Origin of the sequence: Cohnella zeiphila (assembly GCF_014212055.1) — a bacterium.
GTDB classification, from domain to species: domain Bacteria; phylum Bacillota; class Bacilli; order Paenibacillales; family Paenibacillaceae; genus Cohnella; species Cohnella zeiphila.
The window spans coordinates 1-57671 of sequence record NZ_JACJVO010000026.1 but is presented as its reverse complement, the minus strand read 5'-3'; the positions used below and the strand labels follow the sequence as shown (position 1 = coordinate 57671).

The 57671-nt window shown below is 60.6% G+C and carries 58 protein-coding genes and 1 riboswitch (1 of these 59 running past the window's edge); of the genes, 54 read left to right on the top strand and 4 right to left on the bottom strand.

All coding sequences use genetic code 11. The features are described 5' to 3' along the window. Positions 1-97, top strand: a riboswitch (cyclic di-AMP (ydaO/yuaA leader); it begins 118 nt to the left of the window's first position. 229 nt (positions 98-326) lie between these two features. From H7C18_RS20950 to H7C18_RS20870, 17 genes are all read left to right on the top strand, one after another. Further along, positions 327-1526, top strand: coding sequence for a ubiquitin-like domain-containing protein (locus H7C18_RS20950; RefSeq protein WP_337913842.1), 1200 nt, complete (start codon positions 327-329; stop codon positions 1524-1526). Positions 1527-1791: 265 nt separating this feature from the next. Then, positions 1792-2349 carry a ribonuclease M5 gene (gene rnmV, locus H7C18_RS20945; protein WP_185131058.1) on the top strand — a complete coding sequence of 186 codons (558 nt, stop codon included), beginning with the start codon at positions 1792-1794 and terminating at the stop codon, positions 2347-2349. Positions 2350-2353: 4 nt separating this feature from the next. Continuing rightward, on the top strand, positions 2354-3253 hold the full coding sequence (rsmA, locus tag H7C18_RS20940; RefSeq protein ID WP_238357850.1) for a 16S rRNA (adenine(1518)-N(6)/adenine(1519)-N(6))-dimethyltransferase RsmA: 900 nt from the start codon (positions 2354-2356) through the stop codon (positions 3251-3253). Between the two features lie 63 nt (positions 3254-3316). Beyond that, on the top strand, positions 3317-4186 hold the full coding sequence (gene yabG, locus H7C18_RS20935; protein ID WP_185131056.1) for a sporulation peptidase YabG: 870 nt from the start codon (positions 3317-3319) through the stop codon (positions 4184-4186). Positions 4187-4334: 148 nt separating this feature from the next. Beyond that, positions 4335-4610 (top strand): biofilm formation stimulator Veg, encoded by a 276-nt coding sequence (veg, locus tag H7C18_RS20930; protein ID WP_185131055.1) that lies wholly within the window; start codon positions 4335-4337, stop codon positions 4608-4610. Positions 4611-4771: 161 nt separating this feature from the next. After that, positions 4772-4951, top strand: a complete 180-nt coding sequence (locus H7C18_RS20925; protein WP_185131054.1) for a small, acid-soluble spore protein, alpha/beta type — start codon at positions 4772-4774, stop codon at positions 4949-4951. A 180-nt stretch (positions 4952-5131) separates the two neighbouring features. Next, positions 5132-5986 (top strand): 4-(cytidine 5'-diphospho)-2-C-methyl-D-erythritol kinase, encoded by an 855-nt coding sequence (gene ispE / locus H7C18_RS20920; protein WP_185131053.1) that lies wholly within the window; start codon positions 5132-5134, stop codon positions 5984-5986. Between the two features lie 140 nt (positions 5987-6126). After that, a complete protein-coding gene (gene purR, locus H7C18_RS20915; protein WP_185131052.1) occupies positions 6127-6963 on the top strand; it encodes a pur operon repressor in 837 nt (278 codons plus the stop codon). Beyond that, positions 6960-7358 (top strand): RidA family protein, encoded by a 399-nt coding sequence (locus H7C18_RS20910; protein ID WP_185131051.1) that lies wholly within the window; start codon positions 6960-6962, stop codon positions 7356-7358. The genes purR and H7C18_RS20910 overlap by 4 nt, the downstream gene beginning before the upstream one ends. A gap of 109 nt (positions 7359-7467) precedes the next feature. Then, positions 7468-7752 (top strand): septation regulator SpoVG, encoded by a 285-nt coding sequence (gene spoVG / locus H7C18_RS20905; protein WP_027092136.1) that lies wholly within the window; start codon positions 7468-7470, stop codon positions 7750-7752. Positions 7753-7891: 139 nt separating this feature from the next. After that, positions 7892-9286: a bifunctional UDP-N-acetylglucosamine diphosphorylase/glucosamine-1-phosphate N-acetyltransferase GlmU gene (gene glmU, locus H7C18_RS20900; RefSeq protein ID WP_185131050.1), complete on the top strand. Its 1395-nt coding sequence runs from the start codon at positions 7892-7894 to the stop codon at positions 9284-9286. 49 nt (positions 9287-9335) lie between these two features. Then, a complete protein-coding gene (locus H7C18_RS20895) occupies positions 9336-10292 on the top strand; it encodes a ribose-phosphate diphosphokinase (protein ID WP_185131049.1) in 957 nt (318 codons plus the stop codon). Between the two features lie 56 nt (positions 10293-10348). Then, positions 10349-10996: a 50S ribosomal protein L25 gene (locus H7C18_RS20890; RefSeq protein WP_185131048.1), complete on the top strand. Its 648-nt coding sequence runs from the start codon at positions 10349-10351 to the stop codon at positions 10994-10996. A gap of 298 nt (positions 10997-11294) precedes the next feature. Beyond that, positions 11295-12836 (top strand): sensor histidine kinase, encoded by a 1542-nt coding sequence (locus H7C18_RS20885; RefSeq protein ID WP_185131047.1) that lies wholly within the window; start codon positions 11295-11297, stop codon positions 12834-12836. Continuing rightward, a complete protein-coding gene (locus tag H7C18_RS20880) occupies positions 12811-13515 on the top strand; it encodes a response regulator transcription factor (RefSeq protein WP_185131046.1) in 705 nt (234 codons plus the stop codon). The genes H7C18_RS20885 and H7C18_RS20880 overlap by 26 nt, the downstream gene beginning before the upstream one ends. Before the next feature lie 10 nt (positions 13516-13525). Next, positions 13526-14077: a DUF2269 family protein gene (locus H7C18_RS20875; RefSeq protein ID WP_185131045.1), complete on the top strand. Its 552-nt coding sequence runs from the start codon at positions 13526-13528 to the stop codon at positions 14075-14077. 6 nt (positions 14078-14083) lie between these two features. After that, positions 14084-14518 (top strand): DUF6220 domain-containing protein, encoded by a 435-nt coding sequence (locus tag H7C18_RS20870; RefSeq protein ID WP_185131044.1) that lies wholly within the window; start codon positions 14084-14086, stop codon positions 14516-14518. Positions 14519-14563: 45 nt separating this feature from the next. On the opposite strand, the gene H7C18_RS20865 is transcribed toward H7C18_RS20870, so the two are convergent. Then, positions 14564-14758, bottom strand: coding sequence for a hypothetical protein (locus H7C18_RS20865; RefSeq protein ID WP_185131079.1), 195 nt, complete (start codon positions 14756-14758; stop codon positions 14564-14566). 143 nt (positions 14759-14901) lie between these two features. On the opposite strand from H7C18_RS20865, the gene pth reads away from it, so the two are divergent. The 15 genes from pth to H7C18_RS20790 all read left to right on the top strand — a co-directional run bounded on the left by pth (position 14902) and on the right by H7C18_RS20790 (position 31267). Next, positions 14902-15483: an aminoacyl-tRNA hydrolase gene (gene pth, locus H7C18_RS20860; RefSeq protein ID WP_185131043.1), complete on the top strand. Its 582-nt coding sequence runs from the start codon at positions 14902-14904 to the stop codon at positions 15481-15483. 114 nt (positions 15484-15597) lie between these two features. Beyond that, positions 15598-15828, top strand: a complete 231-nt coding sequence (locus H7C18_RS20855; protein ID WP_185131042.1) for an anti-sigma-F factor Fin family protein — start codon at positions 15598-15600, stop codon at positions 15826-15828. A gap of 77 nt (positions 15829-15905) precedes the next feature. Next, positions 15906-19430 (top strand): transcription-repair coupling factor, encoded by a 3525-nt coding sequence (gene mfd, locus H7C18_RS20850; protein ID WP_185131041.1) that lies wholly within the window; start codon positions 15906-15908, stop codon positions 19428-19430. Then, complete coding sequence (locus H7C18_RS20845; protein WP_185131040.1) at positions 19417-20517, top strand: peptidylprolyl isomerase; 1101 nt, start codon at positions 19417-19419, stop codon at positions 20515-20517. The genes mfd and H7C18_RS20845 overlap by 14 nt, the downstream gene beginning before the upstream one ends. A 274-nt stretch (positions 20518-20791) precedes the next feature. Beyond that, positions 20792-21334 (top strand): stage V sporulation protein T, encoded by a 543-nt coding sequence (spoVT, locus tag H7C18_RS20840; protein ID WP_185131039.1) that lies wholly within the window; start codon positions 20792-20794, stop codon positions 21332-21334. 332 nt (positions 21335-21666) lie between these two features. Then, complete coding sequence (locus H7C18_RS20835; protein ID WP_185131038.1) at positions 21667-23364, top strand: oligosaccharide flippase family protein; 1698 nt, start codon at positions 21667-21669, stop codon at positions 23362-23364. Between the two features lie 6 nt (positions 23365-23370). Further along, complete coding sequence (gene yabN / locus H7C18_RS20830) at positions 23371-24843, top strand: bifunctional methyltransferase/pyrophosphohydrolase YabN (protein WP_185131037.1); 1473 nt, start codon at positions 23371-23373, stop codon at positions 24841-24843. A 189-nt stretch (positions 24844-25032) separates the two neighbouring features. Further along, positions 25033-25305 (top strand): HU family DNA-binding protein, encoded by a 273-nt coding sequence (locus tag H7C18_RS20825; RefSeq protein WP_185131036.1) that lies wholly within the window; start codon positions 25033-25035, stop codon positions 25303-25305. Positions 25306-25308: 3 nt separating this feature from the next. Beyond that, positions 25309-25587 carry an RNA-binding S4 domain-containing protein gene (locus H7C18_RS20820; RefSeq protein WP_185131035.1) on the top strand — a complete coding sequence of 93 codons (279 nt, stop codon included), beginning with the start codon at positions 25309-25311 and terminating at the stop codon, positions 25585-25587. Between the two features lie 143 nt (positions 25588-25730). Continuing rightward, positions 25731-26015 (top strand): sporulation protein YabP, encoded by a 285-nt coding sequence (gene yabP / locus H7C18_RS20815; RefSeq protein ID WP_185131034.1) that lies wholly within the window; start codon positions 25731-25733, stop codon positions 26013-26015. Beyond that, the gene (gene yabQ, locus H7C18_RS20810) at positions 26012-26605 is read left to right on the top strand and encodes a spore cortex biosynthesis protein YabQ (RefSeq protein ID WP_185131033.1); all 594 of its coding nucleotides are present in this window, start codon (positions 26012-26014) and stop codon (positions 26603-26605) included. Before yabP ends, yabQ begins: the two co-directional genes overlap by 4 nt. A 136-nt stretch (positions 26606-26741) precedes the next feature. Then, positions 26742-27056: an FtsB family cell division protein gene (locus H7C18_RS20805; protein ID WP_185131032.1), complete on the top strand. Its 315-nt coding sequence runs from the start codon at positions 26742-26744 to the stop codon at positions 27054-27056. 141 nt (positions 27057-27197) lie between these two features. Then, on the top strand, positions 27198-27632 hold the full coding sequence (locus H7C18_RS20800; RefSeq protein WP_185131031.1) for a S1 domain-containing RNA-binding protein: 435 nt from the start codon (positions 27198-27200) through the stop codon (positions 27630-27632). A gap of 420 nt (positions 27633-28052) precedes the next feature. Beyond that, entirely contained in the window at positions 28053-30611 is a 2559-nt protein-coding gene (gene spoIIE, locus H7C18_RS20795; protein WP_185131078.1) for a stage II sporulation protein E, read from the top strand. Between the two features lie 98 nt (positions 30612-30709). Further along, positions 30710-31267: a cupin domain-containing protein gene (locus H7C18_RS20790; RefSeq protein WP_185131030.1), complete on the top strand. Its 558-nt coding sequence runs from the start codon at positions 30710-30712 to the stop codon at positions 31265-31267. Here H7C18_RS20790 and H7C18_RS20785 read toward each other — a convergent pair. Beyond that, positions 31216-32199 carry a helix-turn-helix transcriptional regulator gene (locus tag H7C18_RS20785; protein WP_185131029.1) on the bottom strand — a complete coding sequence of 328 codons (984 nt, stop codon included), beginning with the start codon at positions 32197-32199 and terminating at the stop codon, positions 31216-31218. The two genes, H7C18_RS20790 and H7C18_RS20785, sit on opposite strands and share 52 nt — an antisense overlap. 677 nt (positions 32200-32876) lie before the next feature. Between H7C18_RS20785 and H7C18_RS20780 the strand changes: the two genes are divergently transcribed. Then, positions 32877-33794 carry an SDR family oxidoreductase gene (locus H7C18_RS20780; protein ID WP_420481877.1) on the top strand — a complete coding sequence of 306 codons (918 nt, stop codon included), beginning with the start codon at positions 32877-32879 and terminating at the stop codon, positions 33792-33794. On the opposite strand, the gene sigJ is transcribed toward H7C18_RS20780, so the two are convergent. Continuing rightward, complete coding sequence (sigJ, locus tag H7C18_RS20775) at positions 33785-34765, bottom strand: RNA polymerase sigma factor SigJ (protein WP_185131028.1); 981 nt, start codon at positions 34763-34765, stop codon at positions 33785-33787. The genes H7C18_RS20780 and sigJ overlap by 10 nt on opposite strands. 47 nt (positions 34766-34812) lie before the next feature. Then, positions 34813-35253: a carboxymuconolactone decarboxylase family protein gene (locus H7C18_RS20770; protein WP_185131027.1), complete on the bottom strand. Its 441-nt coding sequence runs from the start codon at positions 35251-35253 to the stop codon at positions 34813-34815. A 164-nt stretch (positions 35254-35417) separates the two neighbouring features. On the opposite strand from H7C18_RS20770, the gene H7C18_RS20765 reads away from it, so the two are divergent. The 21 genes from H7C18_RS20765 (at position 35418) to lysS (ending at position 57458) form a co-directional block, all read left to right on the top strand. Beyond that, positions 35418-36173 carry a vWA domain-containing protein gene (locus H7C18_RS20765; protein ID WP_185131026.1) on the top strand — a complete coding sequence of 252 codons (756 nt, stop codon included), beginning with the start codon at positions 35418-35420 and terminating at the stop codon, positions 36171-36173. Further along, the gene (locus tag H7C18_RS20760) at positions 36157-37071 is read left to right on the top strand and encodes a protein kinase domain-containing protein (protein ID WP_337913823.1); all 915 of its coding nucleotides are present in this window, start codon (positions 36157-36159) and stop codon (positions 37069-37071) included. The genes H7C18_RS20765 and H7C18_RS20760 overlap by 17 nt, the downstream gene beginning before the upstream one ends. Before the next feature lie 17 nt (positions 37072-37088). Beyond that, positions 37089-38531 (top strand): tRNA lysidine(34) synthetase TilS, encoded by a 1443-nt coding sequence (gene tilS / locus H7C18_RS20755; RefSeq protein WP_185131025.1) that lies wholly within the window; start codon positions 37089-37091, stop codon positions 38529-38531. 42 nt (positions 38532-38573) lie between these two features. After that, positions 38574-39113: a hypoxanthine phosphoribosyltransferase gene (hpt, locus tag H7C18_RS20750; RefSeq protein ID WP_185131024.1), complete on the top strand. Its 540-nt coding sequence runs from the start codon at positions 38574-38576 to the stop codon at positions 39111-39113. Between the two features lie 98 nt (positions 39114-39211). After that, on the top strand, positions 39212-41230 hold the full coding sequence (gene ftsH / locus H7C18_RS20745) for an ATP-dependent zinc metalloprotease FtsH (protein WP_185131023.1): 2019 nt from the start codon (positions 39212-39214) through the stop codon (positions 41228-41230). Positions 41231-41572: 342 nt separating this feature from the next. After that, positions 41573-42511 (top strand): quinolinate synthase NadA, encoded by a 939-nt coding sequence (gene nadA, locus H7C18_RS20740; RefSeq protein WP_185131022.1) that lies wholly within the window; start codon positions 41573-41575, stop codon positions 42509-42511. 69 nt (positions 42512-42580) lie between these two features. Beyond that, a complete protein-coding gene (gene nadB, locus H7C18_RS20735) occupies positions 42581-44194 on the top strand; it encodes an L-aspartate oxidase (RefSeq protein WP_185131021.1) in 1614 nt (537 codons plus the stop codon). Further along, positions 44187-45086 carry a carboxylating nicotinate-nucleotide diphosphorylase gene (gene nadC, locus H7C18_RS20730; RefSeq protein ID WP_185131020.1) on the top strand — a complete coding sequence of 300 codons (900 nt, stop codon included), beginning with the start codon at positions 44187-44189 and terminating at the stop codon, positions 45084-45086. Before nadB ends, nadC begins: the two co-directional genes overlap by 8 nt. Continuing rightward, on the top strand, positions 45083-45847 hold the full coding sequence (locus H7C18_RS20725; protein ID WP_185131019.1) for a type III pantothenate kinase: 765 nt from the start codon (positions 45083-45085) through the stop codon (positions 45845-45847). Before nadC ends, H7C18_RS20725 begins: the two co-directional genes overlap by 4 nt. 82 nt (positions 45848-45929) lie before the next feature. Next, positions 45930-46814: an Hsp33 family molecular chaperone HslO gene (gene hslO / locus H7C18_RS20720; RefSeq protein WP_185131018.1), complete on the top strand. Its 885-nt coding sequence runs from the start codon at positions 45930-45932 to the stop codon at positions 46812-46814. Positions 46815-46829: 15 nt separating this feature from the next. Beyond that, positions 46830-47870, top strand: a complete 1041-nt coding sequence (locus H7C18_RS20715) for a peptidylprolyl isomerase (RefSeq protein ID WP_185131017.1) — start codon at positions 46830-46832, stop codon at positions 47868-47870. 146 nt (positions 47871-48016) lie between these two features. Beyond that, the gene (gene cysK, locus H7C18_RS20710; RefSeq protein WP_185131016.1) at positions 48017-48955 is read left to right on the top strand and encodes a cysteine synthase A; all 939 of its coding nucleotides are present in this window, start codon (positions 48017-48019) and stop codon (positions 48953-48955) included. A gap of 153 nt (positions 48956-49108) precedes the next feature. Continuing rightward, positions 49109-50683, top strand: coding sequence for an anthranilate synthase component I family protein (locus tag H7C18_RS20705; RefSeq protein WP_185131015.1), 1575 nt, complete (start codon positions 49109-49111; stop codon positions 50681-50683). 39 nt (positions 50684-50722) lie between these two features. Then, positions 50723-51304, top strand: a complete 582-nt coding sequence (pabA, locus tag H7C18_RS20700; protein WP_185131014.1) for an aminodeoxychorismate/anthranilate synthase component II — start codon at positions 50723-50725, stop codon at positions 51302-51304. Beyond that, a complete protein-coding gene (locus H7C18_RS20695; protein ID WP_185131013.1) occupies positions 51301-52179 on the top strand; it encodes an aminotransferase class IV in 879 nt (292 codons plus the stop codon). Before pabA ends, H7C18_RS20695 begins: the two co-directional genes overlap by 4 nt. Further along, the gene (gene folP, locus H7C18_RS20690) at positions 52176-53033 is read left to right on the top strand and encodes a dihydropteroate synthase (protein WP_420481876.1); all 858 of its coding nucleotides are present in this window, start codon (positions 52176-52178) and stop codon (positions 53031-53033) included. Before H7C18_RS20695 ends, folP begins: the two co-directional genes overlap by 4 nt. Before the next feature lie 2 nt (positions 53034-53035). Further along, positions 53036-53428, top strand: a complete 393-nt coding sequence (gene folB, locus H7C18_RS20685) for a dihydroneopterin aldolase (RefSeq protein WP_185131011.1) — start codon at positions 53036-53038, stop codon at positions 53426-53428. Positions 53429-53435: 7 nt separating this feature from the next. Further along, the gene (folK, locus tag H7C18_RS20680) at positions 53436-53948 is read left to right on the top strand and encodes a 2-amino-4-hydroxy-6-hydroxymethyldihydropteridine diphosphokinase (protein ID WP_185131010.1); all 513 of its coding nucleotides are present in this window, start codon (positions 53436-53438) and stop codon (positions 53946-53948) included. Between the two features lie 6 nt (positions 53949-53954). Beyond that, positions 53955-54980: a tRNA dihydrouridine synthase DusB gene (gene dusB, locus H7C18_RS20675; protein WP_185131009.1), complete on the top strand. Its 1026-nt coding sequence runs from the start codon at positions 53955-53957 to the stop codon at positions 54978-54980. A 243-nt stretch (positions 54981-55223) separates the two neighbouring features. Then, positions 55224-55700 carry a transcription elongation factor GreA gene (gene greA, locus H7C18_RS20670; protein WP_185131008.1) on the top strand — a complete coding sequence of 159 codons (477 nt, stop codon included), beginning with the start codon at positions 55224-55226 and terminating at the stop codon, positions 55698-55700. 252 nt (positions 55701-55952) lie between these two features. Next, positions 55953-57458 (top strand): lysine--tRNA ligase, encoded by a 1506-nt coding sequence (gene lysS / locus H7C18_RS20665; RefSeq protein ID WP_185131007.1) that lies wholly within the window; start codon positions 55953-55955, stop codon positions 57456-57458. Positions 57459-57671: the final 213 nt, after the last annotated feature.

The window sequence follows — 57671 nt, the reverse complement described above, 5'->3', positions numbered from 1 at the left end:
CGTTCTTCGCCAGCCGGCGATCGAACGCTCGCGCGATTAGGGCGGCTCTCTTGCCCGAACCCGACAGCTAACCTCGTAAGCGTGTTAGAGAGAGGTCACCTCGTGCTGCCCATTTCCCTAATCTTCGTTACTTAGCGGAAGCCACGAACAGATCCTCTGTCGTCGGCTTTTTTTGCGCCCTTTTTCGGGGTAACGTTGCGGGAAGAGAAATCTCGGCCGCGGAGTGAACCTATAAAACGACTGGGCAAGGCGGCGAAAATCGTGTGAGGCCGCTCCACACGAATCCGCGCCGTTATCACAAACGGATAGTCGCGTCAGATCAAGCCATGCTTGAGGCAGTCGACGGCGGGGCTATGAAGGAGGACGAGAAAATGGGCGTTGTTCCATTAGGGGACACCCATGATCCACGACCGACCGGCAAGCTTTTCGCAACGCGATGGAAGCACGAGCATTTGCGTTTGATTCTCCTGTGCGCAATACTTTCTTTTGCTCTCACCATCTTTTTTCTCATGCTGATGCGCAGCGCAAGCGCGCACAGCGTAACCGTGGTAGACGGCGGTGCGTCTACCGTGATTCAAACCCGATCTTCCGATGTACAAAGCTTGCTGAAGGAACAAAACATTGCGCTAGGACCGTACGATAAGCTGGATCAGCCGCTGGACGCCGAACTAGGAGAAGGTTCGACCGTCGAAATCCGGCGCGCGGCAAGCGTGACGCTGCTGGCGGACTGGAAGACCGAGACGAAATATACAACAGGGGAAACGGTCAAAGACGCATTAGCCTCGCTCGGGGTAAGCGTCGGTCCGGACGACCGGATTTTTCCGGACCCGGATACGAAAGTATATGACGGAATGAAGATACGGGTCATCCGCGTAACGAAGAGAGTGCTGGAGGCCAAGTATCCCGTCCAGTTTGCCGTCGTCGAGAAGAAGGACGGCACCTTGCAGGAAGGCAGCAAGAAGGTCGTGCAGACCGGCAAGCAAGGAACGGTCGTGAAGCAGTTCGAGAAGGTGTATGAAGACGGCAAGCTGGTCAGCGACAAGATGATCTCCAAGACGGTCGCGCAGCCGGCCGTTCAGAAGGTCGTCGCGGTCGGCACCAAGAAAAAGCCGGCGGTCGTCGCTTTGAGCTATAAGCCCGTGACCTCTTCTGCCGCCAAGACGCTAAAGCTGAACGGGCGGACGATCAAAGTTAAGAACGTGATCAGCAACGTCACTTTGACGGCCTATACTGCAGGTCCCGCCTCGACGGGGAAAGACGTCGGCGATCCGGGCTACGGCGTCACCGCGTCGGGTACCGAAGTGTCGGAAGGACGGACAATCTCTGTCGATCCCGATGTGATTCCGATCGGTTGGTGGGTCTACATCGAAGGTATCGGCTTCCGCCGTGCCGAAGATACCGGCAGCGCGATCAAGGGGAAGAAGATCGACGTTTATTTCGAAAGCGAGAAGTACGCCTACAAATTCGGCAAAAAACGCGGGTATACGGTCTACGTGATCGGGCCCGTCAAGCCTTCGGCGGTCTAGCCGGAGAAGCGAGTGCCCACGGGAGCCCCGAGTTCGGGTGCTGCCGAACCGAAGCGCGAATAGCGGGATGCCGTCTCTATCGCGAATCGGTTTGCGCGGGCGAAGCCGTCGGGCGGCAAGAGGAACGGAAGAGGCCGACTTAGGCCTCTTCTCTGTTTTGTATGGGGCAAGTCATCCGTTCGCCTGCGGTTTCTTGGCGGGCGGCTTTTTTGTTATACTAAGCGAAGTCAATCATGAGGAACGGCGAAAGGATGGAACGGGCGGCGTGATTCGGGAAGTGATCGTGGTGGAAGGCAAGGAAGACACGGTTGCGATTCGCCGGGCGGTCGAGGCGGATACGATCGAGACGGGCGGTTCGGCCGTGAACGAGTCGGTGCTGCGGCGGGTGGAGCTGGCGTACGAGCGGCGCGGCATCATCGTGTTTACCGACCCGGACGCGCCGGGGGAGCGAATTCGCAAGCTGGTGTCGGCTCGCGTGCCCGGCTGCAAGCATGCCTTCCTGACCAAGAGCGAAGCGAGGGGGAAGGACGGCATCGGCGTCGAGCACGCCTCGCCGGCAGCCATTCGCCGGGCGCTGGAAGCGGCGCGAGGCGGCGACGAGCAAGAGGCGGAAACGGGCGGGGCGCAGATCGAGTGGAGCGACTTGCTGGAGGCCGGGCTGATCGTACACGCATCGGCGGCCAAGCGGCGGGAGCGGATGGGCGAGCTGCTCGGCATCGGATATGCGAACGGAAAGCAGTTCTACAAGCGGTGCGTTATGTTTCGCATTACGCCGGAGGAGTTCGCGGCCGCGCTGCAACAATTGGAGAGGGAAGGAATTTGACGCCATGACCAAACCGCAGGCAAGAGCCGGAACGGATATCGCGACGCCGGGACGGACGAAGGATATTATCCGCAAGCACGGATTTACGTTCAAGAAGAGCCTCGGCCAGAATTTTCTGGTGGACCAAAATATTTTGGACAAGATCGTGGAGGCGGCGGACCTCGGACCTTCCAGGGGCGCGCTGGAGATCGGCCCCGGCATCGGAGCGCTGACGGAACGGTTGGCGCGGGAAGCGGGACGCGTCGCGGCCCTGGAGATCGACCCCCGGCTGCTTCCGATTCTTCGGGATGTGCTGGCCGATTATAACAACGTCAATATCGTTCATGCGGACGTGCTCAAGACCGATCTGCACCGGTTGTGGCAGGAGCAGTTCTCCGGCTGCGAAAGAGTCAGCGTCGTCGCCAACTTGCCTTACTACGTGACGACTCCGATTATCATGAAGCTTCTGGAAGAACGGCTGCCGCTGGACGCGATCGTCGTTATGGTGCAGAAGGAAGTCGCCGAACGGATGGCCGCGTCTCCGGGCGGGAAGGAATACGGTACGCTCAGCATCGCCGTCCAGTATTACTGCGAGCCGGAGCTTGTCTGTTCCGTGCCCTCCGGCGCTTTCATCCCGGCGCCGAACGTCGATTCCGCCGTCATCCGTCTGAAGCGGCGCCCCGAGCCGGCGGTCCGGGTGTCCGACGAGGCGAGCTTCTTCCGCGTCGTTCACGCTTCGTTCGCCCAGCGCCGCAAGACGCTGAGCAACAATCTGGCGGCGCTGGCCGGCAAGGACCGCAAGGCCGAGCTGGCGGGACTGCTCGAGAGCTGCGGCATTAAGCCGGAGAGACGCGGGGAGACGCTCTCGCTGGAGGAGTATGCCCGGCTGACGGAAGCATTGGTCGGAGCGGGAATGCTGGCATGATCTTGTCTTCCGTGCACCATGTGCCCATCGCCTCCATACGATAGACGAAGAGGTGATTTGCCCATGAAACAGGGAGACCTGGTCGTCCGCAAATCTTATGGCGGTGACGTGTTATTCCGAATCGCGGGGTTGAACGACGCGATGGCGCTGCTGCGCGGGACGGACTACCGTCTGCTCGCCGATTCGCGCATAGACGATCTAGAACCGGTGCGGAACCCGGACGAGCTTGGCGGAACCCGCCGAGCGCGCATTCAAGCTCATCAATCGGTTCGGCGAATGCAGGAGGAGCGGGCGCATTTCGGCTCGGCTTATGCGTCCGCGAAAGGACCGAATCGGCGTACTTACTTTGAAATGCCCGGCAAGGTGCTCCATCTGGACGGAGATGTGCATTATTTGCGGAAAAGCATGGCCGTCTACTATCAGCTCCAGGTGCCGGCGGTCGGCGCGCATTGCCACGAATCCCAGATGCCTTCAGTGCTGGCTCAGCTTCTGCCGCAAGTCCGTCCCGACATCGTCGTCATTACGGGGCATGACGGCGTCTTGAAGCATCGGGAGGATTGGGCTCAACTGGGAAGCTACAAAAACTCGGCCAACTTCGTCAAGGCCGTACACGTCGCACGCGATTACGAGAAGCACTTCGATTCCATGATCGTCGTGGCCGGCGCCTGCCAATCCCACTTCGAGGCGCTGATTCAAGCCGGCTCGAACTTCGCCAGCGCGCCGGGCCGCATCATGATTCATGCGTTGGACCCGGTATACGTGGCCGTACGATGCGCTCTGACCCCGTTCCGCGAGCCGATCGACATCGCCGATGTCGTTGCCGGTACGATCAGCGGGCAGCAGGGAGTCGGGGGAGTGGAGACGATGGGGCGCTATCGGATCGGCGTTCCCAATCTGCAAACGGCGATTCCGTCGGGCGCCAACGTCATGTGAATGGGCATGGCCCCCAATTTCTAAAAAAATCATAAGAATAAGAAAAACATTATTGACAGTAATTCAGCGCGACTGCTATAATATTTGATCGTTTGACAAACCACCTCTTTTCCGTTATAATGGACAGGGAAAGAGGTGGTAGTGGATCATGGCCAGGAACGCGCTTATCGAGATCAAGCGAAGCTTGGAACCTCACGTTGGATCCAAAATCATGCTCCGCGCCAACGGAGGCCGCCGCAAGACTGTGGAACGTACGGGCGTGCTGGAGGAAATTTACCCTTCCGTGTTTATCGTCAAGCTGGATCAGGAACAGAATGCTTTTAAGCGAGTGTCTTACAGCTATGCGGATATTTTGACCGAATCGGTTGAAGTGATGGTTTGCAACGACGAGGGACAGGTCCGCATTAACTTCCTGCCGCATTAAGACGTTTGAGATTAAGGGCAGCCGCGCAGATCGCGCGAGCTGCCCGTTTTTATTTTCGCCGCGGATTCCGCGCATCTCCCTCCGAATGAGGGCGGCTCCGAACGGGCATCCTATAGCCGGCGCCGCTATAGGCGCTCACTACCGCGAAGGGGGCGGCACGGATGACTCGCAGAAGAAGCATGATGTCCGAGCAGTTCAAGGCGGAGCTGGCCAAGGATCTGGGGTTCTACGACACGGTGCAGAACGAAGGCTGGGGCGGCATTCGCGCCAAGGACGCCGGCAACATGGTGAAGCGGGCCATTCAGCTCGCGGAACAGAATCTGGCGCGCGATAAGCGATAGAACGTTCGAGAAGAGAAGCGGCCGACCCCGTTAGACGGGAAGGGCCGCTTCTTTTGCCAATGGAAGGCCCTGTGGGGTCCAAAGGCGGTTCGGGCGCGCGGCCATGCGGTTTAATCGCAATTCCTCCGGGGGTTTGTTATAATATGTAAAGCTTTTTTAACCGACAGGTGATGATGACAAATGAAGGTATACGAGAAGGCCCCGGCCAAAATCAATCTGCTGCTCGACGTGCTGCGCAAACGGGAAGACGGCTATCACGAAGTGGAAATGATCATGACGATGGTGGACCTGGCGGACCGGCTCGAGATGTCGGAGCTGCCGCGGGACCAGATCGTATTATCCAGCCACGCCGGATTTATTCCGTTGGACGAGAAGAACTTGGCTTTTCAGGCGGCCAGGCTGATCAAGGAACGTTACGGCGTGAGCCGCGGCGTCTATATTCATCTGGACAAGCAAATTCCGGTGGCCGCGGGCCTCGCAGGCGGAAGCAGCGATGCGGCGGCGGCGCTGCGCGGGCTGAACCGGCTGTGGAATCTTGGGCTGTCCGTCGCCGAGCTGGAAACGCTCGGAGCCGAACTGGGCTCCGACGTGCCGTTCTGCGTCAGAGGCGGCACCGCCATCGCCAGAGGACGCGGCGAAGCGCTCGAATCGATCGAGAGTCCGCCGCAGTGCTGGGTCATTCTGGCCAAGCCTCCGATCAACGTGTCCACCGCGGACGTTTACGGCAAGCTTCGGGCGAACGAGCTTGACCGGCATCCATCCGTTCCCCGTATGCTGGACGCCATTCGCGGAAGATCGTTCCCGGACATGTGCGCGGCGCTGGGCAACGTGCTGGAATCGGTGACCCTCCACCGCTATCCGGAAGTGCGGCAGATCAAGAACGTGATGAGCCGCCTGGGGGCGGACGGCGTCCTGATGTCGGGAAGCGGACCGACCGTCTTCGGGCTCGTGTCCAAGGAATCGAAGGTGCCCCGTATCTATAACGGGCTGCGCGGCTTTTGCAAAGAAGTGTACGCAGTTCGGCTGCTTACATAAATGGATTCGGCGTCGAAACGTTCGGTCTGACGGAATGTGTTAGCTTAATTATCACGAACAGCCGCCGCTTCTTGCCCAAAACCGGATAAAAATGTTATGATGAAGGTATATTATTCGGATTTGGACGGGAGAGACGATTCGTGAAAAAATTGAAACGCAGCGCGCGCCTCGTGGAGATGACCCAATATCTGTTGTCCCGTCCCCATACGTTAATTTCTTTGACGGCTTTCGCCGATCGATATCAGTCCGCCAAATCCTCCATCAGCGAGGATTTGGCGATTATCAAGGAAGTTTTCGAAGGCGAGGGAATCGGAGAGCTGCACACGCTTGCGGGCGCCGCCGGCGGCGTCCGGTTCATCCCGATGTGCCGCAAGGATCAGGCGCTGGACCGGATCGGGGGCATCTGCCGGCAGCTGGAGCAGCCGGACCGGCTGCTGGCGGGCGGTTATCTGTACATGACGGACTTGCTCGGGCAGCCCGCGCTGCTTCAGGAAGTCGGCCTCATGTTCGCCACCGCGTTCGCCGGGCGGGATATCGATGCCATCATGACGGTGGAGACCAAAGGAATTCCGCTCGCTCACGCGACTTCCCTCTATCTCAACGTTCCGGTCGTCATCGTCCGGCGGGATCACAAGGTGACCGAGGGTTCGGTCGTCAGCATCAATTACGTATCCGGCTCCAACAAGCGGATTCAGACGATGTCGCTGGCACGGCGGGCGCTGCGGGAGCAATCCCGCGTGCTGATTATCGACGATTTCATGAAAGCCGGCGGAACGATTCAGGGAATGGTCGATCTGCTGCATGAATTCCGTGCCGTGGTCGCGGGCGTCGGCGTCTTCGTCGAATCCGGCGAGGTCGACAACGAAGAGCGGCTGCTGCACGATTACATTTCACTGGCCCGCCTGACCGAGGTGGATCTGAAGAGCCGCCACATTACGGTTCAACCGGGTAATTTTTTCAAGGAGGAACGAACATGAGCTTACGTATCGTATCGACGACGAACGCGCCGGCGGCCATTGGGCCCTACTCCCAGGCCATGCGGGTCGGCAATCTGTTGTTCACATCCGGCCAGATTCCCCTTAAGGCCGACGGCCAACCGGTTGGCGGCGGCATCGTGGAGCAGACGAGCCAGGTGCTGGACAACCTGGAAGCCGTGCTCGCGGCCGAAGGGGCGACGCTGTCCGATGTCGTGAAGACGACGGTGTTTCTGAAGGACATGAACGATTTCGCAGCGTTCAACGAAGTGTACGCTTCCCGTTTCGGAGACCACAAACCGGCCCGCTCGACAGTGGAAGTCGCCCGGCTGCCGAGGGATGTTTTTGTCGAAATTGAGCTTATCGCGGCGATACCTGTCGATAACCGAAGCAATTAAAAAATAATTTCAAAATACTGATGATTTTTTCCAATAATAAGAAGGAATTTGCACGATAATGTGGAATATTACACCAAGTCTTCTGATGAGGCAAAGGTGGTGAACACAAGTGCAAATTACAGATGTGAGACTCCGCCGCGTTAATTCCGAGGGGCGCATGAAAGCCATTGCTTCCATCACCATCGATAACGAGTTTGTCGTTCACGACATTCGCGTCATCGACGGAAACAATGGGATGTTCGTGGCCATGCCGAGCAAACGGACTCCCGACGGAGAATTCCGGGACATCGCTCACCCCATCTCTTCCGGCACGCGCGAGAAGATCCAATCCGCCGTTCTGGCGGAGTACGAGCGGGCGGCGCAGGACGAAGAAGTTTTAGTTGAAGGCGCTTAACTGGTTCCAAAAAGTAGCAGCTTGCGTATATTTGTTGAAAGAGGGCCGAAATGGGGCTCTCTTTTCATTTTTGGCGGAATAAGCTATGATTCTGTAGAGATTGCGAGCCTGATGCGATTCCGGAAGGAGATCTGCCCTTATGATGAAACTTGCGATTGTCCTGGCCGCGGGTCAAGGCAAACGAATGAAATCGAAGTTGTATAAAGTGCTTCACCCCGTCTGCGGAAAACCGATGGTCGAACACGTGCTGGATACGGTTCGGCAAGCATCCTGCGAGCGCGCGGTCGTTATCGTCGGCCATGGGGCCGAAGCCGTTCGGTCCCGCTTGGGCGACGATGTGGAATACGCGATGCAGGAGCAGCAGCTCGGAACGGGCCATGCGGTTCTGCAAGCGCAGCCCCTGGTCGGGAACGCCGACGGCGTCGCTATCGTCATCTGCGGAGATACGCCGCTCGTGACGGCCGAATCGCTGAAGGCGATGGCCGAACAGCACGAGCGCAGCGGAGCGGCGGCTACGGTTATGACGGCGGAGATGGAAATTCCGGCCGGCTATGGCCGGGTGGTCAGAGGCGGCGCGGGAGAAGTGCTTCGCATCGTAGAGCAGAAGGACTGCAGCCCGGAAGAAGCGGCGATTCGGGAGATCAATACGGGAACGTACTGTTTCGATAACCGCAAGCTGTTCGCGGCGCTCGCAAAAGTGACGAACGGGAATGCGCAGGGAGAATACTATTTGACCGACGTGATCGGCATCCTTCGCGGAGAAGGCGAGCTGGTCGCCGCTTACCGGACGGGCGACCCCGCCGAAGCGATCGGCGTGAACGATCGCGTGGCGCTGGGGGAAGCCGAGCGGCTCATGCGGCGCCGGATCGCGATCAAGCATCAGACCGGAGGGGTGACGCTCATCGACCCGGAGCATACGTACATCGAAGCCGACGTGACGATCGGCTCCGATACGGTTATCTATCCGGGCACGTCGCTGCGCGGACGCACCGCGATCGGCTCGGATTGCACGATCGGGCCATCGGCCGATCTTCTCGACACCCGGGTGGGCGACGGCTCGACGATCCGCCAATCGGTCGCCGACCAGGCGGAAGTGGGCGAGAGCTGCGCGGTCGGACCGTTCGCGTATTTGCGGCCGGGGACCAAGCTCGCCGCGAACGTGAAGGTAGGAGACTTCGTGGAGCTGAAGAATGCCGTGGTCGGGGAAGGAAGCAAAATTCCCCATCTCAGCTATGTCGGAGACGCGACGGTCGGGCGGAACGTCAACATCGGCTGCGGGGCGATAACCGCCAATTACGACGGTTATAATAAGTCGCGCACGGATATCGGCGACAACGCGTTCATCGGCAGCAATGTGACCTTGATCGCGCCTGTAACGGTGGGCAATGATGCCTATGTGGTGGCGGGCTCGACGATCACCCACCCTGTCGAAGCGGGCGACGTGGCGATCGCGCGCGAGCGGCAGGTGAACAAGGCGGGTTATGCGGAGAAGCTGAGAATCCGCGCCCGGGCCAAAAAAGACCGCGACCAATAAGATCAAGCTGCGTAAATATAGTTAATAAACACTCGAAAGCGGGTGCGTCATGTCTTATCCTGATGCGACATTGAAGCTGTTCGCGGGCAGTTCCAACCCACGGCTGGCCGAATCGGTCGCCCGGCACATCGGCATTTGTCTCGGGAATGCCGAAATGAGGAGATTCAGCGACGGGGAAATTCATATTCGGCTGAACGAGAGCGTGCGGGGCAGCGACGTCTACGTGGTGCAGTCCACGTCCCAGCCGGTCAATGAGCATCTGATGGAGCTGCTCGTCATGGTGGATGCGCTCAAGCGGGCATCCGCCAAAACGATCAATGTCGTCATCCCGTACTACGGCTACGGAAGACAGGACCGCAAAGCCCGGTCGCGCGATCCGATCACGGCCAAATTGGTGGCCAACCTGATCGAGACGGCCGGGGCCCACCGGGTTATCGCAATGGATCTTCACGCGATGCAGATTCAAGGGTTCTTCGACATTCCGGTCGATCACCTGCTCGGGGTTCCGATTCTGGGCGACTACTTCCAGAGCAAAGGCCTGCTCGCTCCGGTCGTCGTCTCCCCCGACCACGGGGGCGTCGTACGGGCCAGAAGGCTGGCGGACGAGCTTCAGGCGCCGCTGGCGATCATCGACAAGCGGCGTCCGGAGCCGAACGTCGTGGAAGTGATGAACATTATCGGCGACGTAGCCGGACGAACCGCCATTCTCATCGACGACATGATCGACACGGCCGGCACGATCTGCCTGGCGGCGGAAGCGCTGCGCGAGGCGGGCGCACTGGATTTGTACGCCTGCTGCACGCATCCGGTGCTCTCCGGCACCGCATTGGCCAAGCTCGAAGCGTCTCCGATCAAGGAGGTCGTCGTTACCGATACGATTCCGCTTCGCTCTCCGTCGGCGTCGACCAAAGTGCGCGTTCTGTCGGTCGCCCCGCTTATCGCGGAGGCGGTCGTGCGGATCCACGAGCAGCAGTCGATCAGCAAGCTGTTCGAGCCTCATGATTAGGCTTGCCCGCCAGCGGGTAAGATTAGGGTATACCGTCTACCAGGAGGGATACCCGAATGAGTGTGACATTGCATGCGGAGCCGAGGATTCTGTCTACGAAGGGCGATCTTCGCCGGCTTCGTCAAGCGGGAAAAGTGCCGGGAGTCGTGTACGGCAAGCAGCAATCCGCGGCCGCGGCCATCTCGATCGAGGCCAAGGAACTGCAGTCGCTGATGCGAGGCAACCCGCACAGCATTCTGGAACTGATGCTGCCGGATAACGGGCAACGTTCGGTGCTGCTGAGCGATATCCAACGGGATGCGATCAGCGGGCAAGTGCTGCACGTCGATTTTCACCAGATCGATCTGAACGAGACGGTCCGGTCGGCCATTCCGCTGATCGTGAACGGCGTCAGTCCGGGCGAGAAGGAAGGCGGCATGCTCCAGCACGTGCTGCACGAGCTGGAAGTGGAATGCGTCGCCAAGGACTTGCCTTCCTCGATCGAGGTGGATGTCGGATCGCTGAGCATCGGCGATCATGTCACGGTTGCAGAATTGAAGCTTCCTTCCGGGGTCAAGGCTCTCGGCGATCCCGAGTTGGTGGTGCTGTCCGTGCTGGCGCCGCAGAAGGATCGCACCGAGGACGAGCTCGAAGCGATGGACGACGCGGCCGAACAGAACGAGCAGCAGTCCCGAGAGGCTCAGGCCGTGGAGACGGACCGGTAACGCCGGAAGCCAATGGACGAACAAGCGCAGACGTCGGCGTCTGCGCTTTTTGACATTCAACAATGCGTAAGCTTCGAGGCCCCACATGGTGGGGTTATTTTGCTGTTTAGGAAATGATGCTATTAAATTTCATGTGGATAACCGGGCGCTCCCCCAAAAGGAATCGGATTTAACTTCAGAGCATCACTTCACTTTTGGGGGATTTGTTCCTGTTTTAGACTTTGTTTAGAATTTCGTTCGCCTCCGTTTAGAGTCGCCTTGTATGATAGAAGAAACGTTCGAAGGAGCGGTCGGCCCCATGACCATACGCAAAAAGCTCATTCTGTCGCATATCGCGATGATCGTCATTCCCGTTCTGCTCGCCGCGTTGACGGAAACGGTTTTTTTTCGGGCCGTCTTCCAGCCGTCCGGCGGCATCTCTCCGCCCTCGCACTTTGAGACGGCGGGCGGCGGGAACGATTGGGCGTCCGGCTTCTTCTACGCCATCGAGCGGGACCCCGGCTTGCTGGCGGACGAGAAGTTTCGGAGCGATGCGGAAGAACGGCTGGAGCAGATGAGCATGGCGATGGCGATCGAGCAAAGCGGCCGACTGGTCTATGCCGCTCCCCGCCTCGGGAATTCGGTCGACTTGTCCGAGTTGAACGAGAAGGCGGGCGGGGGGGACCGGGAGGAATGGGGCCCGGCCTACTTCCGCCATTCGGTGAAGATAGGCGGCGCCTCTTACAAAGTGGAACGGCACGAGATCGCTGCCGCCGGAGACTCTCCGAAGCAGACCGTCTACGTGCTGACCGATCTCGGAGCGACGACCCGTTTTTTCCGAACGTTCGTCCCGGTGCTGTTTCTGTCTCTTCTCCTCGGCATCGCTTTGACCAACGGGCTTCTCTCTTATTTCTTGTCGCGCGGCATCGTCCGTCCGCTGCAGGAGCTCAAGCGGGCGGCGGAGCGGATCAAAGAGGGAGACCTCGACCAAGGGCTGGGCGTCGGCAGGAAAGACGAGATCGGGCAGGCAATCGGCGCCTTCGAGGAGATGCGGCTGAGGCTTCGGGAGTCGCTGGCGACGCAGCTTCAATATGAAGAGAACCGGCGCGAGCTGCTGTCGAACGTCTCTCACGACCTGCGGACGCCGATCGCGGCGATCTCGGCTTGCGTCGAAGGGCTGCAGTCGGGAATTGCGGATTCCAAGGAGAAGCAGCTTCAGTACGTCGGCATGATTCAGCGGAAAATCACCGACATGAGCCGAATGATCGAGGAGCTGTTCCTATTCTCCAAGCTGGATCTGCAGCGGCTTCCGTTCGACTTCGAGACGGTGGACCTGGCCGCTTACTTGGGCGAGTTGGCTGAAGAACTGCGGCACGATCCCCGGCTGGCGGACGTAGAGCTCAGCCTGCACGCGGACGAACGCCCAACCGTCCTGGCGGCGGTGGACCGGGAGAAGCTGGGCCGGGCGCTGGCGAACGTGATCGACAACAGCTTGAAGCACATGGACAAAACGGAGAAAAAATTGGCGATCGAGCTGATTCGGCGCGAGCCGGGCGCCGCGACGATTCTCGTCCGCGACAATGGCCGGGGCATCGGGGCGGAGAAGCTCCCGCACGTGTTCGAGCGGTTCTATCGCGCCGATCCGTCCCGCGGCTCGGATGCCGGCGGCAGCGGGCTCGGGCTGGCCATCGTGCGCCAGATCATGGAAGCGCACGGCGGCAAGGCCGAGGCCGAGAGCGTAGAGGGAGCGGGAACGACGCTGGCGTTGACGCTGCCGCTGGCCGTGCCGAAGAAGCGGGAAGCCGGAGAGAATCGGAAGGAAGGAGGCGGGACGAATGGCGGAACGGATTCTGATCATTGAGGACGACAGCGTGATCTCGGAAGTGCAGAAGGACTTTCTGACGGCGAGCGGATACGAGGTGGAAGTGGCGGCCGACGGCAAGTCGGGCCTCGCGAAAGCGCTGGAAGAACCGTTCCACCTCGTTCTGCTCGACCTGATGCTTCCGGGCGTCGACGGCTACGAGATTTGCCGCGCGATCCGGGCGGAGAAGGACATTCCGATCCTGATGGTGACCGCCCGTTCGGAAGAGCTGGACAAGATTCGCGGGCTCGGCCTGGGCGCGGACGACTACATCGTCAAACCGTTCGGCGTCGGAGAGCTGGTAGCGCGCGTGCGAGCCCATCTCGCGAGATACGAGCGGCTGACCGCAGGCGCAAGGGAGAGCGGCTTGCCTTCCCGGGAGCAAATCCGGGCGGGCCGGCTTCGGATCGATTCGGTGTCGCGCCAAGTGTACGTCGGCGACAAGGAGACCCCGATGACGGCCAAGGAATTCGACCTGCTGGTGTTCTTGGCCAAGCATCCGGGAAGGGTCTTCCGCAAGGAGGAGCTGTTCGAGAAAATATGGGGATTCGACGCCCTCGGAGAACCGGCTACCTTGACGGTGCATATCAGCCGCTTGCGGGAGAAGATCGAAAGGGATCCGTCCAAGCCCCGCCATATCGAGACGATCTGGGGCATCGGCTACCGGTTCCATCCTTAGGAGGGCTTCGATGAGAAAATTATCCCCCGTCTCGCGCAAGCTTCTGACGTCCGTCCATATCGCGTTCTCCGGCATTCTGCTCGGCTGCACCGTCGCGTTCATCGTCATGGACATCGCCGCGCTCGCGACGGACGATCCGAAGCTGTTGGAAGCATGCTACCGGATCATGCATCTGTTGTCCCATACGAGTCTGAGAGCTTCCGCGATCGGAGCGATCGTAAGCGGCGTCCTGCTGTCGGTGCTGACTCCTTGGGGGCTGCTTCGGTTCCGCTGGATCGTCGCCAAAGAAATTTTATCGCTGCTGACTATCGTTCCGGGGCTGTTCGGCATTTACGCATGGAGCTTGCGGGGGCTGCAGCGGGTTGCGGACGAAGGGATGGGCGCGCTGAATGCTCCGGCATTCCAGACGAACGGTCGGATGCTGAGCATCGGGCTTCTCCTGCAGCTGTTGTCGATCCTCGCGATGTACATGTTGTCGTCCTTCAAGCCCTGGGGGCCGGTGTCTTCGGGAGGCAGCAAAAACAAAAGCACCAAGCGCATGCCAAATTCCTTGTTGAGGTGAGAAATGATGGTTCAAACGGAGGGCAATCGCACCGTTCGCCGGATTTACGCGGCGCTGGCTTGGCTGACCTGGGCATGTATCGTCGTGCAGGTGTTCCTGGCGGGGCTGGGCACGTTCGCGGATTCGGCGGACTGGAAGCTTCATACGACATTCGTCACTTACTTCGAGTATCTGCCGATCGTCATGTTTATCCTGTCGTTCTTCGGTAGAATTCGCGGAGGATTGCGTTGGATCGGACTCGTTCTTTTCGCGCTCATATCGTTCCAGCATATGTCCGTTCAGGCGTTCTCGAACATCGGGGCGCTGGCGGCCATGCACACGGTCGTCGCGCTGGCCCTGTTCCTGGGCTCCTGGTACGCGGCCAGGAAATCAAGCCGCTGGCTGGCGCCGGGAATCGGTCCGGACGCCGCGCATACGCAAACGGGATCTTCCATACGCTAACGCTAAGCAGCCGCCGGGCGCGAAATCGCCCGGCGGCTTTCGCCGTCAATAACCCGGCCGGGAGACGAAGATGAACTGCCGGCGGCTGTAAAAAATGTTGTTGACCTTGACGAATTCTTTGCCATAATATTCGATGAACCCGATGTCCTTGTGCGTGCGGCCGCGATATACCTGGATCGGTACGTCCGCCGCCATGTGATCCATGAAATGATGATCGTCGAAGATCATTTGGCCGTTCATGTACACAATCGTTCACCCTCTTTTCGTTTTTGGTCCTTGTATGTAGCTATGACACGGAAGCACTCGATTTCGTTGCAGGGCAGTATCATTTTTTATAGATAAATCGCTCGAAATATGTTTGAACGTGCAGGAGGAAGCGAAATATGCGATGGATTGTCGGTCTGGGCAACCCCGGACCCGCTTACGAGAAAACCCGCCATAACGCCGGTTTCATGGTGATTGACGAACTGGCTCGCCGATGGGGGGCGAGCGTGACGCAGAACAAATGCAAGGCGCTGATCGGCGAGGCCCGCGTGCAGAACGTCAAGGTTGCGCTGCTCAAACCGATGACGTTCATGAACCTGTCGGGCGAATCGGTCCGCTCCTTTATGGATTTCTATAAAGCCGACCTTGAAGATATGATCGTTGTTTACGACGACCTGGACACCGAGACGGGCCGGATTCGGCTCCGTTACCAGGGAAGCGCCGGAGGGCACAACGGTATCAAGTCGATTATTCAGCACACCGGCACGCAAGTTTTCAATCGGGTGCGGATGGGCATTTCCCGCCCGAAGCCGGGCCTCGCCGTGGTGGATTACGTGCTGGGCGCGTTCCCGAAGGCGGAGCAGCCCGCCGTTCAGTCGATGGTGGCGGAAGCGTGCGACGCGATCGAATTCGCGCTGGCTCATCGGTTCGACGAGACGATGGCGAAGTTCAACGGCAAGGCGGCGGGGGAGCAAAAATAGCGCTCGTTCGGCGGACGGGAGACGGCGGAGAGCGCTTTTAAAAGCGGCCGTTGCCGGGCATACTATAGGCCATGCGGTCGGAAGCCGCATAACCACCCTATAGGAGGCATACATATGGCTGTGAACTATGTTTGCCGGCACTGCCAGATGCCGCTCGGAACGTTCGAAGCCCCGGAAGTGTCCGAGTATCGGCTGGGCTTGCATTTCTTGACCCCCGAGGAGCGAAAGCGTATAATAGCGTATAATTCCAACGGGGACGTAACGGTTCGGGTGGTCTGCGACTATTGCAGCCAGACACTGGAGAACAATCCTGAACTGGCGCTCCTGTCCAATCCGCTCCAATGAGCTCTTAATGACAGTTGCGGAGGCCTTGGCATGAGCCGGGGCTTCTTTTTGGTGCTACAGATGAAAGGGGAAACGTCATGAAGGCTCTGATGAATACGTTTGCCACCGATCCTGATTTTATCTCCATCGCGACCGGCATCCGCGAAGGCATGCGCGAGCAGCTGGTCGCGGGACTTTCCGGCTCGGCGCGGCAAGTGATGATCGCATCGCAATACCGGGAATTGAATCGGCCGATGCTGGTCGTGACCCATAACATGTTCGCGGCGCAGAAGATGGCGGAAGACTTGCAGGAATGCCTGTCCGCCGACGATGTGCTGCTTTATCCGGCCAACGAGCTGATCGCGGCGGAGACGGCCATCTCCAGCCCCGAGACGTCGGCCCGGCGAATGGACGTTTTGCTGCAGCTCGCGGAAGGCTTCCGCGGGATTGTCGTCGTGCCCTTTTCCGGCGTGCGGAGGTTCCAGCCGGACCGCGAGACGCTGTCGAAAGCGTTCATCACGCTTACGGTCGGAGACACGCTGCCGATGAACGATTTTTTGCTGCGGATGGTCGGCCTTGGATACGAGCGGGTCGATCTCGTCGAGCAGAAAGGGCATATGAGCGTGCGCGGCGGCATCGTCGACTTCTATCCTCTGACGTCTGCGGTCGCCGTCCGGATCGAGTGGTTCGACGACGAGATCGACTCCATCCGCACGTTCGATCCGGGGGACCAACGGTCCATCGACAAGCTGGACCGGTTCGTCGTTCGGCCTTGCCGGGAGATTATCGCCGACGAACGGCGGTTTGCGAACGCGGCCCAGCACGCCAGCGAACTGCTGGAGCGTCAACTGGAGCGGATGACCGACCGGCAGGCCAAGGAAAGGCTCCAATCGGAGATTTCCCGGGAAATCGATTTGCTTAGGCAAAATGTGTATTTCTCCGAAATCTATAAATATATTTCTCTGCTCTATCCGGAACGGCAGACGCTGCTCGACTTTGTTCCGAAGGATACGCTGCTCCTGATGGACGAACCGAACCGGCTCGCGGAGACCGCCCGCCAGCTGGAGCGGGACGAATCGGAATGGACGACGCATCTGCTGCAGCAGGGCAAATCGCTGCCCGGCTTCGTGCTGGCGCTCGGAGCCGAACAGGCGCTGTTCCCGCGGTCGTTCCAGACCGTCTACCTGAGCCTGTTCGTCCGGCAAATTCCGCATACGCAGCCGCAGAACATCGTCAACTTCGTCTGTCGCTCGATGCAAAATTTTCACGGGCAAATGAACGTGCTGAAGACGGAGATGGAACGCTGGCGCAAGAGCGGCGCGCATATCGTCATGCTGGCGGGCAGCGCGGAGCGATCGGACCGGATGAAGCGGGTTCTCGAAGACTATCATATCGAGCAGCCCGATATCGTAGAAGGCAATCTGCAAAGCGGCTTCGAGCTGCCTTCCGTGAAGCTGGTCGTCATCACCGAAGGCGAGATGTTCACCCAGAAGCAGCGCAAAGCCCGCCGGGTGGACCGGCGCATGGACAACGCCGAGCGCATCAAGAGCTACACGGAGCTGAAGGTCGGCGATTACGTCGTCCATCAGAATCATGGCATCGGCAAGTATCTGGGTATCGGCACGCTGGAAGTCGGCGGCATTCACAAAGATTATTTGCACATCGTCTACTCAGGGGGAGACCGTCTCTCGGTTCCGGTCGAACAGTTCGATCTGATCCAGAAATACGTCGGCTCCGACGAGAAAGAGCCTAAGGTCAACAAGCTGGGCGGCGCGGAATGGACCCGGGTCAAATCGAAGGTCCGCTCTTCCGTCAAAGATATCGCAGACGATCTGATCAAGCTGTATGCCGAGCGGCAAGCGACCCGCGGCTTCGGCTTCGGCGACGATACGCCCTACCAGCAGGAATTCGAATCGATGTTCCCGTACGACGAGACGCCGGACCAGCTGCGCGCCATCGACGAGATCAAGAAGGATATGCAACAACCGCGGCCGATGGACCGTCTGTTATGCGGAGACGTCGGTTACGGGAAAACGGAAGTGGCGGTTCGGGCGGCGTTCAAAGCCGCGATCGAAGGCAAGCAGGTGGCGGTGCTCGTACCGACGACCATCCTCGCTCAGCAGCACTACGAGACGTTCCGGGAACGATTCGCCGGCTATCCGTTTCAAGTCCGCGTTCTCAGCCGGTTCCGCTCGCGCAAAGAGCAGACCGAGACGATGAAAGCGCTGAAGGCGGGCACGGTGGACGTCGTCATCGGGACGCACCGGCTTCTGTCGCAGGATGTCGTGTTCAAGGATCTCGGCCTCTTGATCGTCGACGAAGAGCAGAGGTTCGGCGTCTCCCACAAGGAGAAGCTGAAGCGGCTGAAGACGAACGTCGACGTGCTGACGCTGACGGCGACGCCGATTCCCCGCACGCTGCACATGTCGATGCTCGGCGTGCGCGACTTGTCCGTCATCGAGACGCCGCCGGAGAACCGCTTCCCGGTGCAAACCTACGTGGTGGAGTACAGCCCGACCCTCGTTCGCGAGGCGATCGAGCGCGAGCTGGCGCGGGACGGACAAGTATACTTTCTGTTCAACCGGGTTCAGGGCATCTACCAGATGGCCGAACAGATCAACGCTCTCGTTCCGGATGCCAAAGTCGCCGTCGCCCACGGACAGATGTCCGAGCAGGAGCTGGAGCGGACGATTCTCGACTTCCTGGACGGGGAATACGACGTGCTCGTCAGCACCAGCATTATCGAGACCGGCGTCGACATTCCGAACGTCAATACGCTGATCGTCCACGACGCGGATAAGATGGGCTTGTCGCAGCTCTACCAGCTCCGCGGCCGGGTCGGCCGTTCGAACCGGATCGCGTACGCCTATTTCACTTACCAGCGGGACAAGGTGCTCACGGAAGTGGCCGAGAAGCGCCTGCAGTCGATCAAGGAGTTCACCGAGCTCGGATCCGGCTTCAAGATCGCCATGCGCGACTTGGCGATCCGCGGGGCGGGGAATCTCCTCGGAGCCGAGCAGCACGGCTTTATCGCCTCCGTCGGCTTCGACTTGTATTCGCAGATGCTCGCCGAAGAGATCCAGGCGCGCAAGCTGGAGCAGTTCGGCGAAGAAGCGGTGCCGGCCGTTCCGGTCAATACGCAGATCGATCTCGGCGTCGACGCGTACTTGCCGCCCGAATACATTTACGACAGCATTCAGAAGATCGAGATCTACAAGAAGGTGGCGGCGGCCGCCTCGCTTGACGACATCGGCGACCTGCTCGAAGAGCTGACCGACCGGTTCGGAGATCCGCCGAAGTCCGTTCTCAATCTGCTGGCCGTGGCGCGGCTGAAAGTATACGGGAGAATCTACGGAATCGAGTCGTTGTCCCGCCGCGGAGACGACGTTCACATCAAGTTCGCGGAGCGCCGCAGCGGAGAGGTCGACCGGACGAAGCTCAAGGCCCTGGAGCAGAAGCTCAAGGGCAAGCTGCAGCATTCGCCGCAGGATTCGCAGCTCATTCTGAAGCTGAGCGTCCGCGGATTGGACGAGAATGCTTTGCTCGCTTTTGTCGAGGAATTTCTGATACAATACAAAGAAGTGACCAAGATCAAGGAGGAATTGCAGGATGTTGCACCCTGAACGCGGCCGGTGGCGCCGGGCGGGCCTGGCGCTCTTGGCAGCGGTGCTGCTTGCGGCGCTGGCAGCCGGATGCGGCAAGAAGGAGAATAAGCTCGCCGCCGAATATGACGGCGGCCAGATAACGACCAAAGAATTTACCGCTTACAAAACGTTCCTCAAGCTGGCGAATCCGAGCTACGCTTCGTTCGTGGACGAGGACAGCGTGCAGGAGACGATTCTTCAACAGTTTATCGGAACTCGGATCTTAAGCGAACGCGCGACCGACGACGCGAAGAAGAAGGGGGAAGATTCGGCGAACCAAACGTTCAAATCTTTCCAGGATTCGCTCGCCGCGACCGACGCGGAGACGAAGCAGTCGATCGACGATCTGATGAAGAGCGGCGGGTTGACGGACGATCTGATGAAGACGTACCTGAAGGAGCAGTTCGTCGCCCAGGACGATGCCGAAGCCAAGGTAACCGATGCCGACATTCAAAGCTATTACGACAAGAACAAGGATTCATTCAAGTACGTGACGGTCCGTCATATCCTGATCGGGCTTACCGACAAGGACGGCAAGACGCGCGAGAAAGCCGACGCCCTCAAGCTCGCGAACGAAGTGAAGCAGAAGCTGGATGACGGAGGGGACTGGACGGCGCTCGCCAAGCAGTATTCCGACGATACCGGATCGTCCGAGAACGGCGGTCTGTACGAGAAGGCCGATCCGAGTCAATGGGTCGAGGAGTTCAAGAATGCCGCCGAGACGCTGCCGTTGAACCAGATCAGCGACCCGGTCGAATCGACGTACGGCTACCACGTCATGAAGGTGGAAGCTCGCGGCACGAAGACGCTCGACGAATCGAAGACCAGCATCCGAACGCTGCTGGGCAGCCAAACGATCGACAAATTTATGTCGGACGAGCTCCCCAAGCTGATTACGAAGACGTACGTACCGAAGCCTTCGCCATCTCCTTCGGCGTCCGCTTCCGCCTCGCCAAGCGCCAGCGCGGGAGCATCCGCTTCCGCATCGCCGTCCGGCAGCGCCTCCGCGCCTCCGAGCGCAAGCGCTCCGGCTTCGCCGAGCGAAAGCCCCGTGGCGTCCAAGTAACCTACGATTGCCGAAAAACCGCCCGTTCCGGGGCGGTTTTTTGCGATTCGGAACATCGCCGGGACCGAGACGGAATTGGATCGGCCAGGATGACTTGGCGGAATTCCCCACCGGTGGGCGAGCGCATAAGAATTTGGGAGGGGTTGAATACTATCCCCAAGATCAAGTTCACTTTTTTCCGACAGTTCCAGCGTTCGCTATACCGCCTCCCGCCCGCCCGGCGCAGGGGAGCTTCAAGGTCCAAAACAACCAAGAAAGTGGGGCAACACGAGCTATGAAAGCAACCGGGATTGTACGCCGCATTGATGACCTCGGTCGGGTCGTTATACCGAAGGAAATTCGCCGCACGCTCCGCATTCGCGAAGGAGATCCGCTGGAGATCTTCGTGGACAGGGACGGGGAAGTCATCCTGAAGAAGTACTCGCCGATCGGCGAGCTGGGCGACTTCGCCAAGGAGTATGCCGAATCGCTTCACGAGAGCACGGGCCACACCGCGATCATCTCGGACCGGGATACGGTCATTGCCGTGGCCGGCGCTTCCAAGAAGGAGTTCATGGACAAACCGGTCGGCGGCTTGCTCGAGAGCTGCATGGAGAATCGGAAGATCCTGCTTGAGTCCCAGCCGGGCAGTTACGAAATTTTGCGGGACGGCGCCGACAACTTCACTTCCTACGCCGTCGCGCCGATCGTGGCGGGCGGCGATCCGATCGGCACCGTCCTTCTCATCAGCAAGGAAGACGGCGTCTCGATGGGGTCGATGGAGAGCAAGATGGTGGAGACCGCGGCCGGATTTCTGGCCAAGCAGATGGAGCAATAACGGCGCCGGAACAGGCGTACAAGCAAGCTTCCCGGGGGAATTCACTCTCGGGGAGCTTGTTGCGTTGCGAAGAGGGACAACCAAAGGCGAGAGCAGAAAGGCAATTAAGAATGTCTAGAGGAGTGGGACGATAGCAGAATGGGCAAGGAGGGAATTAACTTCCTGCATGAGCGGGAAAACGACGGAATGGGCAAATGCAAGCAATAAGACGGTCTATGCGGGTTCGGCGGGCTGAGAATCGTCCAGTCGAAAGAGCGCCCCCGATCTGTGTTATAATGCGTTCTGTGGATGGTATGCCTGGACAGAACGCAAGATAGCGGAAGGAAATCAACATGGGAACGGACAAGAAACGGGACGGAGTCCCGGGCTTGGGGCAAAGCGCCGCCTTATTGGGAGGCGCGGCGCTGCTCTCCAAGCTGATCGGCACGATGCAGAAGATCCCGCTGCAGAATCTGGCGGGAGACCGCGTGTTCGGTTTGTACAGCGCCGTCTACTCGCTGGCGGTCATGTGGATGACGCTGGCGGCGGCGGGCGTGCCGGTCGCGGTATCCGCGCTGGTGGCCGAGCGGACGGCCCGAGGCGACGAGGAGGGCGCGCGGCGCGTGCTGCGCTGGTCGATGAGCTTGCTCTCGGCGAGCGGGCTTATCGCGTTCGGCCTGCTGCAGTGGGGAGCGGACGCGTTCGCGGAGTGGATGGGTGCCCGGGAAGCGGCGGATGCGATCCGGACGTCTTCGCTGGCGCTGTTGTTCGCGCCAATGACCGCCGCGCTGCGCGGCTATTCGCAGGGCAGGATGGACATGCTCCGGCCCGCCGTGTCGCAGCTGTCCGAGCAAACCGCCCGCGTGGCGTTCATGCTCGTCATGCTGTTCTGGGCGCTCGGGCGCAACTGGTCGCCCGGCGCCACTGCCGCCGCCGTCCACGGCGGACTGGCCGCTGGCGCGGCGGCGGGGCTCGCCGCTCTGCTGCGGATGCGCCGAAACGGCAAGACGGCCCGGGCGGCGGTCGGAGCGGCAGCCGAAGTCGCCGCCGCCGCAGAACCGGTCTCGCGCGAGAAGGAATCTCGCTCCGCGCTGCTCCGTCGTATCGCGTCCGTCGCGCTCCCCGTCGCCGCCGCATCCGTCGTGGCGCCGCTGTTCGGCCTGATCGACGCCTTCACGCTGCCCCGGCTGCTTCAGAGCGCCGGGGCGACCGCCGCCGAAGCGCTGGCTTCGTTCGGCGAATACAATCGCGGCATCGCGCTGCTGCAGCTCATCGTCATGGCGGCGGGCGGCGCCTCGGCCGCGCTCGTCCCGGCGCTCACCGCCGCCCGCGCGCGGGGCGATTCGCCCGGCGGGCAGGGCCAGACGGCGCTGGCCATGCGCATCGCCTGGTGGTTCGGCGGCGCCGCCGCCGTCGGCCTCGCGCTGCTGGCCGTTCCCGTCGACGTCGCGCTGTTCGCCGACGGCCGGGGCGCCGCCGCCATGGCGCTGCTCGCCTTTGCCGCGCTCGGCGGCACGCTGCAGGCCGTCAGCGCCGCCCTGCTTCAAGGGCTGGGCGACCTCCGCTCGCCCGCCCTGAACCTGGCCGCGGCAGCCTGCGTCAAGGCCGCGCTCAACGCCGCGCTGGCGCCGGCCTTCGGCATCTCCGGCGCGGCGCTGGCCGCGATCGCGGCCTATGCGGCGGCGGCCGCGCTGAACGCGCTCGCGCTGCGCCGCCGCCTTCCGCGCCCGAGCGGCCGGGCGAACGCCGCCCGAGCCGCCGGGCGCACCGCGCTCGCGCTCGCCGCCATGGCGGCCGTCGTCGCGCTGCTCGCGCAAGCGCTCGGCGCGCTGACCGCCGGCTGGCCCGACCGCCTCGCCGCTCTGTTCGTCACGCTCGCCTGCGTCGCCTGCGGCGCGCTCGCCTTCGCGGCCGCGCTCGTCGCCACCGGCGCGCTCGAGCCGCGCGACTGGCGCTCGCTTCCCGGTCTCGCCGGCTCGCGCCTGGACCGTTGGCTGACGCGGCTTGCGCCGCGCTCGCTCAGAATCGTTCATCACACTCCGAAAGGATGATGACCCTTGCCACATCCCATCACCGTCGTCGGACTCGGCTCCGGCGGCGAAGACCAACTGACGCTCGGCATTCTGCGGGCGCTGGAGCAGGCCGGCCGCCGATTTGTCCGGACCGCCGATCATCCCGCCGTCGCCGATCTCGCGCGCCGCGGCATCGTTTTCGAATCGTTCGATTCCGTTTACGAGAAGTTCGACGACTTCGCCGAGGTGTATGAGGCGATCGCCGCGAAGCTGCTGGAGGACGCGCAGGATCAACCCGTCGTCTACGCCGTGCCCGGCCATCCGATGGTCGCGGAGCGCACCGTGCAGATCTTGCGGGAACAAGCGCCGTCCCGCGGGGTCGATCTGCGCGTTCTGGGAGGAGAGAGCTTCCTGGACCAGACGTTTCTGCGGCTCGGCTTCGATCCGATCGAAGGGTTCCAGCTCCTCGACGCCTCCGGACTGAAGCGCGAGCATATTCAACCCCGTCTGCATACCATCATCGGACAAGTGTACGATGCGTACACCGCCTCCGACGTCAAGCTGACGCTGATGGCCGTCTACCCCGACGATTATCCGGTCGTCGTCGGCCAGGCGCTCGGCATTCCGGGCGATGAGCGAATTCGGACCGTCCCCCTGCACGAGCTGGACCGTCTCGGCGAATACGGCAATCTAACGCTCGTCTACATACCGGCCAGCGACGACAGCCGGCTGCAGCGGCACTCGTTCGAGCGGCTGCACGAGATCGTCTCCATCCTCCGCAGTCCGGAAGGCTGTCCGTGGGACCGGGAGCAGACGCACGCTTCCATTCGCAAAAACTTCATCGAAGAGACGTACGAGGCGATCGAAGCGCTGGACCATGACGATCCGGACGGGATGAAGGAAGAATTCGGCGACGTGATCCTGCAGGTTCTGATGCACAGCCAGATGGAAGAGGAAGAGGGGACGTTCGATGTCTTCGACGTGCTGGCGGAGCTGAACGACAAGCTGATCTTCCGGCATCCGCACGTGTTCGGAGGCAAGGATGCGGCGAATGCGGAGGAAGCGCTGCGCAATTGGGAAGCGATGAAGGCCGAGGAGAAGGAGCGCAAAGGCAGAGAGAAGAGACCGTCGCAGTTGGACGGCATTCCGAAGGATCTTCCCGCGCTCCTGCAAGCGTATAAGCTGCAGAAGAAGGCCGCCGCCGTCGGCTTCGATTGGCCCGACCTGACCGGCGTGATGGAGAAGATCGAAGAAGAGCTGGCCGAGCTCAAAGAAGCCATCGGCGGGGAATCTCTCGAACGCCAAAAGGAAGAGTTGGGAGATTTGCTTTTCGCCGTCGTGAACGCCTCGCGCTTTATCAAGGCCGATCCCGAGCAGTCCCTGGCGGGAACCAATCGCAAGTTTATCTCTCGATTCCACTATATCGAAGAGAAATTACGTATAAACGGCCGCACATTTGACGAGACTGGCTTAACAGAGATGGAAGATTGGTGGCAGGAGGCGAAGCGCAGACCCTAAAAAAGACGCGAAACCGCAAAACCCTGTGTTTTTCATCAAATTTCGTTAAAATTTTTGTCGTCTAGGCAGGATTTTTTTAACATCAGACAGAATACTATTCATCGTGCTACTGCAATCTCGAATTTTCCACATGCCGACAGTGCCGTGGAGAGACCAATTGAATTTAAAAAATAGGAGGAATTCTTTATTATGAACAAGACTGACCTGATCAACAGCATCTCCGAGAAAAGCGGATTGACCAAGAAAGACGTGGAATCCGTTCTGAACGGCTTCCTGGGCGAAGTATCCGAAGCGCTGGCTAAAGGCGACAAAGTCCAACTGATCGGCTTTGGCACGTTCGAAACCCGCGAACGTTCCGGCCGCGTGGGCCGCAACCCGCAAACGGGCAAATCGATCGAGATCGCCGCTTCCAAGGTTCCGGCTTTCAAAGCAGGCAACAAGCTCAAAGAAGCCGTTAAGTAATTCATGCGCCTGGATAAATATTTAAAGGTGTCGCGTTTGATCAAACGCCGCACCGTTGCGAAGGACGTGTCCGATCAAGGACGCGTCCTTCTGAACGGAAGGGAAGCCAAACCGGGCACTGTCGTGAAAGTCGGCGACGTTCTCGAGGTACAGTTCGGCCAGCGTTCGCTGACCGTCCGAATCGAGCGTATCTCCGATTCCGCCCGCAAGGAAGACGCCGAAGGGATGTACACCGTCCTGAAGGAAGAGATCCGCAAGAAAGAAGACGAACCTTTTCTGTAAACCCGCTCGGCATCGGCCGGCGGGTTTTTTTTATGAAGGGAAGACAAGGCGATGGAGGACGAGCATCGAACGCGGCATGTCGGCGAGCTGTTCTAATTCCGGACGTCCCCCCATAAGCTAGTCTCAAAAGGGAGGGACGTGCCATGGACCAGGGGAAGAGCGCCAAGCGGCAGGAGATCCACATGCTCAACCGCAAGGTGATGGATATCTCCGGCGTCAACAACGTGGAGAGCTTCGACAACGAAGAGTTTCTGCTGGAGACGGAGTGCGGCTTCTTGGCCGTGCGAGGTCAAAACTTGCATATGAAAAATTTGAGTCTGGAGCAGGGCATGGTGACGATCGAGGGACTGGTCCACTCCCTGGTCTATCTGGACGGCAGCGTCTCCGGCGGCAAGTCGAAGGGACTGCTCGGGAAGCTGTTCAAGTGAACACGGCGATGCATTGGACGACGATCGGAGCCATGATGCTGTGCGGACTGGCGATGGGCTTCGCGTTCGACGTCTATCGGGTCGCTTGCCATCGGTTCTCGGTCCGCCGCTGGACGCTGCCGGGGCTCGACGTCGTCTATTGGGCGCTGGCCACCCTGCTCGTCTTCCGGACGCTGCTGAATAACAACGAGGGGGAAGTGCGGCTCTACGTATTCCTCGGCATCGGCATCGGCATCACCGGCTACTTCGGCTTGTTCAGCAGTCCCTTGATCAAGGCCATCTCCTTCCTGTTTCGCGTCGTTCAGAATACGCTTCGCTTTCTTTGGCGGGCGGTGCTCGTGATCTTCGTCCGACCTGTTCAGTTCGTGGTGCGAATGATCGCACGCGTGCTCGATATTGCTTTCATTATCGTAGCGGCCCTGCTGCTCTGGCTCGGCCGATTGGCGCTGAAGCCGCTCGCTCCGCCGGGAAGGTGGATCTGGCGGCTGCTGCTTCCGGTGCGCCAAGCACTCCGTCCGGTCGGGGACGCGTGGCGCTCTTTCCGGACCAAAGCGAAGCAAATTCTCGATATTCTCCGGCGGAAGCCCTAGAATCGACAAGTTTCTTCGTCCGAAGTGCGTCCGAAGAAGGATAGTAGACTGATTCATTCCTGTGATATAATTGACTCGTTTACCCTAGGATCGAATCTGTTACTATCTTTCTTTTTTGGGACAAGGGGGTCCGGACATGGCAGCTCAAGCAACGGCGGCGAACGCCTCGGCATCGGCCGGAGCCCGCAGAAGACTGAAGCTTTTGGCGATCGTGGTGGTTCTCTTTATGGGTTGGGCCCTCTATACCTTGTTCTTGCAATATCATCAGACGTCCGTTCGGACCGCCCAGCTCCATGACGCGAAGGACAAGCTGTCGCAGGCGCAGCTCAAGAACGTCTCGCTTCAGAAAGAGATCCAGCGGCTGAACGATCCCGAATATATCGGACAGATCGCCCGCAAGGAGCAAGGAATGGGTCTTCCGGGAGAACAATCGATCCAAGTCCAGAAATAACCCGCCATGCCTTGAATTGGCAGGCCGTAACGGGGACGAACGTCTGTTGACCTTGCTTTTCCGTATCGGTTATAATCGGCAGTAAGCCGGTCTTTATTATCTGCTCGGCACACTCATGTTCAGGGAGGAACATCGGTTTTTATGGCCATTGAAGTTGGCTCCAAATTGGAGGGCAAGGTAACAGGCATTACGCATTTCGGAGCGTTCGTCGATTTATCCGGCGGCGTCACAGGCCTCGTTCATATCTCCGAAATCGCAGACAGCTATGTCAAGGATGTTCACGAACATCTAAAGATCAACGACGTCGTTACCGTTAAAGTCATTAACGTAGACAAAGACGGTAAGATCGGACTGTCGATCCGGCAAGCTGTGGACAAACCTCCGGAATTGCAGCGCCAGCCTCCCCGAGGCCCTCGCGGCGATCGTGGCGGACGTCCTTTCAAACCGGGCGGACCCGGTCGAGTTACGTTCGAAGATAAGATGTCCCGTTTCCTGAAGGACAGCGAAGAGCGCATGTCCAACCTGAAGAAGAGCACGGAATCCAAGCGCGGAGGCCGAGGCGGACGTCGTTCGTAACGAAGCCGATAAGCGATAAATAAGTATGTCATCTATCCGGCCCGGGAAGCGGGCCGGATTTGTTTTATCCGAGAACCGCCGGGAGATCGAACCCGCGCGGTTCTTTTTTTGAAGCTCGTCCGGTCATTCGCGTTCATCCGGCATTTGCAGTCGTTTGGGCGCTTGCCGCCCTGTCGGGTACGCCGTCGGATGACGGCGGTTTTCGTTCGGGGAAATGTCGTCAAGGAGCGGCGGGGACCGGCCGGAACCGTTCCGAAGCTGTTGGGGCTCAAGGGATTGCGCGATTCCCGAACGGCGTCGCCGCCGGAGCGAGACTCCTGTCGGAAAAAACTTTGAGAGAGCTACGACCGTCTGACAAACTTCATAAAATCGCGCCCCTATAATAAGAGGCACACTCTTTAGGGAAAATGAGGTGCGGTAATTATGGTCAAGCCGTCTGTCGTTCCGTTTGTGCCGCGTCCCGCTCAGGGGGCGCAATCCGAGGAAAGAAAGAGAGGGAAGAGATGGTTCCGCGAACGGAGGAGGAGCCAACCGTTCGGAGAGGCCGCTAAGAAAGAAGCGGACCGGGCGGGGAGATGGACCTTCTGGCTGGAAGAGGCACGCAAGCGGCAATGGCTGGCCATCATTATGGTCATGGGTTTTTTGCTGGGACGGGCCGTCATGCTGGGAGGCCTGACGCCGTTCGCACCCGCGTTCTTCGCCGTCGTTCTCTATCTAAGAAGAGAGCTGGCGTTCGGCGCGGCGCTGGCGCTCGTCGCCGGGAGCTTCTGGTCGGACGACCCCGCGACGCTTATCATCGCGGCCGAGATCGGCATCGTCTATGTTCTCTTCCGCAGCCTGGAAGCTTACGAGAAAGCCGACCTGTCGCATGCGCCGGTCGTGGTGTTCTCGGCTTCGCTGCTCGTGCGTTTGTTCGATACGGTACTCACCGACCATTCGCAGTGGCTGCCTTACGTCTTGACCTTCGTCGAAGCGGGCTTGGCCGGCGTTCTCGCGCTGCTGTTCGTGCATGCGCTGCCGCTGCTAACGAAGCGGGTTCGAAAAACGCGGCTTCGCCACGAGGAATGGATCGGAGCGATGATCCTGCTGGCTTCGGTCATGACCGGCTTGTCCGGTTGGGCCGTCTACGGCGTGGATGCGGCTACCGTCGTCTCCCGCTATCTCGTGCTGCTGTTCGCCCTGGCGGCCGGTCCGCTGATGGGCACCGCCGCCGGCGTGGTGGCCGGCATCGTGCTCAGCTTGTCCGACCTTGGGGCGGTTCCCGAGATGAGTCTGCTCGCCTTCGGCGGGTTGATGGCGGGTCTCATTCGCGAAGGCGGCAAAGCGGCGGCCGTGTTCGGCATGCTTCTCGGCACGTCGGTCCTCGCCCTGTACGCGGGCCAGGCGGATCAGACGATGGCGTCGACTTGGGCCACGGTCGCGGCTTCGGTGCTGCTGCTGGCGACGCCGCGCTCGTTCATTCGTTCTATTGCATCCTATGTACCGGGCACCCCGGATTATGCGAACCATCAGCAGGATTACGCCAGAAAAGTTCGCGACCTGACCGCGGAGCGGGTCGAGCGCTTCTCGGAGGTGTTCCGGCAGCTCTCCAGCAGCTTCCGGCAGATCACGTACGACGGCGAGAGCGCTCGCAAGACGCAGGACTTCGATCATTTCATCAACGCCGTCCACGAGAATAACTGCGCGACCTGCCATCGCCAGGGCCAGTGCTGGGACGGGCAGTTTTTCCAGACGTACAAGCTGCTCACCGATATGATGAGCGCGGTGGAGGCCGAGCCGGATCTGATGCCGGAGCAGATCCCCAAAGCGTGGAACCGCCACTGCGTCAAGACGCCCCAGGTGCTCGAAGTATTGAAGCGCCAGTACGATCTGTACCGTCACGACCTCCATTGGCGCCGGCAGCTCCAGGACAGCCGCCTGCTCGTCGCGGAGCAGCTGTCCGGCGTGTCTCAGGTCATGGACGATCTGGTTAAAGAAATAAGAAGGGAGGCCAAGGAGCTTCATCATCACGAAGAGCAAATCCGCGAGGAATTGGACCGGCTCGGGCTTGCGATTCAGAGCATCGACATTATCAGTCTGGAGGAGGGACATGTGGAGATCGAAGTCGTCCATGCGTTTCGGCCGGGCTTCGACGAGTGCCGCAAGGTGATCGCTCCGCTGCTCAGCGACATTCTCGGAGAGAGCGTGACCGTCGCCGCCGAGACAACGCAGGAGCCGGGGCCGTGGACGACGGTGACGTTCGCTTCCGCGAAAGCGTTCGAGGTGGAGACAGGGGTTGCGGGAGCGGCCAAAGGAGGCGGTTTGCTGTCGGGTGACAGCTTCAGCACGGTGGAACTTTGCAGCGGCAAATTCGCGGTGTCGCTAAGCGACGGCATGGGCAACGGCGCTCGGGCGCGCATGGAGAGCAGCGCGGCGCTCTCGATGCTGGAGCAGCTGCTGCAGTCGGGGATCAACGAGCAATTGGCGGTGAAGTCGGTCAACTCGGTGCTGCTGCTGCGGTCGCCGGAGGAAATGTTCGCCACGGTGGATCTGGCGCTCATCGACCTGTACACCGCGCAGGCCACGATGCTCAAGATCGGATCGACGCCGAGCTTCATCAAGCGGGGCAGGGACGTCATTCCGGTGTCCGCGGCCAATCTGCCGATCGGCATCCTGCAAGACATCGAATTCGACGTGCTCCAGGTCGATCTGCAACCTGGTGATACGCTGATCATGATGACCGACGGCATTCTGGACGCGCCGGACCATGCCGTCAATAAGGAGCTATGGGTGAAGCGAGTGCTTCAGGAAATTCAGAGCGACGACCCTCAGGAGATCGCCGACTCTCTGCTCGACATGGCGCTGCGGCAGTTCCCGGGAGGGGGCATCCGCGACGATATGACGGTGATCGCCACCCGGATTACGCGCCATCAGCCGGAATGGTCGTCGTTCCGCTGGCCCGGCATCAGCCGGTTCGAGCGCCCGAGGACGGTGAGCTGAAGAGACGGGACGGAGTTTGACGACAGTCGGAAGCGCGCGGAGGCCATTTTCGATAAACGAATAGAAATCCAATTCACATGCCCATAGGAGGAAAACAAATGAGCGCAACGATCGAAGTTCAATGCATTCGGCTGAGAGAAGCGGAGGACGCCCCCAATCATCCGGACCTTCCGGTCATTCGTTATGCGGGAGCGTTCCGAAAAGATCCGTCCCGAATCGGCGCCGTCTTTCGCGAGCATCGTTGGCTCGGCGAATGGACGGACGGGATCTATGGTTATACGCACTTCCATACGAACACGCACGAGGCGCTCGGGGTGGTGAGCGGATCGGCCACCGTGCGGGTCGGAGGCGAGCGGGGCATCGACGTCGAGCTGGAAACGGGAGACGTTCTGGTACTCCCGGCGGGCACGGGCCATCGCCGCATCCTGGCGAGCGCCGACTTCAAAGTGACGGGCGCCTATCCGAACGGCATGGAATGGAATCTGCACACCGAAGACGACTTGCCGGCCGAGGCGGCCCGAGCGGCGATCGCGAGCGTTCCGATGCCGGAGACCGACCCCGTATTCGGAGAGAAAGGGCCGGTTCATGACTACTGGCAGCCGGCCTATGCGAGCCGCGACGGTCCGTATAGGCTCAGAATCTCCCCCGCTGTCTGAAGCATCGCCTCGCGCAGCGCTTCGGGCGCCAACGCTTCGGCCGATGCGCCGTAGCCCAGAAGCAAGTCCCGGGCCGACTCCAGCGTATGGAAGTCGACCTTGGCCTCGATCCATCCTCCCGTCGGAGTTTGAGAGCTCCCGACGTTGACATAGATTTCCTTGCAGAACCGCTCCCACTCGTTCTCCCGGATTCGGACAGCGGCCGGATACCGGGGCAGCCTCTCGCGAAAGCTTCGCGTCGACTGCTCCCACCATGCCGCCAAATCGAAGTCCGCCGGAACCTCGAACGTCGTTCCGGTCAATTCGGCGGCTTGAAGCCGCGACACCCGGTACGTTCGAAGTTCCTCCTCCCCCTCGTTCTCGGCCGCGAAATACCACGCTTGGCTCTTGGCTACAAGCCCCCACGGCCGAACTTCCCGCCACGGCGTCTCCTCGTTCGGCGCCTGCCGGACCGACGCATAGCGAATCCGCAGAACGCGTCCCTCCCAGACGGCCTGCTGCACCGTCTGCAGCCAGGGCGACTGCGTCCGCTCCCCATGCCACCCCGCGCCGTCGATATGCAGATGCCGCCGAGCGAATTCCGCTTCGGCGCGCTTGTCCGCCGGAAGCGCCGAGAGAAGCTTGGCGAGCGCGCCCGCCGCGTCCGCTCCCAGCGTCAAATCCCGGACGACGCTGGACGCCTGCAGCATCGTGAGCGCCCGAATCTCTCCCGTCGTGAGCCCGGTCAGCCGGGAACGGTAGCTTTCGGGCAGCACCCACCCTCCGCGCGCGCCTCTTACCGCATGCAGCGGAATGCCGCTCGCGCACAAAGCTTCCATATCCCGCTGAATCGTCCGCTCGGACACCTCCAGCCGCTCCGCCAATTCGCGCGCCGTCGCTTGCCCGTGCGCCTGCAGATAAAGCAGGATCGCCAGTAACCGGTCCGCTCGCATGAGCCCATCGCCTCCTTCGTTCCGCCATATAGCCGATTGTTTTCCGGTCTGTCGCGCTCGGATCGTCACCCGACGACCACACAATCGCATCCGCTCAGCCGGCGCCCGTCGACCACACCATCGCATCCGCTCAGCCGTCACCCGTCGACCACACAATCGCATCCGCTCGCTAGTCAGCCTCAAAACTGCAAAAATGCAGGAATTTGAAGCCAACTTGCCGCTCATTCGGGAAATTCCTGCGAATATGCAGGCTTTTGTCCTCTTTCCACCGGCAAACGGGTAATCAACCATAAAAACCTGTAATTTTGCAGGTTTGGCATGCCATTGCAGTGGTTACCGCCTTAAAAACTGCAGATTTGCAGGTTTTGCACACGAGCCAGGTTTTGCACAGAATCAGGTTCTGCACAAGGGTCAGGTTTTGCACAAGAGTCAGGTTCAGCACGAGAGGCAGGTTTTTGGACGAGACACTGCTGCCGGGTCGTTCAGCTCCGCACTATTCGTCGTTCATCCAAATCTTCCCATGTCAAAGCTCATCCTGCAAAGGATAGCGGGCACGTGTCGGTTCCACTGTTATTGTACCACTTAAATATGACAAAGGATGTCCGGATTCACGGCGTAAGATGAGGAAGCGGCAGGCAAAGAGCCGATGCCTATCTACCTCAAGGAGGAATCATGTCATGAACGAGACAAGCGGAAAAGGCGGCTGGAGCGAAAAAATGAAGGGAACGCTGGAAGGCAAGGTCGCCGTGGTCGCCGGTGCGACGAGAGGCTTGGGACGGGCGATCGCGGTTGCGCTAGGAGAAGCGGGCGCTACGGTATACTGCTCCGGCAGAAGCGTAAGAGGGAAGCCTTCGGACATGGGACGCAGCGAGACGATCGAGGAGACGGCGGAGCTGGCGACGGCGCGAGGGGGACGCGGCATCGCGGTACGAACCGACCATGAGGACGTGCAGCAAGTCAAGGCGCTGTTCGAGCAGGTGGCGGATGAGCAGGACGGAAGGTTGGATATTTTGGTAAACGACATTTGGGGCAGCGATCCGTTGAACGATTGGGAGAAAAGGTTCTGGGAGCACGACCTGGACAACGGTCTTCGCACCCAGCGGCGGTCCGTGTTCACGCACATGATCACGAGTCACGTTGCCGCCCCGCTGATGGTCGCCCGCAAACAGGGACTCGTCGTCGAGGTGACGGACGGCTGGGACTATCGCTATCGAGGCAATCTGTACTACAGCTTGGCGAAAGTGTCGGCCATCCACCTGGCCCAGGCGATGGCGGCCGACCTGAAGCCGTATGGAGTCGAGGCGCTCGCGGTCACCCCCGGCTTCCTTCGCTCGGAAGCGATGCTCGATCATTTCGGGGTCACCGAACAGAATTGGCGGGAGGCCGCCAAGATCGATCCGAACTTCATCATGTCGGAGACGCCCTATCTGATGGCCCGCGGCATCGTCCATATCGCCGCCGACCCCGACCGCGCGTCCAAGTCGGGCGGCGTCTTCGCCTCCTGGGATTTATCGGAGGAATACGGCTACCCGGACGCGGACGGCGGACGGCCCCACTGGGGCAGGTATGCGAAGGAGCGAGGATTCTACGACTGAGCAGGTCCCGGCGACGGCAGCGCGAGTCTCACGCCGGCCAGCTTATCGGGATTGAAAAGGTTGTAGATCCTGCGCAGCGCGCGGTTCCCGTGCTCGTCTCCTTCGGACCACTCGAAGCAGAAGAACGCCGTCAGGCGGTCTTCGTCCCAGGCGGCGAGGCCGATGCCCCCGGCGATCGGAACCTCGGTCAGCCGGGAAGTATGGAGCCGGCTGAAGGCGATACGGCTGAGCAGCTTCTCCACGCGGTCCGGCCCGTAGATCGGGTTGATCGCCGCGCGGACTTTGCCGCCGCCGTCCGTGAACATGACGGCGTCGTCGGCCAGCAGGCGAACCAGCTCGTCGGCACGGCCGCCTCTAAACGCAGCGACGAATCGCCGTACCAAGACGAGCTCCCGCCCGGCCATCGGCTTCGTCTCCTCGGATCGTTCGGCGTCCAGCTTGCGCCGAGCCCGGCTGAACAACTGCCGGCAGTTCGCTTCGCTCTTCCCGACGAGCGAAGCGATCTCCGCGTATTCGTAGCCCATCGTCTCGCGCAGCACGAAGACGGCTCTCTCCGCGGGAGCGAGCCGTTCGAGCAAGACCATAAAAGCATAGGACACTGCCTCGCCGCGCTCGGCGGCATCCGGGGGAAGAGGGTTCGCCGTGTCGACGAGCGGCTCCGGAAGCCAGGGCCCGACGTACGTCTCCCGCCGTTTGGCCGCCGAGTTCAGGAAGTTGAGACACCGATTGACGGCCATTCGGGCCAAATACGCTTTCTCCCGGCGGATCGGCTCTCCGCCGGGAGCGGCCGCCGCCGCGGAGAGCGACAGGAACAAATCCTGTACGATGTCTTCCGCGTCGGACACCGTCCCGAGCATCCGGTACGCGATCGTGAACAGATACGGGCGGTATTCCCGATACCACAGCTCGATGTCCCCGGTTCCTTCTGCGCCCCCGGGGGAGGCTGTCCGGTCCTCCCATTGATTTTCCATCGAACCTCATTCCCTTCCGCCGGTACCGACTCACGCCCCGTTCGACATCAAATGTCCGGGAACATCCCCGTCGCGACGCCGAGCCGGTTCCAGCTGTTGATGGCGTTGACCGCCATGATCAAGTCGACGAATTCCTTCTCGTCGTAGTATTTCCTCGCCCGGTCGTACACTTCCTGCGGCACGCCGGCTTCCGGCAGCCGGGTCAGGCATTCGGTCAGCTCGAGCGCGGCCTTCTCCGCATCGTTGAAGCACGGAGCTTCGCGCCACACCGAGACGAGCACGGCCCGTTCGATCGAGCCGCCCATTTTCAGCATATCCTTCGTATGCATGTCGAGGCAAAAAGCGCAGCCGTTGATTTGCGACGCGCGGATTTTGATGAGCTCGTACAGCTCGGGCTCGATTCCGCGGCTGCTCGCGAAATGATCCAAAGCCAGCATCGCCTTGAAAGCTTCGGGATTGACGCTTCGGTAGTTCATTCGGGTTTGCATGGGCAAACTCCTCCTTTATTCACTCTTCAAAATAGCCTTCCGATAACATAGACAAAGGGGCCTTCGGTTTTGTGACAATCGCGGCCGCTCCGCTTGCGGTTATTTCTTCCATCTCTTGGCGAAAATATTAATAGAGTCGAGAGTGGAAGGAGCATGTGAGTGCCATGAATCAAATTTTGCTCATTACCGACGGCTGCTCCAACGTGGGCGAGAGTCCGGTCGTCGCGGCCGCCCAGGCGCTGGCCGAGGGCATTACCGTCAACGTCGCAGGGGTCGTCGACGAAGGAAGCATCGGGGAGCACGGAGCGGCGGAGATCGCCGAGATCGCCCGGGCCGGGGGCGGCATGAGCCGCATCGTCTCGTCCCGGCAGCTGTCGCAGACAGTTCAGATGATGACGCGCCAGACGGTCGTCGGAACGATCCGGCAGGCGGTCAACCAGGAGCTGCAGCAGCTGTTCGGCATCGAGTCGGTCGCCGCCCTGCCGCCGGAGAAGCGCTCCGACGTGGTGCGCGTCATGGAAGACATGGGAGAGACGGCGCCGCTGCGCGTCGCGCTTCTGATCGATGCCAGCGCCAGCATGAAGCCGAAGCTGGGAGCCGTGACGGAGGCGATTCGCGATCTGTCGCTGAGCCTGCAAGCCAGAGCCGGAGACAGCGCGATCGCCGTGTTCCATTTCCCGGGCGATTCCGACCACGAGCCGTGCGTCGTCGACAGCGGCTGGACCGATGCCAGCGCGAGGATCGAATCGCTGTTCGGACGCCTGCGCATGCGCGGGACGACGCCGACCGGACCGGCTTTGATGCGGGTCGTTGCGTTTTTCCGGGAAACGTGTGGTAAGATCAATAGGGAGACAGAACGGCCGTCTCTGCCGACCAAGCGGGACGATACGGATGGGGTGCGGAGTGACTACGTCGTCTGATACCGGGCTGCCGCCGGGTACGATATTGCGGGGCAAGTGGAACGGCAGAACCTATCGGCTGGAGCGCTTGCTGGGCGCCGGTTCGAACGGCCAGGTGTACCTGGCTTCCAGCGGCCGCGCCGCCTGCGCGGTCAAGATCGGCAACGAACCGGCGGAGCTTCAGGCCGAAGCCAACGCGCTGATGTCGCTCGACCGGCGCGAGCGGAAGCGCCCGCCTTTTTTGCTTGACGTGGACGACGCCGCCCTGCAGGGTCGCGACGTTCCTTTTTATGCGATGCAATACGTTCCGGGCGCTTCGGTCCGGTCCTATCTGAGGCGCCATGGCGCGCAGTGGTTCGGGGTGATCGGCTACCGGCTGCTGCGCCGCCTGGCGGAGCTTCACGATTCGGGACTGGTGTTCGGGGACCTCAAAAACGACAACGTTCTCGTAACCGATTACGGCCGGTTGGCGCTTGTCGATTACGGCGGGATGACGGCGGCCGGGCGGAGCGTGCGCCAATTCACGGAGATTTACGATCGCGGCTACTGGGGCGCGGGAAGCCGTACGGCCGATCCGGCTTACGACTGGTTCGCGGCGGCCGTGCTGTGGATTCACGTCCTGGACGGAAAGCGGCTGATGAGCCTTACCCGGACGGTGCTGCCGCAGAACCGGAGCCCGGAGGATTTGATGACGCTTGTCCGGACCCATACGGCGCTCAAGCCGATGGAGTCGTGGTTCGAGAAGGCGATACACGGCCGATTCGCCGATTCGAACGAAGCTTGCGATGTCTGGCGAGCTTGCCTTCATCGGACGGAAGACGTGCCCGCGGCCAAAATTCCCGGCTGGATCACGGGACTGTTCGTCTTTTCGGTCGCCTTGTGCGTTTCCGCCGCCGCCTACTTGCTACTTCAATTGTGACAAAGGAGAGAAAGCCGGTGGACGAGCTGCTGATGCGAATCGAGGAGGGCACTCGCGGGGATCCGTGGCGCTCCCCGGGCGCGATCGTCGTCGCGGCCGTGTCCGGGGGACCCGATTCGATGACGCTGCTTCACCTGCTCCGGCGGATGGCGGAGGCCGACGGCTTTGCGGTCGTCGCCGCCCACGTCAACCACCGGTTTCGCGGAGCCGAAGCGGACGCCGAAGAGGATTTGGTGAAGCGGACGGCGGCAAGCTGGGGAATTCCTTGCGAATCCGCGGCGATCGACGTCCCCGCCTACATCGCTTCGACCGGGATGAACACGCAGGAAGCGGCCCGCGAGAAGCGGTACGAATATTTGACCGAAGTCGCCCGCCGCCACGGCGCGAGAGCGATCGCGCTCGGCCATCACGCCGACGATCAGGCCGAGACGTTGCTGATGCGGCTCATCCGGGGAACCGGGATTGCCGGGCTGGCAGGAATTCCGGCACGCCGCGCCGAAAAGGAATTGGAACTCGTTCGCCCCTTGCTGCGTATACCCAAGAGAGAGCTCGTCGAATACGCGGAGAGGCATGGCGTTCCGTACGCCGTGGACAGCAGCAACGCCGACACCCACTATTTCCGAAATGAGGTGCGGCTCGCGGCGCTGCCCCTGCTGGAACGATACAATCCGCAGTTCCGGGCTTCGCTGCTGAGGCTGGCGGACATGGCGTCGGGCGAGAACGATTATATGGAAGCGGAGGCGGGAAAAGCGCTTGCCGAAACGGCCGCGCGCTCGGGGGAGGGCTGGACGCTGGACCGCAGGCGGTTCCGCGGCCTTCACGTCGCTTTACAACGAAGATTGATTAAACTAATATTGAAGTACGTTAAGCCGTCATGCGGATCTCCGGATTATGAGAGGATCGAGGAAGCGGTCGCCGCGATCGCCGCCGAGCGTCCCGCCGTCGCCCGAATCGATCTGGGCGGAGGCTGGGCGCTCGCCCGCGATTACGACGACGTGTACATCGGCCCGCCGAAGCCGGCGCGGGAACCGTTCGAGGCCCAGGTGCGCGAGCTCGACGGCGAAGTGGCCGTCGCGGACGCCCGGGCCGTTCTTCGATTCAGCCGCGAGGACGGCCCGGGCGCGGGCCCGCCGGCTTCCCGCTGGGAAGCGGCGTTCGACGAAGCGGAGCTTGCCCTCCCGCTGACCGTCCGCAGCCGGCGGCCCGGAGACCGGATCGAGCCGGTTGGACTAAACGGCTCCAAAAAAGTGCAAGATATGTTCGTCGACGCCAAGATTCCAAAGTCCGCCCGCGACGAATGGCCGCTGCTTGCCGACGCGGAAGGAAAGATTCTCTGGCTTCCCGGGTTAAGACGTTCGCGCCATGCGCTGCCGAACGCGGGCACCAGGACGACGGTCCGCGTCGTCCTGAACGGAGATTTTCGGACCGGCCGCGAGGAAAGGGCTGCATGTTCGGAGTAACGTCATCATACCGTGTATTAATCGGACTGGGAGGTCCTATCGTTGCAGAATGACATTCGGGAAGTTCTTTACCGGGCAGAACAGATTCAAGAGAAGGTCCGTGAATTGGGTGCCGCCGTCAGCCGCGATTACGAGGGGCGCAACCCGCTCGTCATCTGCGTGTTGAAGGGCGCCTTTATTTTTATGGCCGATTTGGCCAAGAATATCACTGTGCCGATCGCCCTCGACTTCATGGCCGTCTCCAGCTACGGCAACTCGACGAGGTCGTCCGGAGAAGTGAGAATCGTCAAGGATTTGGATACGTCGGTGGAGGGCCGGGACGTTCTCATCGTCGAGGACATTATCGACAGCGGACTCACGCTCAGCTACCTGATCGACGTGCTTGAGCGCCGCAACGCGCTGTCCGTTCGGGTCGTGGCCCTGTTCGACAAGCCGGGCCGCCGGACCGTCGATCTGAACGCCGACTACACCGGCTTCGTCATCCCCGACGCCTTCGTCGTCGGATACGGGCTCGATTACGCGGAGAAGTACCGCAATCTGCCGTATGTCGGCATTTTGAAACCGGAGATTTACTCGAGCTGACCGCGGAATAATCCGTCGTTCGCGCGTCAGCCGCTTCTATTGTGATGCCAAGACAGGCTATGGTAAAATGATGTAAGCGTGTCGGGAGGAGGTCAGGGATGAATCGGATCATCCGCAACACAGGCTTTTATTTGCTTATCTTTTTGGTGACCGTCGGTATCGTTCAATTCTTCATCAAGCAGAGCGAAACGACGGAGGAATTGAACTACAATCAGCTTGTCGCGATCATTCAGCAGGATAAAGTCAAGGACATCAGCCTGCAGATTGACAGCGGCTCCTACCTCATTACCGGTCACTATAAAGAGGATGCCAAACCAGCGACTCAGAAGAGCGATGCGTTCGGCGGACGATTCCCTCTTGCCGACTATGCAGTGCAGGATTTGACGAATACGGCCATGAACAACGGAGCCCAGATCACGTTCCACAAGATGAAGGGCGAGAGCTTCTGGCTGACGTTCCTGACATCGATCATCCCGTTCGTGATCATGTTCATCCTGTTCTTCTTCCTGATCAATCAGGCGCAAGGCGGCGGCGGCAAGGTAATGAATTTCGGCAAGAGCCGCGCCCGTCTTTATAATGAAGAGAAGAAACGAGTCACCTTCGAGGACGTGGCGGGCGCGGACGAAGAGAAGCAGGAACTGGTCGAAGTGGTCGAGTTCCTGAAGGATCCGCGCAAGTTCGCTTCCCTCGGCGCCCGCATTCCGAAGGGCGTCCTGCTCGTCGGTCCTCCGGGTACCGGTAAGACGCTGCTGGCGCGGGCGGTCGCGGGCGAAGCCGGAGTTCCGTTCTTCAGCATCTCCGGTTCCGACTTCGTCGAGATGTTCGTCGGCGTCGGCGCTTCCCGGGTTCGCGACTTGTTCGAGAACGCGAAGAAGAACGCGCCCTGTATCATCTTCATCGACGAGATCGACGCGGTCGGCCGTCAGCGGGGCGCGGGCCTCGGCGGCGGACACGACGAGCGCGAGCAGACGCTCAACCAATTGCTCGTCGAGATGGACGGCTTCGGCGCCAACGAAGGCATCATCATCGTGGCCGCGACCAACCGTCCCGACATTCTCGACCCGGCGCTTCTCCGCCCGGGCCGGTTCGACCGCCAGATCACGGTCGACCGTCCGGACGTCAAGGGCCGCGAAGCGGTGCTCAAGGTTCACGCCCGCAACAAGCCGCTGAACAAGGACGTTAAGCTGGACACGATCGCCAAGCGGACGACCGGCTTCACCGGCGCCGACCTGGAGAACCTTCTGAACGAAGCCGCGCTGCTCGCGGCGCGCCGGAACAAGAAGGACATCGCGATGCTCGAAGTCGACGAAGCGATCGACCGCGTCATTGTCGGCACGGAGAAGAAGAGCCGCGTCATCAGCGATCGCGAGAAGCGGATCGTGGCGTACCACGAATCCGGCCACACGATCGTCGGCTACTTCCTCGAGCATGCCGACATGGTGCACAAGGTCACGATCATTCCGCGCGGCCGCGCGGGCGGCTATGTCATCATGCTGCCGAAGGAAGACCGCATGCTGGTGACGAAGCAAGAGCTGCTCGACAAGGTCACTGGGCTGCTGGCCGGCCGGGTCGCCGAAGAGCTGTTCATCGGCGAGATCGGCACCGGCGCTTACAGCGACTTCAAGCAGGCGACGGGCATCGTGCGCAGCATGATCATGGAGTACGGCATGAGCGATAAGCTCGGGCCGATGCAGTTCGGCAGCTCGCAAGGGCAAGTGTTCCTCGGACGCGACCTGGGCCACGAGCAGAACTACTCCGACAAGATCGCCTACGAGATCGACCAGGAGATGCAGACGATCATCCAGGATTGCTACGCCCGGGCGAAGAAGCTTTTGACCGAGAAGAGCGCGGCGGTTCACCTGCTGGCGAACACCTTGCTGGAGCAGGAGACGCTCGAGCTCGAGCAGATCAAGAGCTTGATCGAGCGGGGCACGACGGAAGGCGGAGAAGGCGAAGGATCGAACGGTTCCTCTTCCGAATCCGAGCCGACGGCGCTCGAGCCGAACGTCGACACGATGGGCAACGTGCGGGTGCGCATCCAAACGCGCGAGGACGAACCCGTTCCGCCGCCCCCGGATCAACGGGTGGACGGCGACAACCCCGACGACCCGAAATAAGAAAGCACCGGAATCCGGCCGAACGTCGCCGCGATTCCTCGCTCCGAAGCCTCCGCCCCCCCAGTGGGGTCGCGGAGGCTTCGTTGCGTTCGCAGGACCCTGCCGGTCCGAAGTTCCGATTGCGGGCAAAGTCCTAAAATCACCTCCGCCTTTTTGTCAATCTTCAATTGACAGCGGTACATCGCGAGTGTAAATTTATTGTTAAACAGCGCCGCTCAGCGCACAATAGGGCTATAGATGCCCCCACCTTTGTGCCAATATTCACAAACTCAATGCGCGCCAAGCGGATCGCGTATTTACAACATTAGACCCCGGCGAAGAGCCGCAGGGAGGAGACTCATCATGGAAACATTGGCCTTGGAGCGAAAAGCGGAGCAGAACCGCGAGCTTCGCGAACGGCTGCTGAAGCTCAAGAAAGAGCGGAACGCCATTATTCTCGCCCATTACTACCAGCGCGACGAGATTCAGGAAGTGGCCGATTTCCGCGGCGACTCGTTCCTGCTGGCTCAGAAGGCGGCCCAGACGGACGCCGACGTGATCGTGTTTTGCGGCGTACACTTTATGGGAGAGAGCGCCAAAATTCTCGCCCCGAACAAAACGGTGCTCGTGCCCGACGAGCGCGCGGGCTGTCCGATGGCCGATATGGTCAACCCGATCGGGCTGCGCGAGCTCAAAGCGAAGCATCCGAACGCGAAGGTCGTCACCTATATCAACTCTTCCGCGGACGTGAAGGCGGAGACGGACATTTGCTGCACGTCGGCCAACGCGGTCAAAGTGGTCAATTCGGTGGACGCCGACGAGATCATCTGGTGCCCGGACAAAAACCTGGGCCACTACGTCTCCCAATTCACCGACAAGAAGATGATCATCTGGGAAGGCTATTGCAACACCCATGACATGCTGACGGTGAAGGACGTCGTCGAGATGCGCGAGAAATATCCGAACGCGGAATTTGTCGTCCATCCGGAATGCCGTCCGGAAGTCGTGGCCATGGCGGATTTCGTCGGCAGCACGACCGGCATTCTCAAATACTGCCGCGAATCGAGCCATAAGGAATTTATCGTCGGGACCGAGGACGGAACCGGCTACCAGCTGAGATTGGATAGTCCCGACAAGACGTTTCATTTTGCGTCCAAATTCCTGGTCTGTCCGAACATGAAAGTCAACAACCTGAAGAAAGTCGTGCGCGCCCTCGAGACGATGCAGCCGGAAATTTACGTGCCGGAGGACGTGGCCGACAAAGCCCGCCAGTCGCTGGAACGCATGCTGCTCGTCAAGTAACGCGGCTTTGCGCATCTTGGTTCGACGTGCGGCTTGCCGCCCGAATCCACTGGTTAGGAGTCCTCATACATGATCCCACGTTATTTGGTCGATTTTGAGCTGGACGGGCTTCCGGTCAAAGAGACCGACGTCATCGTGATCGGCGGGGGCATCGCCGGCATGTTCGCGGCGATGGGCGCCAGCGAGACGGAACGCGTTCTGATGATTACGAAGAAGTCGCTGTTCGACAGCAACACCCGGTATGCCCAAGGGGGTATCGCGGCGGTCATCTCCGAGGAAGACTCGCCCGAATTCCACCGCCAGGACACGCTGCTGGCGGGAGCGGGCCTCTGCGATCCCGCGGCCGTCGACGTGCTCGTGCATGAAGGGCCGGAAGGCGTGAAGGCGCTGATTCGGTACGGAACGATTTTCGACGAAGAAGACGGACACTTCGCGCTGACGAAAGAGGGAGCTCATAGTCAGCGCCGTATTTTGCACGCGAACGGAGATGCGACGGGATTCGAGATCGTCCGCGCGTTGGCGCAGAAAGTGCAGACGAACGACCGGATCGAGCTGTGGGATGAACACTTCGCGCTCGACTTGCTGACCGAGGACGGAACCTGCTACGGCGTTCTCGTGCAGCGTCCGGACGGGAGCCGCGTCGCGGTGCGCGGCAAGGCGGTCATCCTGTGTACGGGCGGCACGGGCCAGCTGTACCGGTATACGACCAACCCGGAGGTGGCGACCGGAGACGGCATCGCCATGGCTTACCGGGCGGGCGCGGTCATCCGGGACATGGAGTTCAATCAGTTCCATCCGACGTCGCTCTGCTATCCCGGCGCGCCGAGATTTCTCATTTCGGAAGCGGTTCGCGGCGAAGGAGCTTACCTGCGCAACATCCGGGGAGAGCGGTTCATGGACAAATATCATCCGCTGCTCGAATTGGCGCCGCGCGACGTCGTGGCCCGGGCCATCCTCAGCGAGATGGAAGAGACCCAGTCGACCTACGTGTATATCGACATTACGCACGAATCTCCGGAACTTATCCGGCACCGTTTTCCGACCATTTACGAATTCTGCCTGAACTACGGGCTCGATATGACGACGGATTGGATTCCGGTCGCTCCGGCGGCTCATTATATGATGGGCGGCGTTCGCGCGGACCTGAACGGCGAGACCAGTCTCAAGCGGCTGTTCGCCTGCGGGGAAGTGTCGTCGACCGGCGTTCACGGCGCGAACCGGCTGGCGAGCAATTCGCTCTCGGAAGCGATCGTATTCGGCCGGCGCATCGTAGACCGGATTCGGGAGCTTTCGCCGCTCCAAGGGAAGTTCTCCGCTGAATGCAAGGGCGGTCGCCAAGCCGCGCCGATGGGGGCTGTCGTGGAACGCCGGCTGAAGCTGCAGAAGACGATGGTCCGCTACGTCGGGCTTCGGCGGAACCGCCAAGGGCTGCTTAAAGGAATGGATGAGCTGAAGCGGCAGCTTCCCCTGTATCAGTCCGCACTGACGAAGCGGGAAGAGCTGGAATTCGCCAATTTGCTTACCTGCGCGCTGTTGATGACGGAAGCGGCCCTGAACCGGGAAGAAAGCCGAGGCGCTCATTATCGGGAAGATTTCCCTGAGCGGAACGACCGGGAATGGCAGAAACATACGATCATGGAACGGGAAAAAGCGATCGGCGAGGAGGCGCTGGAAAATGTTTGAACGCGAGAGCGACTGGAACGTCGCCGGGCCGGCGCTGGAAGCGGTGCGGGCTCAGATTCGCGCCTGGCTGGCCGAGGATATCGGGAGCGGGGACGTAACGACGATGGCGACGGTGCCGCAGGGCCATCAGTCGCGGGCGATCATTCATGCGAAAGCTTCCGGCATTCTGGCCGGGATGCCGGTCGCGCGGCTCGTCTTCGAAGTCGTCGACCCCTCGCTTCAAGTGGATTCGCAAGCGAAAGACGGGGAGCGGATCGAGCGCGGCCGCGTTCTCGCCGTGGTGGAAGGCTCGACGCACAGCATCCTCACCGGGGAGCGTCTGGCGCTGAACCTGCTGCAACGGATGTCGGGCATCGCCACGGTCACCCGCTCGTTCGTTGACGCGGCGGAAGGGTACCCCGCGCGCATTGCCGATACGCGCAAGACGACGCCGGGACACCGCACGTTGGAGAAGTATGCCGTGCGCGTCGGGGGCGGGGCGAATCACCGGTTCGGCCTGTTTGATGCGGTGCTGATCAAGGACAACCACATCAAGGCGGCGGGCGGCGTCTCCGCGGCCATTGCCGCCGCCAAACGGCGCATTCCCCATACGATGAAAGTCGAGATCGAAGCGGAATCGCTGGCCCAGGCGGAAGAAGGAGCGCGCGCCGGGGCCGACATCGTCATGCTGGACAATATGAATTCCGCAGCGATGACGGAAGCGGTCTCCGCCGTCCGGCGGATCGCGCCCCATGTCGTGCTCGAAGCTTCCGGGGGCATGCGCCGGGAGCGGGTCCGGGAAGTGGCCGCGACCGGCGTCGACGTCATCTCGGTGGGCGGGTTGACGCATTCGTTCGAAGCGCTCGACATCAGCTTGGACTTGAATGAGAAGAAAGCGGGGGACCCGGCGTGATTCTGGTCGTCGATGTGGGGAATACCAACATCGTGCTTGGCCTTTACGAAGGTTCCTCGCTCGGGCGCCACTGGCGATTGAGTACCAACCGTTCCGCCACCGCGGACGAATATGGGATTTTGCTGTCCAATCTGTTTCAGCTGGCGGGCGTCCGCAAGGAGGAGATCGAAGGCGTCATTCTCGCCTGCGTCGTCCCCCCGCTCGTTCCGACGCTGGAGCGGATGTTCCGCGAATATGCCGGACACGAGCCGATGGTGGTCGGGCCGGGCATCAAGACCGGGCTCAATCTTCGCTACGAGAATCCGAAAGAGATCGGAGCGGACCGGATCGTCAACGCGGTCGCCGGACTGGAGCGCTATGGAGCCCCGCTCGTCGTGGTCGACTTCGGCACGGCGACGACGTTCGATTATCTGGATCCGTCGGGCGCGTATTTGGGCGGCGTTATCATGCCGGGAATCGGCATCTCGGCGGAAGCGCTGTACGAACGGGCCTCGAAGCTGCCTCGCATCGAGCTGGTCAAGCCTCGTCAGGTCATCGGACGGAATACGGTGGCGGCGATGCAATCGGGTCTTATTTTCGGCTATGCCAGCCAAGTGGACGGCATCGTGCACCGCATTCGCCGCGAGCACCAGGTAAGGCCGAAAGTCGTGGCGACCGGGGGGTTGGCGGAGCTTATCGCGGAAGAGGCGGAGACGATCGATCATGTCGATCCGATGCTGACGCTGGAAGGGCTTCGTCTGCTTTACGAACGGAACGTTTAAAGCAAGACCGGACCGCCCCGCACCGGAAGGAACGACGAACGAAGGGGGCGGCTTCGGCAAAAAGAAAGGAAGGGGACGAAGCATGAACGATCTACTGGTGCGGGGAACCGCCTGGGACGGCGGAATCCGCGTGTTCGCCGCGCGGACGACGCAGCTCGTCGGAGAACTGCAGCGCAGGCACGGAACGTACCCGACCGCGACCGCCGCACTCGGACGGACGGCTACGGCCGCCGCGATGATGGGAGCGATGCTCAAGGGCGGCGAGAAGCTGACCGTGCAGATCAAGGGCGACGGACCGCTCGGCCAGATTGTCGTGGACGCCAACGCGGCGGCCGAGGTACGCGGGTACGTCGACGACCCGCGCGTTCATCTGCCAAGCAACGCGCAAGGCAAGCTGGACGTCGCCGGGGCGGTCGGTCGAACCGGATATCTTCACGTGACGAAGGACTTGGGGCTCAAGGAACCTTATCGCGGAAGCGTTCCGCTCATCTCGGGCGAGTTGGCCGAGGATTTCACTTATTATTTTGCATCGTCCGAGCAGACGCCGTCGGCGGTCGGGCTGGGCGTTCTCGTCGACACGGACGAGTCTGTCCTCCATGCCGGCGGCTTCATTGTGCAGGTCATGCCCGGTCTGTCCGAGGAGCAGCTTGCGAGGCTGGAACGTGCCGTCGCCGCGATGCCGCCGGTAACGGCGCTGCTGGATCAAGGGGAGTCTCCGGAAGAGATCCTTCGCTTCCTGGTCGGGGATGATCTGACGATTCACGAGACGGCGGAGCCGCGGTTCGTCTGCCAGTGCAGCCGGGAGCGGGTAGAGCGCACATTGATCAGCTTGGGATCGGAAGAATTGCGGAAAATGATCGAGGAAGACGGCCAAGCGGAAGCGCACTGCCACTTCTGCAATGAAACCTACCGATTTGACGCGGCCCAGCTCGAAGAGCTGAGAAGCCGCGCCATTCCCGAATCGTAAAGGGGGATGGAGATCATGGAGCGGACGAGGCGGCTGAGCGGGCCGTTCGTTCTGCTGGCCATCTTGTGCATCCTGTTGGGAGAGACCGGTTGCCAGTCGAATTCGGGCGGAGAGGCGGACTCCCCTTCTTCCGGGGGACCGCAGAGCGGAGCTCCCGGCATCGCCGGAGTGACCGGCGTCTCCGGAGTGGCCGGCGTCTCCGGAGACGCCGAGAGCGAAGGCGCGAAAGGCACGGCGGAAAATGCCGGCGAGGATGCGGTGGCGGCGATCGCGGGAACTTCCATTACCCGCGAGCAGCTGGTGAATGAGCTGATGGCGGAAGAAGGAGCGCAGACGCTGCGGGAGATGATGCTGCGGATTGCGGTCGAACAAGAAGCGGACGCAAAGGGGATCAAGATAACGGACGAGGAAGTGGATCAGGAGCTGCGCGCCAGAAGCGAGAACTACGGCGGCGAATCGTCGTTCTACGACGCGATGCAGACGCAGCTCGGCATGAACCGGGACGAGCTTCGCCGGGATGCCAAATACCAGCTGGAGCTTCAAGAGCTGGCGATTCGGTCGGTCAAGGTGGCGGATGCCGATATCGATCGGTATATCGACGAGCATCAAGCGGATTTCGGGCCGCGAATCGAATGGAAGCTGGCCCACATCGTGCTGCCGAGCGAGAAGCAGGCTCAGGCGTTGCTGAGCCGGTTGGAACAAGGAGAAGACTTCGCGAAGCTCGCGAAAGCTTATTCGACGGATAAGAATACATCGGACGGCGGAGGCGATCTCGGCTGGGTGGAAGCCGACGATCCTTTTGCGGACCAAGCTCTTCTCGAAGCCGCGGGAGAGCTGGACGTCGGGCAAGCGACAGGGCCGGTTCGAACGGAGAACGGTTACGAGATCGTTGAATTGAACGGCAAGAACGAGAAGCCCGGAATGGACGCCCAATCGGCCCGCCGGGAGGCCCGCCGCCAGGTTGCGCTTAGCCGCGCCGCGCCGATGGCGGATCTGGAGCAGTCGCTTCTGGACAAGTATCAGGCCGTGATTTTCGACAAAGAGCTGAAGCCTTAAACATATGCTTGATACAAGAAGGATCATCGCTATTGACAATCGTACTTATCGTTGATAAGATGGGAAAAGATGAATGCCGACTGATTTAGTCGGATTAAGGCACGGGAGCGTCGGTGGCGCTCCCTCATTTTGGGAGGGAATTGGTCATGGCAAGAATCGTACAGAGCGTCACCGAACTGATCGGCGATACTCCGCTTGTCCGCCTGAATCGCGTCGTGCCGGAAGGCATCGCGGAAGTTTACGTCAAGCTGGAATACCAGAACCCGGGCTCCAGCGTTAAAGATCGCATCGCGATCAGCATGATTGAAGTGGCGGAGCAGGAAGGCAAGCTGAAGCCGGGCGATACGATCGTCGAGCCGACGAGCGGCAACACCGGCATCGGTCTGGCGATGGTTGCCGCGGCCAAGGGCTACCGCGCCATTCTCGTGATGCCGGAAACGATGAGCTTGGAGCGCCGCAACCTGCTTCGCGCTTATGGGGCGGAGCTCGTTCTGACGCCGGGATCCGAAGGCATGAACGGCGCCGTCAAGAAAGCCGAAGAACTCGTAGCCGAGAATCCGGGCTATTTCCTCCCGCAGCAATTCAAGAACCCGGCCAACGTGAAGATCCACCGCGAGACGACCGGTCCAGAGATCGTGGAAGCGATCAATTCGCTGGACGGCAAGCTTGACGCGTTCGTTGCCGGTATCGGAACGGGCGGCACGATCTCCGGCGCGGGCGAAGTGCTGAAGAAGAACTTCCCGAACATCAAGATTGTCGCCGTCGAACCGGCCGCATCTCCGATTCTGTCGGGCGGCAAGCCGGGCCCGCACAAGATTCAAGGGCTGGGCGCGAACTTCATTCCGGACATTCTGAACCGGGAGATTTACGACGAGATCGTTACGATCGAGAACGAGGAAGCGTTCGAAATGGCTCGTACGGTCGCCAAGAAGGAAGGCCTGCTGGTGGGCATCTCCTCCGGCGCCGCCATTACGGCCGCAATCAAGGTTGCCAAGGAACTGGGCGCCGGCAAGCGCGTCGTCGCAGTCGTTCCGTCCAACGGCGAGCGCTACCTGAGCACGCCGCTGTTCAACTTCGATAACTAATATCGAGACCAGCTACGGCTACGGCCGCGATCCCGATCCGCTTCGCTGCGGGTCGGGATTTTTTATGAGCAGATCGGATCTAAATCGGGGGGCCCCCGAAAGTAATCGGAATAAGCTACGACGCACGGGGGATTTTATCGCGGGGGGATCGGCTTGGAGGCAGCATGGACGTCTAAGAGGCAATGGGAGCAATGGATTCGAGAGCCCGCAGGCTCGTTCACCAAGCTGCCTTATCTGCGCAAGTATCGGCTGGCTCCGGGAGAAGACCGGCCGTCCTTGTGGCGCAGCGCTTGGGAGGAAGCGGGGGAGCATGCATTCGTGCTGGAGAGCGGCCGGGCGGGCCGCTACTCCTTCCTCGGCCTGCGGCCGAGCGCCGTCATTCGCGGCACCGGCAGTCTCGCTTCGGCGTCCGTGCCGGACGAGCGAGAGAACGGCGGCTGGCGAACGGAGACGATGGAAGGGCCGCCGCTTGAGCTCGTGCGCGGCTGGATGGCTCGGCACCGGGCGCCCAGGATTCCGGATGCGCCGAAGTTCGTCGGCGGCTGCGTCGGCTTCTGGGGTTACGACGTCGTCCGCTCGCTGGAGCGCCTTCCGGATTTGGCGCTCGGCGATCTCGGGCTTCCCGATTACGCCTTTCTGCTGATGGATGAGTTATGGATCGTCGACCATGATTTGCGGGAGCTGATCTGCGCGATTCACGTTCCGGCGCCTTCGCTCGCCGAGCTGTCGTCCGCACACGAGGCCGCCGCCGCCCGCGTGGAAGAGATGAAGCGCTTCTGGGACGGAGTCGTCCGCGACTCGGAGAGCGAGGAGGCCCGGACGTTCCTCGAAAAGATGCGCGCGGCCATGGAACGGGATCGGATGCACATGGACGTGGAAGCCTATGAGGGAATTCGAACCGCTACTTCCAAAGACGATTTCATGAGGGCAGTCCGCCGCATTCAGGAGTACATCGCGCAAGGCGACGTTTTCCAGGTCAATCTGTCGCTGCGCCAGAGCCTTCCGGTCCGCAGCCGCCCCGAAGACTTGTACGAGTGGCTCCGCAAGGTCAATCCGTCCCCATACATGGGCTTTCTTCGCTTTCCGGATTTTACGCTCGTCTCCGGATCTCCGGAGCTGCTGGCGAAGCTGGAGGGAGAGCGGATGAGCGCCCGGCCGATCGCGGGAACAAGGCGGAGAGGCCGTACCGACGAAGAGGACCGGGAGCTGGCCGGCGAACTGCTCTCCAGCAGCAAGGAGCGGGCCGAGCACATCATGCTCGTGGATCTGATGCGCAACGATCTTGGCCGAGTCGCCGCCTACGGCACGGTGAAGGTGCCGGAGCTGCTTACGATCGAGCGCTACTCGCATGTCATGCACTTGGTATCGCAGGTGGAAGGGGCGCTGACCCCGGGCAAAGACGCATTCGACGTGCTGGCTTCGGCTTTTCCGGGCGGAACGATTACGGGCGCGCCGAAGATCCGCACGATGGAGATTATCGAGGAACTGGAGCCCGTCCGCAGAGGGCCGTACACGGGCTCGCTCGGGTGGATTGACTACTCGGGCAATATGGAATTTAATATTATTATCCGAACCATGGCGATCAAGGACGGCATCTGCCATATTCAGGCGGGAGCGGGCATCGTCATCGATTCCGATCCGCAGCGGGAGTTCTATGAATGCCTGAACAAGGCCAAGGCGCTTTGGAAAGCGGTGCAGTACGGAGAACGGCAGAGCGGCGAAGCTTAAGAAGGCGGACGGCACGGCGAGGCCGAAGGAGGAAGTTTCATGATTCTGGTCATCGACAATTACGATTCATTCACGTATAACCTGGTGCAATATCTCGGCGAGCTCGGGCAGGATATTCAAGTATTCCGCAACGACGAGATCGATCTGGACGGCATCGCGGAGCGGAAGCCGGACCATCTGCTGATCTCTCCCGGCCCCTGCACGCCGAACGAGGCGGGCGTCAGTCTGGGCTTGATCGAGCGGTTCAAGGGCGAGATTCCGATTCTCGGCGTTTGCCTCGGCCACCAATCGATCGGACAGGCGTTCGGCGGCGATGTCGTGCGGGCGGACGAGCTCATGCACGGGAAGACGTCGGACATCTTCCACGACGGCAAGACGATCTTTGCCGGTCTCGAAAATCCGTTCACGGCGACGAGATATCATTCGCTGATCGTCAAACGGGAGACGCTGCCGGACTGCCTGGAAGTCAGCGCGGAGACGGAGGGCGGCGTGATCATGGGACTTCGGCACAAAGAGTACGTCGTCGAGGGCGTTCAGTTTCATCCCGAGTCGATCATGACCGGCAGCGGAATGACGATTCTGCGCAATTTTCTGGACTACCGGTCGGGGATGCGCGCATGAAAGTTCTTCTGGACGGACAATTAAGAAGCAGCGAGCAAGCCGTGATCTCGGTTTTCGATCACGGCTTTCTGTATGGGATGGGCTTGTTCGAGACGTTCCGCACGTACGGGGGGCGTCCGTGGCTGCTGGAACGCCACGCCCGGCGGCTCGCCGAAGGCTGCCGGCTGCTCGGGTTCCGTTATGAGCCGGATCCGGCCCGCATGGCGGCGGATGTCGCCCGGCTGGCGGAAGCGAACGGCTTGACGGACGCCTACGTGCGCTGGAGCGTCTCGGCCGGGGACGGCGTACTCGGTCTTCCCGCAGGCGATTACGGCTCTCCCCGCGAGATCGTCTACGTCAAGCCGCTGGGGCCGGACGAGCCGGGGACCCGGTCTTGCAAGACGCTGCGTCTGCTGCGCCTGCGCAGGTCCGGACCGGAAGGAGAGTTCCGGTTGAAATCCTTCCATTATATGAACAATATTCTTGGCAAGCGGGAATTGGCCGCATCCGGAGCGGGTCCGAGCGTCGAAGGTTTGTTCCTGGACGAGAGCGGGTACGTATCGGAAGGACTGGTCAGCAACGTTCTTTGGATCGCGGATGAAACGCTGCATTCGCCGTCTGCGGAAGCGGGACCGCTCGCGGGCGTGACGGCGGCGTTCGTGCGGGAGCTGGCGGCCTCCCGCGGTCTGCGGACGCGGGAGGGACTGTATGCGTGGAACGACCTGCCGTCCGCCGAAGAGATTTTCGTCACCAACTCCATTCAGGAGATCGTGCCGGTCACGGCGTTGGAGAACGCGGGAGGGGAAGTCCTGAATACCTGGCCGCAAGTGGGAAAATGGACGAAGCTATTGATGGAAGAATACCGGAGCAAGGCGCAACAGGGGGGATGGTCTTGAGGCCTATCTTTTATGAACGGCTATACTCGCTTCCAGGAGGGGTGACGCTGGAGCTGGGTCGGCGGACGCTGATTATGGGCATTCTGAACGTCACGCCCGATTCCTTCTCGGACGGCGGACGCTACTACGATCTGGATGCCGCGGTGGAGCGGGCTCGAACGATGGCGGACGAAGGCGCGGACCTCATCGATATCGGCGGCGAATCGACACGTCCGGGGCACGAACCGGTCCCTTGGGAGGAGGAGGCGCGGCGTATCGTTCCCGTCATTCGCGCCGTCCGCGATGCGGTCGCGCTGCCGATCAGCGTCGATACGTATAAGCCCGAGACGGCCCGGCTGGCGCTGGAAGCGGGCGCCCACATCCTGAACGACATCTGGGGATTCCGGCGCGATGAAGGAATGGCGCGGCTGGCTGCGGAGTATGGATGCCCGGCCGTCCTTATGCACAACCGGAACGAACGGGACTACGCCGATTTCGTCCCGAACGTGCTGGACGATCTGAAGCGGAGCGTCGAACGGGCCCATGCCGCCGGCGTGGCCGACGAGAATATTTGGCTCGATCCCGGAATCGGCTTCGCCAAAGATTACGAAAAAGATCTCGAACTGCTCGGCCGCTTGGACGAGCTGGCCGCGCTCGGCTACCCGGTGCTTCTCGGCACTTCCCGCAAAAGGGTCATCCGCACGACGCTCGGTCTGCCGTCAGAGGATGTGGTTGAGGGCACGGCCGCGACGACGGCGCTCGGCATCATGCAGGGCTGCCAGATCGTAAGGGTGCACGACGTCAGACAGAACAAGCGTGTCGCGGCGATGACGGACGCGATCGCTTACCGTCAGAAGGCGAAGGAGGTTTGGTAACGATGGATCGGATGCTGCTGAAGCGAATGGTGTTTTATGGGTACCACGGCGTTTTTCCGGAAGAGAATAAGCTCGGTCAGAAATTCATCGTCGACTTGGATTTGCGGCTGGATCTCGCCCGCGCCGCGCGTTCCGACGACGTGAACGACACGGTCAACTATGCGGAGATCCACGAGCTGATCAAGAAGATCGTCCAAGGGGAACCCGTCAAGCTGATCGAGACGCTGGCCGGAAACATTGCAAGCGCGGTGCTCGGTACGTATACTATTATCATTGAAGCCGCCGTGTCGGTGACCAAGCCGAATCCTCCGTTCGACATTACGTTCGACGGCGTGACGGTCGAGCTTCGCAGAATCCGGGACGCAAGCGGCAACGTCGTTCCCGCAGAGGATTGAAGCAGTCGTGAAAGAAGCATATGCGGCGCTAGGCGCCAATCTGGGCGACCGGGAAGAGTCGCTGCGCGAGGCGATCCGCCGTCTCGGCGAGATTGAAGGCATCGAGGTGCGGCGGACCTCGTCCGTTTACGAGACCGACCCGGTCGGCTATACGGACCAGCCCGCTTTTCTCAATATGGCGGTTGCGCTTGGAACGAGCTTGTCCCCCCTGGAGCTGCTTCATGCGATGCTGGGCATCGAGCGGGAGATGGGTCGCGTGCGGAATATCCGATGGGGCCCTCGCTTGATCGACCTGGACCTGCTGCTCTATGAAGGCGTCCGTTCGGATACCGAAGAATTGACGCTCCCGCATCCCCGGATGGGGGAGCGGGCGTTCGTGCTGGTGCCGCTGAGCGACGTCTGGCCATCGGAAGGAGAACCGTTTCCGTGGCCGGAGGCCGTATCGGAAGAAGCCCGGAGACGGGATGGAATACGCAAATGGGAATCGGCCGAAAGCGCGGTTCCTATTCGAAAGGAGTGAGTATTGATGTTGAAGATTGGCGATATCGAGATGAACAACAACGTCGTCCTGGCACCGATGGCCGGCGTCTGCAACCCGGCTTTCCGTCTGATTGCCAAGGAGTTCGGCTGCGGCCTCGTGTGCGCCGAGATGGTCAGCGACAAAGCGATCCTGCACGGCAACAAGCGGACGCTGGAAATGCTGTTCGTCGACGAGCGCGAGAAACCGCTGAGCTTGCAAATTTTCGGCGGGGATAAGGAGTCGCTGGTGGAGGCGGTACGGTTTGTCGACCGGAACACGAACGCCGACATTATCGACATCAACATGGGCTGCCCCGTGCCGAAAGTCACGAAGTGCGACGCAGGAGCCCGCTGGCTGCTTGACCCGAACAAAATTTACGAGATGGTATCGTATGCGGTGGATGCCGCCAAGAAGCCGGTCACGGTGAAGATGCGCATCGGCTGGGACGATGAGCACATCTATGCGGTCGAGAACGCCCAAGCCGTCGAGCGCGCGGGCGGCGCGGCCGTCAGCGTGCACGGGCGTACCCGCGAGCAGCTGTATACCGGCCATGCGAACTGGGATATTATAAGGGACGTTAAACAGGCCGTATCCATTCCCGTGATCGGGAACGGGGACGTCTTCTCCCCCGAGGATGCGGAACGGATGCTTTCGTATACCGGCGTAGACGGCGTCATGATCGGGCGCGGCGCGCTCGGCAACCCGTGGATGCTCTATCGGACCGTCCACTATTTGACGACGGGAGAGATTCTTCCGGAGCCGTCCCCTGCCGAGAAGGTACGCATCGCGATGCTCCACCTCGACCGCTTGATCAATCTCAAGGGCGAGGCTCAGGCGGTTCGCGAGATGCGCAAGCATCTGGCCTGGTACCTGAAAGGGCTGCCGGATGCGGCCAAGGTCAAGAACGAGATCATGGAAATGACCGCGCGCTCGGCCGTCGAGACGAAGCTGGCGGAATATGTCGCCTCCCTCGGCGAAGCGGAAGCGGCCGAATCGGCGGCGGCTTCGGAGGACGGACAGCTCGTTCACTAAAGCCGGAAAATCAGGTAAAGTTTACTGCGGAGGCAGGCTTTTCCGCTAATTGACATTTCCATGGGGTTGAAATATAATCGTTAACAATATTCGCAACCGGGTGCCATGTAATCGGTTGCTTTTGCTTTCCATCGTGTCGGTCCGTTACGGTCAAGCGATATACGGCGGTCCGCCCACACGCGCTGGATGCGGCCCCATCATGCTTCCGCATGGAAATTATACCTTCGACAGGAGATCGGTGAGATGAGCGATAAGGAAGTCCTTCTGACCCCGGACGGGTTGAAGAAGCTCGAAGAAGAACTGGAGAATCTCAAATCGGTCAAGCGGCGCGAAGTGGCCGAGCGAATCAAGATCGCCATCGGATATGGCGATATCAGCGAGAACTCGGAGTACGAAGACGCGAAAAACGAACAGGCCTTCATCGAAGGCCGCATCATTACGCTGGAGAAGATGCTTCGCAACGCGCGAATCATCAACAACGACGAGATCGATCTCGATACGGTCGGCATCGGGTCCACCGTTGTCGTGGAGGATTTGGAGTTCGGCGACGTGGTCGAGTACACGATCGTCGGAACCGCCGAATCCGATCCGCTGAAGAACCGAATATCCAATGAAAGCCCGGTCGGGCGCACGATTATCGGCAAGAAGAAAGGCACAACCGTCGAAGTCAACGTCCCCGCGGGCATCATTCAATACAAGATCGTCGATATCAAGAAATAAGACCGAAGCAAGTCAACGAATGGCGGTCAGCGAAGGGCGTCATGAACGGCCCGGCTGATCGCCCTTTTCACGATTCGGACAGCCGACGGCTCTGCCCGGGATTGACTGCGGCGCCATCTTCGCGTCCTCCCCGGTCGGAGCGGCCGGTTTGCTTGATTCGAAGCTTCCTTCGGAAGCTTTTTTGCAGTGTTGGCGCCATGCAACGGAATTTTAAGTAAAAACGGAATTTTTAAGTGAAGGGGAAGTTCACAGATGGAACAAGGCAATCTGACCGAAACGGTCGAACTCAGCGAATTGCTGCAGATTCGGCGCGGGAAGCTGGACGAGCTTCGCGGGCTCGGCATCGATCCGTTCGGCGTGAAGTTCGATCGCACGCACCAAGCGGGCCCGATTCTGGCCGAATACGATGCGAAGTCGACCGAAGAGCTGGAGGAGCTGAACGTGCCGGTGGCCGTAGCCGGCCGCATTATGCAGAAGCGTGTCATGGGCAAGGCTTCGTTCGCGCACATCCAGGATTTGACCGGGAAAATCCAGATCTACGTACGGGCCGACTCGGTTCCGGAAGCGAAGTATAAGGCTTTTAACCTGCTCGACATCGGTGACGTTATCGGCGTTCAGGGCACGGTCTTCAAGACGAAAACGGGCGAGACCTCGATCAAGGTAAGCGACCTCGAGGTGTTGACCAAATCGCTGCTTCCGCTGCCGGACAAGTTCCACGGGCTGAAGGACGTCGAGACGCGGTACCGCCAGCGTTACGTGGATCTGATCGTCAATCCGGACGTGCAAAAAACGTTCATTACCCGCTCGCGAATCATCCAGTCGATGCGGCGTTACCTGGACGACCGCGGCTATCTGGAAGTGGAGACGCCGACGCTGCATGCGATCGCGGGGGGAGCGGCGGCCCGTCCGTTCATTACGCACCATAATGCGTTGGACATGCAGCTTTACATGCGGATCGCGATCGAGCTGCACCTCAAGCGGCTGATCGTCGGCGGCATGGAGAAAGTCTACGAGATCGGCCGCGTTTACCGGAACGAAGGGGTCTCCACCCGGCATAACCCCGAGTTTACGCTGCTGGAGCTTTACGAAGCGTACGCCGACTATGAAGACATCATGCGGCTGACGGAGGATTTGATCGTCCATCTGGCCCAGGACGTGCTCGGCACGACCCAAATCGTTTATCAAGGGCAAGAGGTCGATCTGTCGACGCCATGGCGCCGCGAATCGATGACCTCCCTCGTACAGAAAGCCGTCGGCATCGACTTTACCGCCGAGATGAGCGACGAGGAAGCGCATCGCCTCGCCAAGGAGCACAAAGTTCCTGTCGAGCCGCATATGACGTTCGGCCATATCGTCAACGCGTTTTTCGAGACGTTCGTGGAGCATACGCTCATTCAGCCGACGTTCGTCACGGGACATCCGGTCGCCATCTCTCCGCTCGCCAAGAAGAACGAGAAAGATCCTCGTTTTACCGACCGGTTCGAGCTGTTTATCGTTGCGCGCGAGCACGCCAACGCGTTCTCGGAGCTGAACGATCCGATCGACCAGCGCCAGCGCTTCGAGGCGCAGATGGTCGAGAAAGCCGCCGGCAACGACGAGGCGCAGGATTTGGACGAAGATTTCATCCGGGCCTTGGAATACGGACTTCCACCGACGGGCGGACTGGGCATCGGCATCGACCGCCTGATCATGCTGCTGACGGACTCGCCTTCGATTCGAGACGTTCTGCTGTTCCCGCATATGCGCGAAGAAGATTGATGATATCGGCCGCCGGACCGTCGGTTCGGACGGCCGATTCTGTCCTCTCTAGATCACTGGAACGGGTACCAACTATTCACTTCGCAAAAAATGTGCGGAAAGAGTTGCGAACGCCCCTTGGACTATGATATATTATTCAAGTCGCCGCTGAACGGCAGCGAAGAGAGACGAATGAAGCAAGAGATTGCAAGAAAGACCTTGTTCCTTGAAAAC

Bases quoted from the DNA above. Each gene is read 5' to 3' on its own strand.
- hslO (WP_185131018.1), top strand. From the start codon at position 45,930: ATGAACGATCTACTGGTGCGGGGAACCGCCTGGGACGGCGGAATCCGC.
- yabG (WP_185131056.1), top strand. From the start codon at position 3,317: ATGAAACAGGGAGACCTGGTCGTCCGCAAATCTTATGGCGGTGACGTG.
- H7C18_RS20880 (WP_185131046.1), top strand. From the start codon at position 12,811: ATGGCGGAACGGATTCTGATCATTGAGGACGACAGCGTGATCTCGGAA.
- H7C18_RS20875 (WP_185131045.1), top strand. From the start codon at position 13,526: ATGAGAAAATTATCCCCCGTCTCGCGCAAGCTTCTGACGTCCGTCCAT.
- dusB (WP_185131009.1), top strand. From the start codon at position 53,955: ATGTTGAAGATTGGCGATATCGAGATGAACAACAACGTCGTCCTGGCA.
- H7C18_RS20695 (WP_185131013.1), top strand. From the start codon at position 51,301: ATGAAAGTTCTTCTGGACGGACAATTAAGAAGCAGCGAGCAAGCCGTG.
- H7C18_RS20825 (WP_185131036.1), top strand. From the start codon at position 25,033: ATGAACAAGACTGACCTGATCAACAGCATCTCCGAGAAAAGCGGATTG.
- H7C18_RS20845 (WP_185131040.1), top strand. From the start codon at position 19,417: ATGTTGCACCCTGAACGCGGCCGGTGGCGCCGGGCGGGCCTGGCGCTC.
- H7C18_RS20800 (WP_185131031.1), top strand. From the start codon at position 27,198: ATGGCCATTGAAGTTGGCTCCAAATTGGAGGGCAAGGTAACAGGCATT.
- ftsH (WP_185131023.1), top strand. From the start codon at position 39,212: ATGAATCGGATCATCCGCAACACAGGCTTTTATTTGCTTATCTTTTTG.
- H7C18_RS20870 (WP_185131044.1), top strand. From the start codon at position 14,084: ATGGTTCAAACGGAGGGCAATCGCACCGTTCGCCGGATTTACGCGGCG.
- H7C18_RS20835 (WP_185131038.1), top strand. From the start codon at position 21,667: ATGGGAACGGACAAGAAACGGGACGGAGTCCCGGGCTTGGGGCAAAGC.
- veg (WP_185131055.1), top strand. From the start codon at position 4,335: ATGGCCAGGAACGCGCTTATCGAGATCAAGCGAAGCTTGGAACCTCAC.
- H7C18_RS20790 (WP_185131030.1), top strand. From the start codon at position 30,710: ATGAGCGCAACGATCGAAGTTCAATGCATTCGGCTGAGAGAAGCGGAG.
- H7C18_RS20820 (WP_185131035.1), top strand. From the start codon at position 25,309: ATGCGCCTGGATAAATATTTAAAGGTGTCGCGTTTGATCAAACGCCGC.
- H7C18_RS20890 (WP_185131048.1), top strand. From the start codon at position 10,349: ATGAGTGTGACATTGCATGCGGAGCCGAGGATTCTGTCTACGAAGGGC.
- pabA (WP_185131014.1), top strand. From the start codon at position 50,723: ATGATTCTGGTCATCGACAATTACGATTCATTCACGTATAACCTGGTG.
- yabP (WP_185131034.1), top strand. From the start codon at position 25,731: ATGGACCAGGGGAAGAGCGCCAAGCGGCAGGAGATCCACATGCTCAAC.
- H7C18_RS20785 (WP_185131029.1), bottom strand. From the start codon at position 32,199: ATGCGAGCGGACCGGTTACTGGCGATCCTGCTTTATCTGCAGGCGCAC.
- cysK (WP_185131016.1), top strand. From the start codon at position 48,017: ATGGCAAGAATCGTACAGAGCGTCACCGAACTGATCGGCGATACTCCG.
- H7C18_RS20805 (WP_185131032.1), top strand. From the start codon at position 26,742: ATGGCAGCTCAAGCAACGGCGGCGAACGCCTCGGCATCGGCCGGAGCC.
- H7C18_RS20950 (WP_337913842.1), top strand. From the start codon at position 327: ATGCTTGAGGCAGTCGACGGCGGGGCTATGAAGGAGGACGAGAAAATG.
- H7C18_RS20895 (WP_185131049.1), top strand. From the start codon at position 9,336: ATGTCTTATCCTGATGCGACATTGAAGCTGTTCGCGGGCAGTTCCAAC.
- H7C18_RS20925 (WP_185131054.1), top strand. From the start codon at position 4,772: ATGACTCGCAGAAGAAGCATGATGTCCGAGCAGTTCAAGGCGGAGCTG.
- H7C18_RS20855 (WP_185131042.1), top strand. From the start codon at position 15,598: ATGGCTGTGAACTATGTTTGCCGGCACTGCCAGATGCCGCTCGGAACG.
- spoVT (WP_185131039.1), top strand. From the start codon at position 20,792: ATGAAAGCAACCGGGATTGTACGCCGCATTGATGACCTCGGTCGGGTC.
- nadB (WP_185131021.1), top strand. From the start codon at position 42,581: ATGATCCCACGTTATTTGGTCGATTTTGAGCTGGACGGGCTTCCGGTC.
- glmU (WP_185131050.1), top strand. From the start codon at position 7,892: ATGATGAAACTTGCGATTGTCCTGGCCGCGGGTCAAGGCAAACGAATG.
- greA (WP_185131008.1), top strand. From the start codon at position 55,224: ATGAGCGATAAGGAAGTCCTTCTGACCCCGGACGGGTTGAAGAAGCTC.
- rsmA (WP_238357850.1), top strand. From the start codon at position 2,354: ATGACCAAACCGCAGGCAAGAGCCGGAACGGATATCGCGACGCCGGGA.
- H7C18_RS20910 (WP_185131051.1), top strand. From the start codon at position 6,960: ATGAGCTTACGTATCGTATCGACGACGAACGCGCCGGCGGCCATTGGG.
- sigJ (WP_185131028.1), bottom strand. From the start codon at position 34,765: ATGGAAAATCAATGGGAGGACCGGACAGCCTCCCCCGGGGGCGCAGAA.
- H7C18_RS20780 (WP_420481877.1), top strand. From the start codon at position 32,877: ATGAACGAGACAAGCGGAAAAGGCGGCTGGAGCGAAAAAATGAAGGGA.
- nadA (WP_185131022.1), top strand. From the start codon at position 41,573: ATGGAAACATTGGCCTTGGAGCGAAAAGCGGAGCAGAACCGCGAGCTT.
- nadC (WP_185131020.1), top strand. From the start codon at position 44,187: ATGTTTGAACGCGAGAGCGACTGGAACGTCGCCGGGCCGGCGCTGGAA.
- mfd (WP_185131041.1), top strand. From the start codon at position 15,906: ATGAAGGCTCTGATGAATACGTTTGCCACCGATCCTGATTTTATCTCC.
- pth (WP_185131043.1), top strand. From the start codon at position 14,902: ATGCGATGGATTGTCGGTCTGGGCAACCCCGGACCCGCTTACGAGAAA.
- ispE (WP_185131053.1), top strand. From the start codon at position 5,132: ATGAAGGTATACGAGAAGGCCCCGGCCAAAATCAATCTGCTGCTCGAC.
- folB (WP_185131011.1), top strand. From the start codon at position 53,036: ATGGATCGGATGCTGCTGAAGCGAATGGTGTTTTATGGGTACCACGGC.
- H7C18_RS20885 (WP_185131047.1), top strand. From the start codon at position 11,295: ATGACCATACGCAAAAAGCTCATTCTGTCGCATATCGCGATGATCGTC.
- H7C18_RS20765 (WP_185131026.1), top strand. From the start codon at position 35,418: ATGAATCAAATTTTGCTCATTACCGACGGCTGCTCCAACGTGGGCGAG.
- H7C18_RS20715 (WP_185131017.1), top strand. From the start codon at position 46,830: ATGGAGCGGACGAGGCGGCTGAGCGGGCCGTTCGTTCTGCTGGCCATC.
- H7C18_RS20865 (WP_185131079.1), bottom strand. From the start codon at position 14,758: ATGAACGGCCAAATGATCTTCGACGATCATCATTTCATGGATCACATG.
- lysS (WP_185131007.1), top strand. From the start codon at position 55,953: ATGGAACAAGGCAATCTGACCGAAACGGTCGAACTCAGCGAATTGCTG.
- H7C18_RS20770 (WP_185131027.1), bottom strand. From the start codon at position 35,253: ATGCAAACCCGAATGAACTACCGAAGCGTCAATCCCGAAGCTTTCAAG.